Origin of the sequence: Saccharibacillus sp. CPCC 101409 (assembly GCF_030518235.1) — a bacterium.
GTDB lineage: Bacteria > Bacillota > Bacilli > Paenibacillales > Paenibacillaceae > Saccharibacillus.
Window position 1 is genome coordinate 1 of the sequence record NZ_JAULSA010000027.1, and the last position, 42,112, is coordinate 42,112.

Here is a 42,112-nt window from a genome sequence, read left to right on the forward strand (position 1 = left end):
TTTAAAAGAAAGCACCATGTGCTCGTTTTGAAGCTTGGCGCTGGAATTTCAATTCGCTTTGCCCATAGGGGTCCGCGATTCTCATTCCGAACGTTGTCGATCCTTGATTACTCAAGAATCTTTATTTCTTACGACAACCGAAGCTATCGTAACTCCTCATTCACTATCCAGTTTTCAAAGAACAAACTTAGTTGAACGCCCTGACTTTCATCAGTTCGTTCTGTCCCCGCCGTTCACCCATTCGCTCGCAGCAGCAACTCTTATATGTTAGCATGTTCGTTTTCGTTTGGCAAGCCTTTTTTGAAATCTTTTTTTCGGCTTCTTTCGAAGCTTCCATCCGATCTCATCATCGCCCTGCTCCATTGTCCGAACCGCACCGGCTCTCTCTCGAGGCCGTTCCTAGAATATATCATGCTGACAGACAGAAAGCAAGCATTTATTTAGCCTTTTATCATTAATCTTTTTATCTTCTGTTTTATTTTCTTATCTTCTGTTTTATGGTCATTTTCTTTTCCCTCATACCCCCGAGCGAAGTGAAGATGGGTTGAGCGACCTTTGGCTTTTGTTTCCTCTCCGTTGAAGAATCATCTTCGAACAATAGAGGAAACAAAAACAACCGGAGCGAAACACAACTTCACGTAGCGTCACAGCTTCACGCAGCGTCTACAATACCTCCAATATAAACAACCTGCGCTCCTGAATCAGATTAACGATCTCTCCATTGATGGATACGATCGGCCGGGTAGGCTGATGAGCATCGGCGTATACGATCTCGCCCACTTTGCGATTGCTCAGCTTGACGCGCGTTCCGAGCGACAGCTGGGTCGTATGCTGAATCAGCGTACGGACGATTGCCGGATCGAGTTTGCCGAACGAATCCTGCTCCAGCTGCTCCAGAACGAGATACGGCGAAGTCGCGCCTTGATAGCGGCGGTCCAGCGTCATCGCATGGAAGATATCCGCAACAGCGACGATTTTCGAATAGACGTGCTGTTTCTCCCCGGTCAGTTTAAACGGATAGCCGCTGCCGTCGATCCGCTCGTGATGCTGCAAAGCCGCCAGCAGGACGCCTTCCTGCAAAGCGGTTGCATTTTTGAGGATCTGGTAGCCGTAAGTCGTATGGTTGTTCATTTCCGCTTTCTCGTCCGGCGCCAGCGGTTCGGGCTTATGCAGGATCTCCGGCGAGATCCGGACTTTGCCGATATCGTGCAGCAGTCCGGCCAGAGCGACCTGAATCCAGTTTTTCTGCGGAATATTCATCCAGCGGGCGAGCATATAAGAAGTCAGCGCGCACAGCACGGCGTGATGGTACACATAGTCGTGCTTGTCCGGCATTTTCGGCGTAAAACCCAGAATCCGGTACCCTTGAATCTGTTCGATCGTTTTCTCAAGCTGCGCCCGCCATTGGAAGATCGGAATCTCCATCGCCAGCACGGACGGAAATCCGTTTTTGATTAACGCCACCATCTGCTCGTATTCCTGCGCAAAGCTGCGTTCTTTAAAAGTCTTGCGCATCGATTCGATAGCCCGGGACTCGCTATTGGGGGCGTTTTCAGCGGATTCGGGAGTTCCCGGTTCGCTCGCCTGTCCTTCCTGGAGCTCGACGTGATCGATCAAAAACGCTCGCAGTACCTCCAGATCGCGCGGAAGCAGGACTCTGCCTTTTTGAAACAAAAGATTTCCTCTATCGGTATGCACATCGGCCGCAATCTTCCTGCCTGCCTGTAATTCGTTCACCGGTACACTGATCATGGCCCGCACCCTTTCTTGCGTATGGTCAGGTTTCTATGCCGGCATGGTCTCCATGCGGGTCTCGAAGCTGTACGGCCTTTCGACGGTACGCCTAACCTTTTACAACTTTTGCTTGGTTTCTACTCCTGATTATATGTCGTGATACCAAGAGCAACAATACCAAAAATATCCGAAATCTCAATGGAACCCACACTTTGTTTGCAAAGGGGCTTTTTACATAAAAAAAGGGAGATCCGCTTCGGACCTCCCTGCTTTCGGTTCCCGTTATTCCATGCTTTCCGGGTCGCTGCCCAGCATATCCAGCATCGCTTTGGCTTCCACGTCGGATACGACCGTACCCGCCTGCTCTTCGGACAGCTCGCCGTCGCCCAGCTCGTCGTCCACCGGTTCTTCGCTCTTGTCGATGCGGCAGACGGTCGCCACGGCGTCGTCGTCGCGGGTATGAATCAGCTTTACGCCCTGCGCATAACGGCCCATCGAGGAGATGCCGTCCATGCTTGTACGAATCAGCGTGCCGCTTGTCGTGATAATCATCAAGTCCTCTTCGGATTTGACGACTTTCAAGCTGGCGACCGGACCGTTCTTATCCGTGACGTTGATCGTTTTGATCCCTTTGCCGCCGCGGGTCTGAATCCGGTATTCGGCCACCGGCGTACGCTTGCCGTAACCTTTGCTCGTAACGATCAGCACTTCGCGGTCTGGTTTGACGACGTCCATGCCGATTACGGTATCTTCGCCTTCGAGCGAGATGCCTTTGACGCCTGTTGCGCCCCGGCCCATCGAACGTACATTGCCTTCCTTGAAACGGATCGACAGGCCCGATGCCGTGCCCATGATGATTTCCTGTTCGCCGTCGGTCCGTTTGACGCCGATCAGCGCATCGTCGTCGCGCAGCGTGATCGCGATCAGACCGCCTTTGCGGATATTGCTGTAATCGGTCAGCGGCGTCTTCTTCACGATCCCCCGGCAGGTCGCGAAGAACAGGAAGCGGTCTTCCTTGAACTCATGCACCGGAATAACCGCGTTGACCGACTCGCCCTGTTCGATCTGAATCAGGTTGATGATCGGTGTTCCGCGCGCGGTACGGCTGAGCTCCGGAATCTCGTACGCTTTGAGCCGGTAAACTTTGCCGCGGTCCGTAAAGAACAGCAGATGGTTGTGCGAGTTGGTCGCGAACAGATGCTCGACGAAATCCTCATCCTTCGTGCCCATTCCCATTACGCCGCGTCCGCCCCGTTTCTGGCTGCGGTACGTGGTCGCCGGAAGACGCTTGATATAGCCGGTATGCGAAATGGTGATGACCACTTCTTCCTGCGGAATCAGGTCTTCGTCCAGAATGCTGTCTTCGCCGACGGTAATCTCCGAACGGCGCTTGTCCGCGAAGCGTTCTTTGATCTCGTTCAGCTCGTCGCTGATAATTTGCAGCAGCAGGGCCTGGTCGGCCAGGATCGCTTTGTATTCGCTGATCTTGGCCAGCAGCTCGTTGTATTCCGCTTCGATCTTCTCGCGTTCCAGGCCGGTCAGGCGCTGCAAACGCATATCGAGAATCGCCTGCGTCTGCTCCTGGCTCAGCGCGAAGCGCTCGGTCAGCTGTTCGCGGGCCAGATCGGTCGTGCGCGAACCGCGGATAATCGCGATGACTTCGTCCAGGTGATCCAGCGCGATGCGCAGGCCGTCCAGGATATGGGCGCGCGCTTCCGCTTTGCGCAGATCGAATTCCGTCCGGCGGCGTACGACTTCTTTCTGGTGCTCCAGATAGTGGTACAGCACGTCGCGCAGATTCAGAATCTTCGGTTCGTTATTGACGATCGCCAGCATATTGACGCCGAACGTCGACTGCATCGCCGTATGGCGGTAGAGGTTGTTCAGCACAACGCTCGGATTCACGTCGCGGCGCAGCTCGATTACGATCCGCATCCCGTTGCGGTCGGATTCGTCGCGCAGGTCGGTAATGCCGTCGAGTCTTTTCTCGCGTACCAATTCGGCAATCTTCTCGACCAGGCGCGCTTTATTCACCTGGTAAGGGATCTCCGTCACGATAATGCGCGCTTTGTTGCCCAATTCTTCGATATCGGCTTTGGCGCGCATCGTGATCGAACCCCGGCCCGTCTGATACGCCTGGCGAATGCCGGAGCGGCCGATAATATAACCCGCCGTAGGGAAGTCCGGTCCCTGGATATAGTCCATCAGATCGAGCGGCGTCAGATCCGGATTCTCGATCAGCGCCTGCACGCCGTCGATGACTTCGCCCAGATTGTGCGGCGGAATATTCGTCGCCATCCCGACCGCGATCCCCGATACGCCGTTGACCAGCAGATTCGGGTAACGCGCCGGCAGCACGACCGGCTCGTGTTCTTCGCCGTCGTAGTTGTCCTGGAAATCGATCGTTTCCTTGTTGATATCGCGCAGCATTTCCATCGCGACTTTGGACAAACGCGCTTCCGTATACCGCATCGCCGCGGCGCCGTCGCCGTCGATGGAACCGAAGTTGCCGTGGCCGTTGACCAGCATATAGCGCATGGAGAAATCCTGCGCCATGCGGACCATCGTCTCGTAAACGGCGGAGTCGCCGTGCGGGTGGTACTTGCCGATAACTTCGCCGACGATTCTGGCCGATTTCTTGAACGGTTTATCCGGCGACATCCCGAGTTCCGACATTGCATAGAGAACCCGTCTGTGAACCGGCTTCAATCCGTCCCTGACATCCGGCAGCGCGCGGCTGACGATGATGCTCATTGCATAATCCATAAAGGATTCGCGCATCTCAACACCGATATCCCGGTCGTTGACCTGCGATCTTTGTTCTTCCGCCATGACTGCCTCCCTCTATCTGGATGCCGCTTCAAGCCGATTGCTTCCCGGTGCCGTTGTCGCATTCGTGAGCAAAACGGGGCTTGGAGCGGCATCGTCTTTGCCTGCATAACCGCTTGGAGTCCTGCTTTTGTATTTGAAAATAAAGCCTTGAAATCATTTTGCAAACGCCCGGAATATGCGGCTCCCACATCCTTATTATTATACCATTAATCCGAGCAAATGTGCGTATTTTATGCCGGAAAAGGAAGGCAAAAAAGATGTTTTTTCCGCATTCCTATGCGTTTTATACAAAAAAGGAGAGGCGCTCCCCCGCGGGCCGCCCCTCCTTCGTCCCTCTCCTTGAAACGGAGAAAAATCCGGTGTTAAATATCCAGGTTTTTGACGTACCGCGCATGTTCTTGGATAAAGTCGCGCCGCGGTTCGACGTTGTCGCCCATCAGCGTATCGAAGATGGTATCGGCCAGCATCGCGTCGTTGATCGAGACCTGGAGCATGGTGCGGGCGTCCGGATCCATCGTCGTTTCCCACAGCTGTCCCGGGTTCATCTCGCCCAGCCCTTTATATCGCTGTACGTTGACTTTGACGCCTTCGCCGAAACTCGCGATGATCTCGTCGCGTTCGGCTTCGCTGCCGGCATAGACGACCGTTTTGTTGCGCTCGACTTTGAACAACGGCGGCTGCGCGATATACACGTATCCGGCTTCGATGATCGGACGCATGTAGCGGTAGAAGAACGTCAGCAGCAGCGTGCGAATATGCGCGCCGTCGACGTCGGCGTCGGTCATGATCACGACTTTGTGGTAGCGGGCTTTCGAAATATCGAAGTCCTCGCCGATGCCCGTGCCGATCGCCGTGATGATGGCGCGAATTTCCGCGTTCGAGAGAATGCGGTCGAGGCGCGCTTTTTCGACGTTCAGGATCTTGCCGCGTAGCGGCAGGATCGCTTGGAAGTGCCGGTCGCGGCCCTGTTTGGCCGATCCGCCGGCGGAGTCGCCTTCGACGATGTACATTTCGCTGATCGACGCGTCTTTGGACGAGCAGTCCGCCAGCTTGCCCGGCAGGGCGCTGACTTCGAGCACGCTCTTGCGCCGCGTCAGTTCGCGGGCGCGCTTCGCCGCTTCGCGGGCTCTGGAAGCCTGCATCGCTTTATCGAGGATGCGCCGCGCCGCGGACGGATTCTCGTTCAGGAAATCGGTCAGCTTCTCGGAGAAAAGCGATTCGACGATTCCGCGCACTTCGCTGTTGCCCAGCTTGGTCTTGGTCTGGCCTTCGAACTGCGGTTCCGGAATCTTGACGGAAATAATCGCCGTCAGGCCTTCGCGCACGTCGTCGCCGGTCAGGTTGCCGTTGGCGTCCTTCACGACGCCGGCTTTGCGCGCGTAATCGTTGATGATCCGCGTCAATGCGCTCTTGAAGCCGGATTCGTGCGTGCCGCCTTCGTGCGTATGGATATTGTTCGCGAACGAATAAATATTTTCCGTGTAGCTGTCGTTGTACTGAAGCGCGATCTCGACCGCGATCATGTCGCGCTGTCCTTCGACGTAGATCGGCTGCTCCTGGATGACTTCCTTGTTCTGGTTCAGGAACTCGACGTATTCGCTGATCCCGCCTTCGTAGTGGAACGACGCATTGTCGCCGGTCCGTTCGTCGAGCAGGGAGATCATGATGCCTTTGTTCAGGAACGCCAGCTCGCGGATTCTCGTCAGCAGCGTTGTATAGTTATATACGGTCGTTTCCGTGAAGATCTCTTTGTCCGGCGTAAACGTAGTCGTTGTGCCCGTATCTTCTTCGTCCGTTTCGCCGATGACCCGCAGATCGTACTGCGGCGCGCCGCGGCGGTACTCCTGCTCGTGGATCTTGCCGTCGCGTCTGACTTTAACGACGACTTTCTCGGACAAAGCGTTGACGACCGATACGCCGACGCCGTGCAGGCCGCCCGAGACTTTGTATCCGCCGCCGCCGAATTTGCCGCCGGCGTGCAGGACGGTCATGACGACTTCCAGCGCGGGGCGCTTCAGCTTCGGGTGTTCGCCGACCGGGATGCCCCGGCCGTTGTCGATCACGGTTACGCTGTTGTCTTCGTGCACGATAACCTGAATATGATCACAGTGGCCGGCGAGCGCTTCGTCGATGCTGTTGTCCACGACTTCCCACACGAGATGGTGAAGGCCTCTTTCGCTCGTCGAACCGATATACATCCCCGGCCGCTTGCGTACCGCTTCAAGTCCTTCGAGGACCTGGATCTGACTGGCATCATACGATTGTTGATCCATTGACATGCTTCGTTCACCCACTCCTGTAGTTTCCAAAGATTTAGTATAAACCGCGAATTTGCGAGAAAAGAATACGAAACGCCCGCTCCCGGTATCGAGCCTGCGCTGAAACCGGGAAGGGCGGCGTAAATGAAAAGCCCGTTTAATCCTCAAAAAAATCTATGGTTCGCCGGCTCTTGTCCGGAAGCGAAACGGCTGCGTCCCGAAGGCGCGCGTACCGGTACGGTTCGTTTTAGAGTCCCGTGCTGAACGTTTTCGAGCGCTTTTTCAGCGTTGCCGACGAGATCGGCGAGTAATAGACGACCGACTTGGTGACCACGATCGATTTGGCTTCTTCTTCGCCGATCGACTCCACCTTTTTATTTTCCTTGGCGGCGCTGACGAACTGCTTGGAGATGCGCGAAGACTTTTCGATCGAAACGTCGAATATGGCGACAAGCTCCGAAGAACGGATAATTTTTTCCCCGCCCAAATGAATATACATAAGACTCGAAAGCCTCCTTCAACACGCTTGGCTACGATTCGACATGCCCCTGGCTGACCTGGTAAATGTGCGCGCCCTGCAGCTTCTCCGCATGGATCGTCTCGATCCCCGTCGCGGTAATAAACGTCTGCACCCGGCTCTGGAACGTTTCGATCAGCTGCGTCTGCCGGTACGGATCAAGCTCCGACAGCACGTCGTCGAGCAGCAGAATCGGGTACTCGCCGATCTCTTCGTGAATAAGTTCGATCTCGGCCAGTTTGAGTGAAAGCGCGGTCGTGCGCTGCTGGCCCTGCGAGCCGAAGCTGTGCACTTCCTTGTCGTTGATAAAAAAGCTCAGGTCGTCGCGATGGGGACCGGCGAGCGTCGTTCCCCGGCGGATTTCCTGTTCGCGCACTTGTGATAATTTTATCATAAATTGTTCCAATAAGACAGCTTCATCTTCTTCTTCGGCTTCCCCGAACGACGGCACGTAGCGCAGCGCCAGATCCTCCGTCCCGCCCGTTATCCCCTTGTGGATATCCTGCGCCCAGATCCGGAGCTTGCGGATAAACCGCTTGCGGCGGCGGACGATATTCGCCCCGTGTTCCGCCAGCTGCTCGTTCCAGATCTCCATCATCACCGGATCGGGCGTTTTGCCGTAGGACTGCTTGAGCATATTGTTGCGCTGCACCAGCACTTTCTGATACTGCTGCAGATGGAACAGATAGCTCGGCTGCACCTGACCGATCTCCATATCCAGGAACCGCCGCCGGATGCCGGGCGTTCCTTTGACGATCTCCAGGTCCTCGGGCGCGAACATTACGGCGTTCAGCGTGCCGATGAAGTCGCTCAGCTTGCGCTGCTCCAGCCCGTTGATTTTCGCTTTTTTGCCTTTGGGCGACAGCGTGAGCTCCAGATGGACGCTGCCGTATTTCTTCTCGACGCTGCAGCCGGCATACGCCGTATCCTGGCCGAACGCGATCAGTTCCCGGTCTTTGGCGGTACGGTGCGATTTGGTCAGCGCGAGCACGAACAGCGATTCCAGCATATTCGTTTTGCCCTGCGCGTTGCGGCCGATCATCAGGTTCACGCTGCCGAAGTTTTCCAGTTTCAACTCGTCGTAGTTGCGGTAATTCTTGAGTGCCATGTCTCTAACTTGCACGCGATTCCAAGCCTCCTGTGCGCCCGCCGCAAAATGGAAGACGAGGCCGCATTTGCCCGTTCGCAAAGCCGCCCCGTCTCTGTGATCTTTTGTCTGTCTGCCGATTATACATATTTTACGGTCGCTTTACGCTGACGGAGAGCTTTCAGCCTTCGCTGACGACTTTGAACGATCCTTCGCCGTCCACGTCGACCGTATCGCCCGGGTACAGCTTGCGCCCCCGGCGCTCTTCGCTTTCTCCGTTGACTTTGATCATGCCTTCGGCGATCAGCATCTTGGCGCTGCCTCCGGTGGAGATGCAGTTCGCCAGCTTCAGAAAAGTATCGAGCTTGATATATTCCGTACGGATGGATACTTCATTCATCATTTTGCCTTCCTTTCGTGCTTGTGTCAAAAAGAAATCAGTTCGTCGTGCGGTAAGGCAGGATGATGTACAAACTGCGGCTGTCGTCGGTCGGTTCGATAATGATCGGGCTCATGACGCCGGTGAAGCGGATCGTCAGCTGCTCGCTTTCGATGACTTTCAGCACATCGAGCATGTATTTGGAGTTGAACGAGAGGCGAAGCTGTTCGCCTTCGAATTCGCGCAGTTCGATCTCTTCTTTGACCCGTCCGAGTTCGGTGGAGCTGGACGAGATTTCGAGGCCGCCTTCTTCGAGCGTCTGCATGCGGACGATATTCGTTTTTTCTTCGCGCGACAGCAGGTAAGCGCGGTCGATCGACTCGCTCAGCTTTTTGGTGTCGAGCAGCAGGCGCGTTTTGTGGCTGGACGGAATGATCTTCGATGTGTCCGGATACAGCCCGTCCAGGATGCGCGAATAGAACAGCACGCGATCGACTTTGAACAGCACCTGGTTGTCGGCGACGACGATATCCACAAGGGTGTTCTGGTCGGGAATGATCTTGCTCAGTTCGTTCAGCGTTTTGCCGGAAATGACGATATTGTTGAACTCGACTTCTTCCGCGCCTTCGAGGCGGACGGTCCGCGTCGCCAGGCGGTGACGGTCGGTCGCGACGAATTTGAGCTGGCCTTCTTTGAGGCTCCACATAACGCCCGTCAGAATCGGGGTCGTCTCCTGCGTCGAAATGGAGAAGCCCGTTTGGCGGATCATATGCCGCAGCAGATCGCCGGGTACGGACAGTACGCGGTTTTCTTCGATGTTCGGCAGAACCGGGAATTCTTCCGGGTCCAGACCGACGAGCTGGATATCCGTTGCGCCCGCGCGGATAAACGTTTGAAACCCGCTGCCGACCTCCATTTCAATCTCCTGGGTCGGCAGCTTTTTGATAATTTCCACGAAAAATTTGGCCGGGAGCACGACGCTGCCGACTTTCTCCACGGTCACGACCGTTTTGTTGTCTTCTTCCGCCGGAATAAAAGCCTGGATCGAAATATCCGTATCGCTGGCCGTCAGGGTGACGCCGTGATAAGCTACGTCGAATTTAATCCCGCCGAGAATCGGAATCGTGGTTCGGCTGGAAATGGCTTTGGATACATGCTGGATGGCGTCGTTGAGATGCGGTTTGGAAATACTGATCTTCATTTCGTCACTCCTGTATAAAAGAATATATTCTTTAAGATCTTTATAGTAAAAGTAGTAGGGACCCTGCATATGTGGATAACCTGCGCAAACGCCCGGCAAACATAACAAAACGAAGCCTATCCACATGTGTATAAGTTGTGCATAGGCTTTTCGTTTATTCAGGAAGGATTTTTGATTTTCTCCGTCAGGCTGTGGACAACTTTCGTCAGTTCTTGATCCACTTTAAGCGAATGCGAGATTTTCTCGTGCGCATGGATGACCGTCGTATGGTCGCGCCCGCCGAACGCTTCGCCGATCTTGGGCAGCGAATAGTCCGTCAGCTCGCGGGACAGATACATCGCCACCTGCCGCGGAAAAGCGATCGCTTTCGTCCGCTTCCTCGCTTTGAAATCTTCCATTTTCAAATTATAGTATTCGCCGACCCGCTGCTGGATATCCTGAATCGTGATAATCCGCGGCCGGCTGGACGGAATAATATCCTTCAGCGCTTCCGCTGCCAGATGCGCGGTTACGTCCTGGTTCGTCAGCGACGAATACGCAACCACGCGGATCAACGCGCCTTCAAGCTCCCGAATATTCGTGTCGATCTGATTGGCGATGTACATCATGGCCTCGTTCGGCACGTCCAGGTTTTCCGCTTTGGCTTTTTTGCGCAGAATCGCGATCCGGGTCTCCAGATCCGGCGGCTGGATGTCGGTGATCAGCCCCCACTCGAATCTCGACCGCAGCCGTTCTTCCAGCGTCGGAATTTCCTTCGGCGGACGGTCGCTGGAGATGATGATCTGCTTGCTTTCCTCGTGCAGCGCGTTGAACGTATGGAAAAATTCTTCCTGCGTCGATTCTTTGCCCGCGATGAACTGAATATCGTCGATCAGCAGAATATCGATGTTCCGATATTTGTTGCGGAAGCTTTCGCCGCGGTTGTCGCGGATCGAGTTGATAAACTCGTTCGTGAACTTCTCCGACGAAATGTAAACGACGCGGCTGCTCGGATTATGCTGCAAAATGTAGTGCCCGATCGCGTGCATCAGGTGCGTTTTGCCGAGCCCTACCCCTCCGTACAGAAAAAGAGGGTTGTAGGCTTTTGCCGGCGCCTCGGCGACGGCGAGCGACGCCGCGTGGGCGAAACGGTTGCCCGAGCCGATGACGAACGTGTCGAACGTATACTTCGGGTTCAGCATATTGGCGTTCGCTTCGACGCTGACCTGGACGGGCGTGGGCGGCGGCGGCGATTGTTTTTGCAGCAGTTCTTCCTCGTGTCCCGGTTCTTCGATCACGAATTTGACCGTGACGGTGCGCCCGAGCACGTCAAAAGCCACCTGGGCGACAAGTTTGGTATATCGGCTTTCCAGCCACTCTACGGCAAATGTCGTCGGCGCGGAGACCGTCAGCGAGCCCTGCGTAAGCTGGATCGCCTGAGTCGCCTTGAACCAGGTGTCGAAGCTGGGTTTGCTCAGCTTGGTTTGAATAATCGATAAAATTTGCTGCCACAATTGTACAGTATGGCTGTCCACAAACTGTCACTCCTTTGAAATCCTGCATTGTGGCTTGAGCCGGAGCATCCGCCGAGAGTTTTCGGAAATAGCGGCGCGGCTTCAACTTTGGCTCGTCGTCCGGCATCAGTATCCGGCAGCCTCTTCGCCCGATCGTCGAACCGCTCAACGCGCAGCCGGAAACGGGATGGAAGAGGAGAACGAAAAAACGACGAGAATCGAAGACGGGCCTAAGGGAAAAGCCATGCGGAGTTTATCCCCATTGCCAAGAACGGTGGGGACAAAAAAAGAAGGATAAATTGAACTTGTTCACAACGTTATCCACAGACTGTTGATAATATAGAGGCGAAAACCGGATATTCACACCGAAAAGTAATCTAATCATAGCAAAAGAAGCTATTCATTTCAACGGTTCGCATGATTTTATCCACAAATCCAAGAACTTGTGCATAAGACATATCCACACCACTAGATATTGTTCATAACGTGTTCAGAAGCGAGCTGTGCATAAACCGGGTTCCGAAAAATATACACAAGCCAAAAGGCAATAACGTGGAAAACCCGATTACGCAAAAACGTGGTTTGAACCGGGAAGCCTTATGAAGAGCGGCCTGCCGAAGCTGTGGATAACCCGGAGGGTGAAAATGCGAAAAGAGCAGAAAGAAAACAGTCGGACATTTTGAATATCTGAAGAAAGGGAGAAAGCGAGGGCGGATAAAAACAGAGGACTGCGCGGGAGACAAAGGAAAAGAGGGACGGGCGCCGTTTTCGAAGAGGAAAAAGCGCGCGATGCGAAAAGGCGGAAAAGGAAGGAGCGGCGGAACATTTTACGGGCAGCAGAAGGCCGGACGTATCAAGCGAGGAGGAAGATTGCGGCGAACCCGATATCTCTGGAAAAGAGGAAGAGGTTCCGATCCGTGAACCCGCGATGAATTTTCCGTGTCGGTTTGCCGAACAAGCCGCGGGCAAATTTGCTTTTCCTTATATAGAGGCATTTCGGTTGCGGCTTCGCGCTTCAAAAAAGAGGGAGAGCGTCTGAAACTTCCCTTGACTTTACTGGAAACGCGTGATTAAATGATATAAGGCATGTTCTGCGAGAAGAAGAACGAATGTGTGTAATTATATTGGTTTAGCATTTTGCAAAACCTGTACTACCTGTAAAAGGAGGTGCAACAATAATGGGTCCTACTTTCAAACCAAACACCAGAAAGCGTAAAAAGGTGCACGGATTCCGGAAAAGAATGAGCACGAAAAACGGCCGCAAGGTGCTGGCTGCTCGTCGTCTCAAAGGCAGAAAAGTGCTGAGCGCGTAAGCTGCGGCACATGAGCGAAGACCACCTGGAGGTGGTCTTTTTTTCTTAAAACGTTCTTTTCTTCTTTTTTATAACAAAGGGGTCACGAAAAAGGTGCAGAAAAAGCTACGATTACGAAACCGCGCCGAGTTCACCCGCGTATACCGTCACGGCAAGTCTTTCGCGAACCGGCAGCTGGTGCTTTATTGGTTCCACAAGCGCGACGTCGAACAGTTTCGCATGGGCGTGTCGGTCAGCAAAAAAGTAGGCAACGCCGTCGTGCGGAACCGGATACGCCGTTTAATGAAGGAAATCGTCCGGCACCACGCGGAAGAAATCGTGGAGCACGTCGATCTGGTCTTCATCATCCGCAAGGGAGCGCTCGATCTGGAGTACAAAGAGCTGGAGAAAAGCGTGCTGCACGTGCTGCGCAAGTCCTCGCTGATCAAGCGCAGAGGCCGTTAAGCGGAGCATTCGCGCTCTTTTCGGCCCGCATCGCGGATCGCAGGCGTGCTAAAGCGCTTTTTTGCGTTTAATTGAATCGCCAGTTATGGTATGATTTTCACAGTTGCCATGCTGGTTCGAGAAGCGGCTTTCATCTTATGGGAGTACGGGAACATGAAGTTCAAGAGAGGGGTTATGAAGTGTCTCATTTGTTCAAACGCAGGGGGAAATGGCTGCTCGTTATCGGCGCCGTCCTGCTGATTGCCGTGCTTGCGGGCTGTACGCCTACGCATACGGCCCTGCATACGACGGAAGACCTGCGCAACAGCGGCAGCTTCTGGAAAAGTAACGTGGTTTACTGGTTCTCGCTGGCGCTCGATTCGTTTGCCAACTTTTTCGGGGGCGAGTACGGCTTTGCGGTCCTGCTGCTCGTGCTGATCGTCCGGACGCTCATTCTGCCGCTGACCATCAAGTCGGTCAAGAGTTCCAAAGCGATGCAGAAGATCCAGCCGGAAATGCAGAAGCTGAAAGAACAGTTCAAAGACGATCCGCAGCGCATGCAGCAGGAGCAGATGCGTCTGTTCCAGGAGAACAAGGTCAATCCGGCCGCCGGCTGTCTGCCGCTTATTATCCAGATGCCGATCTTTATCGCGCTGTACAATGCCATCATCTATAACAGCAACCTGGCCGAACACTCCTTCCTGTGGATGCAGCTCGGTCAACCGGATATTCCGCTGACGATCTTCGCGGCGGTAACGACATTCCTGCAAACGTGGCTGATGATGCGTCAGAACCCGGCGCAGCAGCAGGGCCCTATGCAGTTCATGCTGTTCGTTTACCCGGTGCTGATCTTCTTCATGGGTTATCAATTCCCGTCCGCCCTGCCGCTGTACTGGGCGATGAGTAACGTATATACGATCGTGCAGAACTACTTCCTGTACCGCAACAACGATCCGAAAGCGGCAGCCGCCGTTATCGCGCAGCAGTCTTCTTCCAAAGGATCGGCCAAGGGCAAGAACGCGCCGGCTGTAGGAAACGTGAATCTTTCCAAAGGCCCGAACGCGAACCGCAATAAGAAAAAGAAGAAGAAAAAGCGTTAATTCAACCATTCCGACAATCGGTCCTAAACGATAGCTAAACAACTAAAGCGGTTGGCGAAACAACGAAGCGTGAACATGAGGGGGCGCGGATTCGATGACGAGCAAAGTGACGGCTGTGGGCAAAACGGTGGACGAAGCGATCGAGCAGGGACTGGCGCAGCTTGGCGTAACCCGGGATCGTGTCGAGGTAAATGTGCTGGAGCATCCGTCCAGGGGCTTTCTGGGCCTGTTCGGCGGCCGCAAGGCCAGAGTCGAGCTGTCGCTGGTTCGGTCTGCGCGGCCGGAAGGCGATTCCGCGGCAGCGAAAACGCCGCCCCGGCCGGCCGCTTTGCCGCCGGTGCCCGGCGAGCTCGAATTCGAAGACGATTCTCCGCGCCGGGAACGTCCCAACGATGCCGTTCCGGCGCCGTCCTCTCCTTCGTCGATCGGCGAAGAGGAATATTCGCCGCGTCGCGAGCGTCCGAACGATGCCGTTCCCGCTCCGTCCGGTTTCTCCGGCGAGGAGGAAACGGACGAACCGGGCGTCCGTCCGGAGGAGCGCTACCGCGAAGCGGCCGACTTTATCCGGGACGTGGCTTCGGCCATGGGACTGGACGTCCAGATCGACGTCCGCAAGAACCGAGACGGAGGCATGCTCGATATTTCGGGTCCCGAGCTCGGCATGCTGATCGGACGCCGCGGCCAAACGCTGGACGCGCTGCAGCTGCTCGCAAGCGTCGTCGCGAACCGCAGTTCCGACAAGTTCGTCCGGCTGACGCTGGATGCGGAGAACTTCCGCCGCCGCCGCGCCAAAACGCTGGAAGAGCTGGCCGACCGGCTGGCCGAACGCGTGGTTCGCACGCGCAAAGAAGTCGTGCTGGAACCGATGCCTCCGCAGGAGCGCAAAGTGATCCACGCCCGGCTGCAGAATCATCCCAGAGTCGAGACGGGCAGCCGGGGCGAAGAACCGAACCGGCGCGTTACGATTACGCTCAAATAAGCCGATATGTTCCGGCAGGCGAGCGCCCTCTTTGCCCCAGCGGCGAAGAGGGCCTCTGCCGTTTGCGGACCGTCCGGAAAGCGCGGACGGCGTTTGATTTCCGGAACAGCGGGATCTTGGAAACGAATGTGAAAGAAACGGGCACCGCGAGGCGAAGCCTGCTTTTCCGGCAGCCGGATTTTACGGCGGCCGAAGAAGTCCCGCGGAGGCGGCCGTTTCTTCTTGTTATACAGCGTGTGCGCAAACGGGGCGCTCGGCCGTTCCCGGCGTGCGGGCCAAAGAGAAAGCGAGGAACTTCATGATGATAAGCGATACGATTGCGGCTATTTCCACGGCTGTCGGCGAAGGCGGCATTGCCGTGATTCGCGTCAGCGGACCGGAAGCGGTCGAAGAAGTCGGCCGGCTGTTTCGCAGCGCGGCGCCGCTAAGCGAAGCGGCTTCCCATACGGTGCATTACGGCTTTATCGTCGATCCGGAGACGAAAGAGAAAATGGAAGAGGTGCTCGTCACGCTGATGCGCGCGCCGAAGTCGTTTACGACCGAAGACGTGGTCGAGATCAGCGCCCACGGCGGCGTCGTATCGGTGCGGCGCATCATGGAGCTGCTGCTGAAGCAGCGTATCCGGCTGGCCGAGCCGGGCGAGTTTACCAAACGCGCTTTCCTGAACGGGCGAATCGACCTGTCCCAGGCCGAAGGCGTGATCGACCTGATCCGCTCGAAGTCGGATAAAGCTTTTTCCGTGGCGTTCAAGCAGGTGGAAGGCGATCTGTCCAAGCGCATCGCACAGCTGCGGCAGACCCTGATCGAGACGCTGGCGCATATCGAAGTGAATATCGATTATCCGGAGCACGACGTGGAATCGCTGACCTCGCTGTTTATTCAGGAAAAATGCGGCGCCGTGCTGGAGGAAGTCGAACGTTTGCTGCAAACGTCGAACCAGGGGAAAATCCTGCGCGAAGGCATCACGACGGCGATCGTCGGCCGCCCGAACGTCGGCAAGTCTTCGCTGCTGAACGCCCTGTCCGGCCAGAACCGGGCGATCGTGACCGATATTCCGGGCACCACGCGCGACGTGATCGAGGAGTTTATCACGATCAACAATATCCCGCTCAAGCTGCTCGACACGGCCGGAATCCGCGAGACGCTCGACATCGTTGAACGGATCGGCGTGGAGCGCTCGCGCACCGCGCTGAACGAAGCCGATCTGATCCTGCTTGTATTGAACAACGGCGACGAATTGGACGACGAAGAACTGCGCCTGATGGAGCAGATCCAGGGTAGACAATCGATCGTCATTATGAATAAAATGGACTTGCCGCCCAAGCTGGAGCAGGAAAAAGTCGGAGAGTTCTACAAAGAAGAACTCATTGTGCCGATGACCGTTAAAGAAGGCGAAGGCGTCGACCGGCTGGAAGCGGCGATTTCCTCGCTGTTCTTCGCCGGCAAGCTCGAAAGCGCCGATCTGACCTATGTGTCGAACGTGCGCCATATCGCGCTGCTGCACCAGACCCGGCGCTCGCTGCAAGACGCGATCGAAGCCGCCGCGATGCTCGTGCCGATCGATATGATCCAGATCGATGTCCGCCTGGCCTGGGAACAGCTCGGCGAGATCGTCGGCGACACCGCCCAGGATTCGCTGATCGACCAGATCTTCTCCCAGTTCTGCCTGGGCAAATAAGCCGTCGAGCCGAATGAAAGGCGAACGGATGCCAATAAGCGCTCCGCAATCGCCCTATATAGATGAAGGAATTTTTTTGAACGGGTATTGCCGACGCGTTCTTGGTGAAACGCGGCAGCCTTTTATCTCACGCACAGCGAGCATTGAGCGAAGGGGCGAAAGGATTCCGGAAAAGCGAAGCGTTCGCCTCTGCCCTTCGGGATGCATCCTAACCAGGAGTCCATTCAAGCATCCCGAAGGCAGGAAGCGATTGAAGGAACCTTTCGCGCCCGCAGCGGCTTTATGCGAGCGATCTTTTATACACAGGCGAAGCAAGTGAACGGGAAAGCGGAATATCCTGAAGAAGCGAAGCGCTCGCCTCTGCCCTTCGGAATGTCTCCTATCAGGAGTTCATTCAAACATTCCGAAGGCAGGAAGCGATCGTAAGGATATTCCGCGGCCGAGTTCACCCAAGCGAGCCCCTATAGGGAGGGAAACATTCAATGACATATACAGGCGGAGAATTCGACGTCATCGTCGTCGGAGCCGGCCATGCCGGCGTCGAATCGGCGCTGGCCGCGGCCCGGATGGGCTGTAAAACGCTGATGGTCACCATCAATCTCGACATGGTCGCGTTTATGCCGTGCAATCCGTCGATCGGCGGTCCGGCCAAAGGACATGTCGTGCGCGAGATCGACGCGCTCGGCGGCGAAATGGGCCGCAATATCGACAAGACGTTTATCCAGATGCGGATGCTGAATACCGGTAAAGGCCCGGCCGTGCACGCGCTGCGCGCACAGGCCGACAAGTTTTCTTATCAGCAGACGATGAAAGAAACGATGGAGAAAGAACCCAACCTGACGATGCGTCAGGGGATGGTCGAAGAACTGATCGTCGAAGACGGCAAATGCGTCGGCGTCGTCACCAAGACGGGAACGCGTTACATGGCGAAATCGGTCGTGCTGACGACCGGCACGTATCTGCGCGGCAAGATCATCATGGGCGAGCTGATGTACGAAAGCGGACCGAACAACCAGCAGCCGTCCGTGCGTTTGTCCGAGCATCTGCGCGAATTGGGCTTCAATCTGGTTCGTTTCAAGACGGGCACGCCGCCGCGCGTGCACAAAGACACGATCGATTTTTCGAAAACGGAAATCCAGCCGGGCGACGACAAGCCGAAGTTCTTTTCCTATGAAACGAAAGGCTCGGCCAACGAGCAGCTGCCCTGCTGGTTGACGTACACGTCGCCGGAAACGCATCAGATCATCAACGACAACCTGCACCGCGCCCCGATGTTCTCCGGTCTGATCGAAGGCACCGGCCCGCGCTACTGTCCGTCTATCGAGGACAAAGTTGTGCGCTTCAGCGACAAATCCAAGCACCAGATTTTCCTGGAGCCCGAAGGCAAGAACACGTCCGAGTACTATGTGCAGGGTCTGTCGACCAGCCTGCCGGAAGACGTGCAGTTGAGCATGCTGCGCACGATCGCCGGCATGGAGAAAGTCGAGATCATGCGCAACGGCTACGCGATCGAATACGACGCGATGGTGCCGACGCAGCTGTGGCCGACGCTCGAAACGAAGCGCCTGCCGGGGTTGTTCACCGCGGGACAGATCAATGGAACGTCCGGCTACGAAGAAGCGGCGGGGCAGGGCATTATGGCCGGCATCAACGCCGCGCGCAAAGCGCAGAACCGCGAAGCCGTCGTGCTCGACCGTTCGCAGGGTTACATCGGCGTGCTGATCGACGATCTGGTCACCAAAGGAACCAACGAGCCGTATCGTTTGCTGACTTCGCGCGCCGAATACCGGCTGCTGCTGCGCCACGACAATGCCGATCTGCGGTTGACGCCGGTCGGACACGATATCGGATTGATTTCCGAAGAACGCTACGTCGCTTTTGTCGATAAAAAGGCCAAAGTGGAAGCGGAAATCGAACGTCTGCGCAAAGCCAAAGTGCATCCCGACCAGGTCAATCCGATGCTGGAGAAGCTCGATTCGGCGACGATCAGCAACGGCTCGGATCTGCTGACCGTGCTGCGCCGTCCGGAAGTGTCGTACGCGGATATCGAAGATATTATTCCGACCGAAATCGAATTGGACGAGGAAATGAAGGAGCAGGTCGAGATTCAGGTGAAATACGCCGGTTATATCGAAAAACAGCTGGCGCATGTGGAACGTTTGAAAAAGATGGAACGGAAAAAACTGCCGGAAGATCTGGCGTATGAAGAAGTACGCGGACTGGCGATGGAAGCGAAGCAGAAGCTGGCCTCGATCCGGCCGCTGTCGATCGGACAGGCTTCGCGCATTTCGGGCGTAACGCCCGCCGATATTTCGATTCTGCTTGTCTACCTGGAACAGTACAATCGGGTAGCGGCGGCACGGGGGTAAGAATGGACGATATTCAACAGCGATTTACCGACCGGCTGAAAGAGCGGGGAATTGAACTGAACGAGCGGCAGCTCGAACAATTCGAAACCTATTACAAACTGCTGGTGGAATGGAACGAGAAAATGAACCTGACCGGAATTACCGAACGGGAACAGGTTTACGAGAAACATTTTTACGATTCGCTGACGCTGGCTTTTTTCGTGGATATGAAAAAGGTGAAAAGTCTTGCCGACATCGGTTCGGGCGCGGGTTTTCCGGGCGTGCCGCTCAAGATTGTTTTCCCGCATCTGAAGCTGAGCATCATCGACTCGCTGAACAAGCGGATCACGTTCCTCAAAGCGGTCTCCGAAGGACTCGGGCTCACAGGAGCCGAGTTCCTGCACGGACGCGCCGAGGACTGGGGGCATAAGCGCGGCTACCGCGACGCGTTCGATCTGGTCACGGCCCGCGCGGTGGCACGGCTGGCGGTGCTGAACGAGTTCTGTCTGCCGTTCGTCAAGCCGCAAGGCACGTTCGCGGCGATGAAAGGCACCGATCCGGCGGAAGAGATCGCCGAGTCCAAGAAAAGCCTGCGCGAGCTGCGCGGCGAGCTTGAGAGCGTGGAAGCGTTCCGGCTGCCGTTCGACGATTCGGAGCGCCATATTATCCGCATCGCCAAAACGGCGATTACGCCCTATAAGTATCCCCGCAATCCGGGGCTGCCGCTCAAAAGTCCTCTGGTTTAATTTCGCTGTTTCACGTGAAACACAACAGGGACCGGCGGTTTGTTTCTTTTCAAGAGCAGGATTCGGTGAGACAAGTCGCCGGCACGGCGCTGACGTTTTGCCGCTTTCGGAGTGTTTTTCAATATCGACGGACCGCCTTCGGGCGGCCGTTTTTTTGTGGAACGAAGTATGATCGCAGGGTCGAAGCAGGGATTTTCAGGATAGGATTCCCCCTGGAAAAGTGATAAACTGAAGTTGTCTGTCCGCGGTTTTTTTGGAACGTTTCGGATAGTGTATAGAGAAGAAAAAACGGCGGTTACAGCCGCCGAGTCGGAGAAGATACAGGCTGCATCGGGTATGGAACAAGGCGGAAAGGCGAAGCCGGCGCCGGCAGGGAACAGGAATTCCGTAAAGCGGGGGGAATGCGGCGGATACCTTCTGCCGCCGCTTATCGGAGTCCGGAAGCCGGGAGTCGAAATTTCTTGGGAAAAGCGGCGCCTGCCGCCTTCTTTCCCGGAACAGGTGGTCATGTTCGGAATGAAAGAGCAATTTTCCAAATTATTCGGGCTGACGGAGCGGGCGAATCCGGACGAGGTCAAGCAGATTCCGGTCGACGAAGTCATCAGCAGCCCCTACCAGCCGCGAACGATTTTCGACGAAGAGAAGATCGAGGAACTGTGCCAGACGATCCGCACGCACGGCGTGATCCAGCCGATCGTCGTCAGACTTCGCGGCGGCAAGTACGAGATCATCGCCGGCGAACGGCGCTGGCGCGCCGTCCGCAAACTGGGGCTGCTGTCGGTCCCGGCTATTGTGCGCGAGTTCAACGATTCGCAGACCGCGTCGATCGCGCTGATCGAGAATTTGCAGCGCGAAGGATTGACCGCGATCGAGGAAGCGGCCGCTTATGCCAAGCTGATCGAACTGCACAATCTGACGCAGGAAAGTCTGGCGCAGCGGCTGGGCAAAAGCCAGTCCACGATCGCCAACAAACTGCGGCTGCTTCAGCTTCCCGAAGAAATCAAGCAGGCGCTGATGGATCGCCGGATCACGGAACGCCACGCCCGCGCGCTGCTGTCGCTCGGAAGCGAAGAACTGCAGCTCAAAGTGCTGAAAGAAATCCTGGTCAAGGAGCTCAACGTGAAACAAACGGAAGCCCGGATCGCTTTTTACAAAGAAGCGGCCCAGGTCAAAAAGTCGAAGAGAGTCTCGTACACGAAAGACGTGCGGCTGGCGCTCAATACGATCCGCCAGTCCATCGACATGGTATCCGGCTCGGGCATGGACATTAAGACAACGGAAGCCGACCAGGGGGATCACTACGAGATTGTGATTCGGATTCCGAAGAAGTCCTGATTGTCGGGCCGCCTATCCGCAGAACGATCGAAGGTCCAACCAAATGCCAACCGAGGTGAATCCGATTGTCCAAAATTATCGCAATCGCCAACCAAAAAGGCGGCGTCGGCAAAACGACGACTTCCGTCAACCTAAGTGCCGGTCTGGCCAAGCTGGGTAAACGCGTGCTGCTGATCGATATCGATCCCCAGGGCAATACGACAAGCGGCGTCGGAATCAACAAAGCCGATGTGGAGAACTGCATTTACGACATTATCATCAACGAAGTGCATCCGCGGGACGCGATCGTATCGACGCATATCGAGAACCTCGACGTGATCCCCGCCACCATCCAGCTGGCCGGCGCGGAGATCGAGCTGGTGCCGGTGGTGTCGCGCGAGCTTCGTTTGAAAAAAACGATTCATCTGGTGAAAAAGGACTACGATTATATCCTGATCGACTGTCCGCCTTCGCTGGGCATTCTGACGATCAATTCGCTGACGGCGGCCGATTCGGTCATCATCCCGATTCAGTGCGAATACTACGCGCTCGAAGGACTCAGCCAGCTGCTCAACACGGTCCGGCTTGTGCAGAAACATCTCAACACGTCGCTGCAGATCGAAGGCGTGCTGCTGACGATGCTCGACGCGCGGACCAATCTCGGCATCCAGGTGATCGAGGAAGTCAAAAAGTATTTTCAGGATAAAGTGTACGGCACCATTATTCCCCGCAATGTCCGCCTGAGCGAAGCGCCTTCGCACGGCCAGACGATTATGACGTACGATCCGCGCTCCAAAGGGGCAGAGGTGTATATGGAGCTGGCAAAGGAAGTGGTTTCGTATGAATAAAAAGTTGGGCAAGGGTCTCGGCAAAGGGCTTGACGCCCTGATCCCGTCCCTGTCCGTCGGCGAGAACGACAAGGTCGTGGATATTCCGCTGAACCAGCTTCGCGCCAATCCGTACCAGCCGCGGCAGACGTTCGACGAAGAAGGGTTGCGCGAACTGGCGGAATCGATCCGGCAGCACGGCGTGATCCAGCCGATTATCGTCCGCAGCGTGCTCAAAGGCTACGAGATTATCGCGGGCGAGCGCCGCAGCCGGGCGTCGGAGCTTGCGGGCGAATCCACGATTCCGGCCGTCGTTCGCGATTTTACCGACCAGCAGGTGATGGAGATCGCCCTGATCGAGAATGTGCAGCGCGAGAACCTGAACGCGATGGAGATCGCGGTCGCCTATCAATCGTTGATGGACGAATTCAAGATTACGCAGGAAGAACTGTCGGGCAAAGTCGGCAAATCCCGTTCGCATATCGCGAATTTTCTCAGGCTGCTGACGCTGCCGGACGAGATCAAAGAATATGTTTCACGTGGAACGCTGTCGATGGGACACGCCAAAGCGATCGTCGGTCTGCGGCAGCCGGAACTGCAAATCCAGCTGGCCGAAAAAGCGATCCGTGAAGGCTGGAGCGTACGCGAGCTGGAAGAAGCGGCGCAGGAAGCGGGCAACCGGGCCAAAAATAAAACGAAAACCAAAGTCAAAAAGCGCGATCCGTATATCGAGAACGTCGAAGACTCGCTGCGCGAGCACTTCAAAACGACGGTCAAGATCAAATCGGGCGGCAAAGAAAAAGGCAAGATCGAGCTGAGCTACTATAACCAGCAGGATCTTCAGCGGCTGCTGGACCTGCTGCAATAGCCGCAAATACTTTTGCGGCCGCGACTTGAATGCCGAATCCGGCTTGTAAGGGACGAAGCGGCAAACCGCTTTATTGCTCACGGTGTCGGCACGAGCATTCGACCAAGCGATCTTTGGCTTGTAAAGACTGCAAAAAAAAGGAGGGGCTGCAAGTGAATCGACCGACCGATCAACCGGTGATCTATCTCGATCACGCGGCCACTTCCTGGCCGAAGCCGGCGGCGGTGCTGGAAGCCATGCAGCGCTCCATGCTGGAAGAAGCGGCCAATCCCGGCCGCGGCGGGCACCGTATGGCGATCGCCGCCGGACGGGTGCTGCTTCGCGCGCGTATGGCGCTCGGCGAACTGCTGGGCGTAAGCAACCCGAGCGATATCGCGTTTATGTCCAATACGACGGCGGCTTTAAACCAGGCCGTCAAAGGCCTGCTGCGTCCGGGCGATCATGTCGTCGCTACCATGACCGAGCACAATTCAGTGTGGCGGCCGCTTGAATACATGCGCCGGGAACACGGCGTATCGGTCGATTACGCCGCGGCGGACGAAAGCGGAGCCGTGGATCTGGGCGAGCTGGCTTCGCTCTGCCGTCCGGCGACCCGGCTGATCGTATGCAGCCACAGCTCTAATCTGCTCGGCAGTATTCTGCCGGTCGCAGAGATTGCCGATATCGCGCATCGGCACGGCGCCGTTATGCTGGTCGACGCCGCCCAGAGCGCGGGCGCGATGGATCTCGACGTCGGACGCCTGGGCATCGACCTGCTGGCTTTCCCGGGACACAAAGGCCTGCTCGGTCCCCAGGGAACGGGCGGATTGTATATTCATCCTTCGATCGACCTGGCGCCTCTGCTGCACGGCGGCACCGGCAGCCAGTCGGAAGAAGCGGATCAGCCTTCGGTGCGTCCGGACCGCTACGAAGCCGGTACGCCGAACACGGTCGGGATCGCCGGTCTGGAAGCCGGCGTCCGGCATGTGCTGAGCGAAGGCGCGGCGAATATCGGCCGGCGGGAATGGGAGCTGACCCAGATCGCGATGCAGGAACTCGCCGGAATCAAAGGGCTGCGGCTGCTGGGGCCGAGCCTTGGAAAGCCCAGAACCGGCATCGTTTCTTTTACAATCGAAGGCATGGATTCCGCCCGGATCGCATTTCGGCTGGACCGGGAATACGGCATTGCGGTGCGGGCCGGTTATCACTGCACGCCGCTGGCGCATCAAGCGGCCGGGACGGCGTCCAGCGGCGCGGTGCGCGGCAGCTTCGGTTTCGACTCGACGCCGGCGGAAGCGCACGCTTTGATACAAGCCGTGCGGGAGATTGCCGGCAGCCGCATGTAAACATTTCGGGAAGTTTGTAAAATCCGCTTCTTAACCGATTTTGATGATGGCGGGCGATTCGTGTAAGATAAAAGCGAAACGGGTAAGTAGATACAATGTGCCGCCCGCACTCACCGCACGAAGCGCGGATTTTACAAACTTCCGATTAAGAGCCACAGAAGGGGAAGAATCGAAGCATGACAGAACTGAATGAATTGATATCCGAACAATTGTTCGTGATTGTGGCTGTAATCGTGGTCATGATGCTTATCCTTCTGATCAGCGTACTCGTCCAGACCGTACGGTTGGGGAAACTCCGCAAGCGCTACGAGCGCATGATGGCGGGCGCGGGAGTGGAAGACCTGGAGACGCTGCTGCTTAATTTGAAAGTGCAGACCGACGCCGTCGAAGACGAGCAGGAAGTTCAGCGCCGGATGCTTGCGATGCTCGAACAGCGTCAGCGCATGGCCAAGTCGAAGCTCGGCATGGTCCGGTACAATGCGTTTTCGGATCAAGGCAGCGATTTGAGCTTTTCGTTTGCGCTGCTCGACGAACTCGATAACGGCATTGTGCTGAGCGGACTGCATAATCGGGACAGTTCTTACGTCTATGCCAAGCCGCTTCAGCAGGGCGAATCGAAATACGCGCTGTCGCCCGAGGAGAAAGAAGCAGTCGCCCAGGCACAGGCGCGCCGGGAGGGTTGAACGTGAAGCAGCCGCCGCTGATCATGGCGTTCGACTCGACGCAGCAGGCGCTTCGCGCCGAAATGCTCCTTGAAGAAGAAGAAATCGGCATCGAGCTGTTTCCGACACCGGCGGAGATCACCGCGGGCTGCGCGATTTGCATCGCTTTCGACGCGGAAGAGATGGCGAGGGTGCGGGCGGTCGTAACGGATCGCAGCGTGGAGATTCGGGGTATTTTCCGCAAAGCGCGGACCGGCTATGAAGAGTGTTCCTAATTCCGTTCGCTGCTTTACCTAAGCAAAGCGGATGAGGGAGAAAACGAGTGTCCTCCACTGGAGGACACTCCCTTTTGAATTTGAACGACGCAGGCGGACCGCCCGAAGCGGTCCGCCGGGGAAAGAAAGGAGAAACTGCGATGACGTACGGATTCTTAACGACGACAAACCCGGTAGACGAAACGACCGATCCGACGATCGGGCAAACCATCGACGACGCCGCTTCCGTTACCGGCGAGATCTGGCAAACGCTCACCAACCCGGATACCTGGGCGCGCCTTGCGGGCGTGGCTCTGCGCATTGTAATTATCATCGTTCTGACCCAGGTCGCCATCCGGATTTCTTACAAACTGATCGACCGGGCGCTGCTGCGCCAGCATAAGGAAGGCAAAGAAAACAAATTCCGCGTAAAGCCGAGACGGTTCGTGACGGTCGGCAAGCTGCTGAAGAACGTAGCGGTTATCGTGTTCAATTTCATGATGATCATGCTCATCATTTCCGAACTGGGTTACGATCTCGCGCCGCTGATCGCGGGCGCCGGCGTAGTCGGCCTTGCGATCGGCTTCGGCGCGCAGAGTCTGGTCAAAGACGTGATCACCGGATTTTTTATCGTCTTCGAAGACCAGTTCGCGGTCGGCGACGTGGTGCAGATTACGACGTACAAAGGCACGGTCGAGATGATCGGTCTGCGCACGACCCGGCTGCGCAACTGGAACGGCGAAGTGTACGCGATCCCGAACGGAACGATTACGAGCGTCACCAACTTTTCGCTGGCCAACGCCAAAGCGGTGATCGATATTCCGATGAGCGCCGAGCGTCAGCTCGACGAATCGCTGCATCTCGTAGCCCGCGCGCTGGAAAAAGTGTGCGATCAGCACGAAGTGGTTCTGAACACGCCCGAGATTCGAGGAATCCAGGCGATGACGGCCGGCGAGTATACGCTGCGCGTTACCGTAAACTGCTCGCCGAACGCGCAGAGCGAAGTGGAGAGCCTGGTACGCGGCGAGATCAAGCGGGCCATGGAGCGCAGCGACGATGTGAAGAAAGCGCTGGCCGAAGAATCGGAGCGCAAAGCGAAGAAGGAAGAGACCAAGCGGCTTGAAACGGCGGAAGGTTCGCAGGGCGATTCCGAAGCCGATCCGGCAGCGGGCAAAGCGGAAGCCAAGCCGCAGGCTGCCGGCCCGGAGAAACCTTCGATCGAGAAGACGGATGCGGAGAAAACCCCGAATACGGAAGACAAGCCGCATTCGGCGCAGTAAACGGAAGGAGGAACGGAAGTGGAACGCAAAGTGTTCGGTCTGGGCGATATCGTGCAGATGAAGAAGCCGCATCCCTGCGGCAGCAGCGAAATGGAGATCATCCGCATGGGCATGGATATCCGCATCAAATGCGTGGGCTGTCAGCACAGCGTCTTGATCCCCCGGGCCAAGTTCGAGAAAAACCTGAAGAAAGTGCTGAAATCCGCCGCGGCGGAAGAAAGCGAGAATTGAGCGGGCGAAGGGCCCGGCCGAAGCGGGGAGCGGGAGGACGAAACAGCCGCAGTCAAGCTGTCCGTCCTCCGCTTTTAAAAAAAGTTCAAAGTTCCGCCGAGAAATACTTGATCTTTTCAAACGCCTGCTATATAATAAATTTTGTTGTGACACTTGGTTACGGAGAGGTACCCAAGAGGCCCAAGGGGGCTGACTCGAAATCAGTTAGGCGTGTCAAAGCGTGCGTGGGTTCGAATCCCACCCTCTCCGCCATATTGCTTATCAGACAAGCGACCCGAAGGTCGTTTTTTTGTTTTTCGGAAGGAAATATTTATGTTGCTGCCGGAGGGTATGTCTGATATAATAATACGGTCCGGGCTTACAGCCCGTTCCTTGCTCCCAACCCGATTGGGGGCCTTAGTCCAAGAGGAGGTGAAACATATGCGCAACTATGAAGTGATGTACATCATTCGTCCTGACGTTGAACAAGAAGCGGTAGAAGCTTTGATCAATAGATTCTCGGCCATCATCACTGACGGTAACGGCGAAATTACCAAGCACGATGCTATGGGTAAACGTCGCCTGGCGTATGAGATCAAGAAATTGCGTGACGGTTTCTACGTTCTGACCAACTTTACCGCTAACCCGGAAGTTGTGTTCGAACTGGAACGCGTCATGAAAATTTCCGACGATGTCATTCGTTACCTGATTACCGCAGCACCAACGAAATAATCGAACGCGCGACGCAAAGGAGGGGATCGAGATGTTGAACCGAGTCATTCTGATCGGCCGGCTGACCCGTGACCCTGAGCTGCGGTACACGCCTGCGGGCGTAGCCGTAACCCAGTTCACGATTGCCGTCGACCGTCCGTTTACAAGCCAGGGTGGAGAACGCGAAGCGGACTTCATTCCGGTCGTTACCTGGCGTCAGCTGGCTGAGACCTGCGCAAACTATTTGCGCAAGGGACGCCTGACAGCGGTGGAAGGCCGAATCCAGGTACGGAATTACGAGAATAATGAAGGCAAGCGTGTCTACGTTACCGAAGTTATTGCCGATAATGTCCGTTTCCTCGAATCGCCTAACCGGGATAACAACGGCGGCAGCGGCGGATCGGGCCGCGAAGAGTCTTCTTCCTCTTATGGAGGCGGAGGCGGCGGAAGCCGTCCGGAACCTTCGTACGGCGGAGGAAGCGGAAGCGGCGGCGGTGGAAACCGCGGCGGCGGCAATCAGTCTCCTCGCGGAGGCGGCAGCAATAATCAGGATCCTTTTTCCGATGACGGAAGACCGATCGATATTTCGGATGATGACCTGCCATTCTAATTATAGAAAGGAATGAATCGAATGAGCTTTAGACAACGTGAAGGCGGAGACGGCGAAAGACGTCAAGGCGGACGCCGTGGACGCAACAAGCGTCGTAAAGTGTGCTATTTCACTGTAAATAAGATCACTTACATCGACTATAAAGATACGGAGTTGCTCCGTAAATTTATCAGCGAGCGCGGTAAAATCCTGCCTCGCCGTGTAACAGGCACAAGCGCGAAATATCAGCGCATGCTGACTGTTGCCATCAAACGTTCGCGTCAGGTAGCCCTGCTGCCTTACACAACGGAGTAATCGACACATCGCGAAAGACGACCGATTTTCAATCGGTCGTCTTTTTTTGTGCGTGTGGAGTAGACACCGGCCTGCGGCCCCGATCCGCTTTATCCGGCCGTTCAAATCCTTTTCACGGAATCGGATAAAAAAGACTGTACAAATGAGCAAACCTTTTTATAATAGAAGGAAATAAAAAAAACGTTTCAAAAGAAGCAAAAAAGGATCGCTATTCCCGGGAGATATGCTAAAATGAAAAAACTCTCCCTATTTTATGGTTGAAACCCAGTTTATATGAAGGGTTGTTTTCTTTGTGTTATATTATCTTACATATAAAGAGAGCGGACCATCTTAGTCCGCAGCGAAAAGGTTTTGGACAAGTTATTTTTTTGATTTTTTATGCATAAAAACGATAAAAAATTCAAAAGTATCGTTAAAAGCAAACCTGAAAAGGTATTTTTTCTCGAAAAAAGGTATTGACGTGAATATAATTTACACGTATTATTTACATTAAATTTACCGCTGGTTCATTAAGAAGCCGCCTTCCTATAAGCAAACGCGCGGTTTTGAATCGACCAAAGGTTAAATGCCTCGGCCCGCGAATGTTCTTATACATTTATGTATACGAAAACAAAGAGAGCAGAGCATCGCAGTCCGATTGCCGGCCGCCGTTGAATTTGGTTGAAATAATCAGATGTCTAAACGATTTCCGATTATTTTTATAGCTTTTGCAGCTTTAATAATTCGATTAGGGGGATCTACATGAAAAAGAGATTGTCTTTGATGCTCGTGACGCTGATGGCCTTCGGTTCGATCCTGGCAGCATGCGGCGGAGACGAATCCGCAGCGCCTGCCGATACGAACACACCTACGGAAACCTCGACCGACAACACGGCGACGCCTGACGAATCCACAGCGGAAGAACCGGATGCAACGGAAGAACCCGCTGCCGAATCCGACAGCGCAATCGGTCTGACGGAAGCGGAAGATATGAGCTTGAATCCTGCGGCCGCAACGGCGCGCACAGATTCCGCCATCATCGGTCTGGTCGCTCCTCAGGGCGTATTCAACCCGATGTTCTACCAGACTACTTACGACGCATACGTAAACAATCTGATCTTCCCATCGCTGCTGAAGATCAAAGGCGACGGTACTTACGAGAACGATCTGGCCGAGTCGATCGACATCTCGGACGACAACAAAACCTATACATTCAAAATCAGAGACGACGCGAACTACACCGACGGCACTCCGGTAACGGCGGGCGACTACCTGTTTGCGATGAAAGTCTACATGGACGCCAGCTACGACGGTCAATCCGATCCGCTCAGCTGGAATGTCGTAGGCGCTCAAGATTATCACGACGGCAAAGCGAAAGACATTTCGGGCATCAAAGTGGTCGACGACAAGACCGTGGAAGTAACGGTAAGCGACTACGACGCAATGACTCAGGTCAACCTGGGCGGCGTTGCTCCGCTCTCGGAAGCTTACTACGGCAAGAGCTATAAACAGGGCGACGTATCCAGCATCAAGGAACTGAACAACAAGCCGATGGGCGCGGGCCCTTACAAGCTGACCAAGTATACGGCCGGTCAGGAAGTGGACTTCGAAGCGAACGAAAATTACTACGACGGAGCTCCCAAGATTCCGAAGCTGATCTATAAAGTCACGACCGACACGACGAACATGGCGATGCTGCAGTCCGGCGAAACCGACCTCGATAACGTGACGGTCAACGAAGACAACGTGGAAGAGCTGAAAAGCATGGGCTTCCTGGACGTCGACGTTCTGAAAAACAACGGTTACGGCTATGTGGCCATGAACAACAACAATCCGCTGTTCACCGACCCGAAAGTTCGCCAGGCGCTGACTTACGGCCTGAACCGCGCCGAAGTGGTCGAAGCGGCTTACGGTCCTTACGCCGAAGTCATCAACATTCCGCAGTCCGACGTATCGTGGGCTTACACGGCCGAGAACATCAATACGTACGACTACGATCCGGAAAAAGCGAAACAGCTGCTTGACGAAGCGGGCTGGGTCGAAGGTTCGGACGGAATCCGCGAGAAAGACGGCAAGAAATTCGAAGTCAACTTCTCGGCAACGGCCGACAACCCGGTTATCGACGCTCTGATTCCGATCATGACGGAAAACTATGAACAGCTGGGCATCAAGCTTGTCGTGGAAACGCTCGACTTCAACGCCATCATGGAGAAAAAGGATAAAGGCGACTACGATATGTTCTTCGCGGCATGGGGCCTGACTCCGGATCCGGACAGCACCGTATATGTCACCGACGGCGCGCAAAACAACTCCGGCTACTCGAATAAAGAAGTCGACGAGCTGTACAAGCAAGGTAAAAAAGAGCTGGATCTCGAAAAGCGCAAAGCGATCTACGCTGAAATTTACCAAAAGATCAACGCCGACGCTCCTGAAATCCTGATGTACCAAAGAACCAACATGAACGCGATCAACGGAAGACTCGACGGCTGGGATGTTACGCCTTACAAAGAATTCCCGTACAGCCTGCACCAGGTCGAGATTTCTCAATAACAGCAGCCGGCAGCTTGACTCGATTCAAATGAGACAAGTCGCCAAGAACGATATTTGGTCATCCGATATGCTCAGCTCGCGAGAGCTGGGCATATCGATTTATATGTCAGGAGGAGACGAGTAAATGAGTCAGTATATCATCCGGCGGCTGCTGCAGATGATCCCGACTTTGATCGGTATTTCGATCATTGTTTTTGCCATTTCTCAGATGGTTCCGGGAGACTACATCACGGCAACGCAGAACCCGAATATGACCGCGGAAAGAGCGGAGCAGTTACGGTCGCTTTACGGCCTCGACAAGCCGCCTGTACAGCAGTATTTTATTTGGGCCAAAAACATGCTCGTAGGTAACCTCGGCGATTCGTTCCAGCACAAGATGCCGGTTACCGAAGTGATCAATACTTATGTATGGAACTCTTTTATCATTGCATTCGTGACTTTAATCCTGAGCTGGACGATCGCCGCCTTGGTCGGTGTTTTTTCTGCGCAGTTCCAGTATTCCTTTTTCGATAAAGTGGTAACTTTGCTCGTTTTCCTGTTGATGTCGCTGCCTTCGTTCTTTATCGGGCTGCTCGCCATCAAATATTTTGCACTGGATATGAAATTATTCCCGACCGCGGGTATGACCACGGCCGGGTTAAACGCCAGCGGCTTCGATTACATCAAAGACGTCGCCAAGCATATGATACTGCCGGTAGCGGTCATGACGACGCTGCAAATCGGCGGATTGACCCGATATTTCCGGACCGGCATGCTGGAAGTCATCCGTCAGGATTATATCCGTACCGCGCGCGCCAAAGGTCTTAAAGAACGCACCGTTATTTTCAAGCACGCGTTCCGCAACGCCCTGCTTCCGGCGATCACCCTGCTCGGATTCGAGCTTCCGGGATTGTTCGGCGGCGCGATGATCCTCGAACGCGTTTTCGCCTGGCCGGGTATCGGCCAGATCTACCTGGCTTCGCTGAACCTGCGGGACTACCCGCTTATGCTCGGATTTACGATGTTCCTGGCGGTACTGACGCTTCTCGGGAACCTGATTTCCGATATTCTGTACGGGGTCGCCGACCCGAGAATTCGTCTAAAGTAGGAGGAGATTGAGAGTGGAACAGCCGGGAAATCCAACCGAGCAGCTCCAGGAGCAGCTCAAAATTGTCAAAGCCGAATCTCCGTGGAGAATTGCGATTCGGCGCTTCGCCAAGAACCGCCTGGCCCTGATCGGACTGATCATTCTGGTGATCATGTTCCTGCTTTGCTTTATCGGGCCTTTATTCTCGCCCTATACGCTGAACCAGACCAATGTCGGCAATAAAAACCAGGCTCCGAACGCCCAGTACTGGCTCGGAACCGACAAGCTCGGCCGCGATATCATGCTGCGCGTGATGCTGGCCGGGCGGATTTCCCTGACGGTGGGTCTCGTGGCAACGGCGATTTCCGTAGTCATCGGCGCCGTATTGGGGGCCGTCGCCGGCTTCTACCGCAAATATGCCGATACGATCATCATGCGGATCGCCGATATCTTCCTGGCGCTGCCGACACTGCCGATCCTGATTACGCTCGGCGCGATTCTGTCCGACCTTAAGATCGATCCGGGCAAGCGGATTTACTTCCTGATGCTGATTATCGGCCTGCTCGGCTGGGTCGGACTGGCCCGTCTCGTGCGAAGCCAGATCCTGACCCTGCGCGAGCAGGAATTCATGCAGGCGACCGAAGCGCTCGGCCTGCGCGACGGACGCAAGATCTTCCGTCACCTGATGCCGAACACGATTCCGATCATTATCGTATCCGCGACGCTGGGCGTCGCCGGCGCGATCCTGACCGAATCCGCCCTGAGCTTCCTCGGTCTGGGCGTCGTTCCGCCTACTCCGTCGTGGGGCAATATGATTACGGCCGCGAACAGCCTGATCGACTTCCGCAAACGTCCGTGGACCTGGATTCCGCCGGGCATGTGCATCCTGATTACCGTTACGGCGATCAACCTGATCGGCGACGGCCTGCGCGACGCTCTCGATCCGAAGATGAAGAGCCGATAAGGCCCGCAAATAACGAAGAAGTAGGAGAGACGAAATGGCAAAAGAACTAGTCGAATTCCGAAATCTGGAGACTCACTTCAGTACGTCTGCCGGCACTGTTAAAGCGGTCAACGATGTCAGCTTTTCCATACGCGAAGGCGAAACGCTTTGCATCGTCGGCGAATCCGGCTGCGGCAAAAGCGTGACCGCCATGTCTTTAATGCAGCTGATCGAATCCCCTCCCGGCAAAATCGTGGGCGGAGAGATCCTCTTCGAAGGCAAAGACCTGCTCAAGCTGAACAAAAAAGAAATGAGCCGTCTGCGCGGCAAAGAAATCGCGATGATCTTCCAGGAGCCGATGTCTTCCCTGAACCCGGTGTTCACGATCGGAAAACAGATCACCGAACCGCTGCTGTACCATCTCAACATGAGTCAAAAAGAAGCCAAAGCGCGCGCGATCGAACTGATTACGATGGTCGGCATTCCGCGTCCGGAGAAAATCTTCGATTCGTATCCGCACGAGCTGAGCGGCGGCATGCGCCAGCGGATCATGATCGCGATCGCGCTGTGCTGCGATCCCAAGCTGCTGATCGCCGACGAGCCGACCACCGCGCTCGACGTGACGATCCAGGCGCAGATCCTCGACCTGATGCGCGACATCAAGTCGAAGATGAACACGGCGATCATGATGATTACGCACGATCTCGGCGTCGTAGCCGAGATGGCCGACTTCGTTGTCGTCATGTACGCCGGCAAAGTGATCGAGGAAGCGCCGGTGCTGGAACTGTTCAAAGATCCGCAGCACCCGTATACGCAGGGCCTGCTCAAAGCCAAACCGGTGCTGAGCCAGCGCAAAGAACGCCTGTACTCCATCCCGGGACAGGTGCCGAACCCGGTCGATCTGGGCGACAACTGTCATTTCCACGACCGCTGCGAGTTCTGCATGGAGATCTGCAAGACCAAGAAACCGCCTCTGCGCACACATGCGGACGCCAAACACAAAACGGCCTGCTGGCTGTATGAAGAGGAGGGGAAAGCGCAATGAGCGAATCCGTCGTGACAACCGAGAAGAAACCGCAGGCAGGCAAAGGCGAACCGCTGCTGCAGGTGGAGAATCTGAAAAAGTATTTTCCGATTACCGGCGGCGTTTTCCAGCGCAGAGTCGGCGACGTTAAAGCCGTCGACGGCGTATCCTTCACGATCAACCGCGGCGAATCGTTCGGCCTGGTCGGCGAATCCGGCTGCGGCAAAAGCACGATCGGCAGAACGCTGCTGCGTCTGAACGACAAGACCGACGGCAAAGTTACGTTCAACGGGCAGGATCTGCACAGTCTGTCCAAAAGCGAAATGCGCGATATGCGCACCAAGATGCAGATCGTGTTCCAGGATCCGTTCAGCTCGCTGAATCCGCGGATCAAAGTCGGCGAAGCGATCGGCGAGGCGCTGGTCGACCACGGCCTCGTGAGCCGCAGGGACGTGAAGCAGCGCGTGATCGAAACGATGAAGATCTGCGGACTGGCCGAGTATCATTACGACCGCTTCCCGCACGAATTCTCCGGCGGACAGCGTCAGCGGATCGGGATTGCCCGCGCGCTGATCATGAATCCGGAATTCATCGTGGCCGACGAACCGGTGTCCGCGCTCGACGTTTCGATCCAGGCGCAGATCATCAACCTGATGAGCGACCTGCAGAGCGAGAAGCAGCTGACCTATCTGTTCATCTCCCACGATCTCAGCGTCGTGGAGCATCTGTGCAACCGCGTAGGCGTCATGTACCTGGGCACGATGATGGAAATGGCGCCGACCGACGAGCTGTTCAGCAATCCGCTGCATCCGTACACCAAAGCGCTGATGTCGGCGATCCCGGTTCCCGATCCGACGGTCAAGCGCGAACGCATCGTGCTGCAGGGCGATATTCCGAGCCCGGCGAATCCGCCGTCCGGCTGCAAGTTCCATACCCGCTGCCCGATGGCGTCGGATATCTGCAAGCAGCAGGTGCCGGAATACCGCGATATGGGCAACGAACATTTCGTCGCCTGCCACTTTGCTTAATCCTTTCCGTTGAAGCGGAAGTCCGGATTCGAACGAAACCGTTCGAACTCGGGCTTTTTTGTTTGCTTTCGTACAAATGTTAACGCTTCCAACCTGAATCAATCAAAAAAGTCACAAAAAAGTTAAGAAATTTTTATTTTTTGCAGACTAAACCGGCTTCTCGTACGTCTATAAGATATACGAGGGGAGCGGATATGCGAATGAGCGGGGGAATCTGGAAAAAAGGAATACTGGTCGTGCTTGCGGTTCTGCTGCTGCTCATTCCGCAGCAGCTGCTGGCCGGACGGCCCAAGGTGGAAGCGGCGGCGGCGGCGCTGATCGACGCGAAGACCGGCGAAGTGCTGTGGCAGGCCGAAGGCGACCGGGCGCTGCCCGCTTCGGGCGCGGCTCAGCTGATGACCGAATGGCTGGTGCTGGACGCCGTGCGCGGCGGCCGGTTCGGCTGGGAAGAAACGGTGCGCGTCGGCGCAGGCAAAGAAAGCGCCGTACAAGCGGCTTATCCGGCGTCCGGGAATGCCGGAGCCGACTCTCTTGCGCTGCAGGGCAGCGACGAAGTACCGCTGAACGAACTGTTTATGGGGCTCGCCGTATCGTCTTCGCAGGAAGCGGAGCGGGCGCTGGCCCGTCATGCGGGCGGTTCGGAAGCTTCCTTTGCCGGCATGATGAACGAGAAAGCCCGCAGAATCGGTCTGTCGGCTTCCACTCGATTCCTGCCGGCCGCGGAAGACGCCGGACCGCCCAAGGGACCGCACGGGGCGGCCGCCGCTTCCGGCAGCCGAATCACCGCCAAGGACACGGCGCTGCTATGCCGCTCGCTGATCGCCGAGCATCCGGAGATTCTGCGGATGTCGTCGGTGACGCAGACGGAGATCCGCTCGCGCGGCATCTACCTGACGAACAGCAACGCCATGCTGCCGGAATTCGCCGGTCCCCACGCTTATCGCGGGCTGGACGGACTCAAAGCATTCGGTTCGGAGCAGGAAGGTTATTCGCTCGCGGGCACGGCGCAGCGCGACGGGCATCGGCTGATTGTCGTCGTTATGGGCGCGGGCAGCCGCGAGCAGAGCTTCCAGGCCGCCGGCAAGCTGCTGGATTACGGCTATGCGCGTTCGGGCTCCTTCGCGGAGCGGGCGGCTTCCTGGCTGAAGCTGGTCTGACTTCCAGCTTGCAGGCCAATTTCAAAGCCGATGCCCAGACAGGTAATACAGCCGCATGCCGGCGCTTCCCGTCTCGCTTTCCTCCCGCTTCCCATGCGTGACCGGGACGACTTTCTTTTTGGCATATTCCATTCTTCTATCGTCAGCGGCCGATTTCGGTCCGCTGATTTTTACTTTCCGGGTCCACTTTAGGCTATAATAAGAACAGAGAGAAAGAGGCCGCGCGGCCGCGGCCGATTCTTTCCGGGCGTCCGGGAACCGTCACTTCACACCCGCCGCCGAGTTCAACCCAAGAGAAGGAGAAATCCGTTATGAATATCGCTTTTTTCCTGCTGCCGAAGCACGAGGTCGCTTTTGTGACGCTCGACGCCACGCTGCGCCAGGTTATCGAACGCATGGAGCACCACCGTTACACTGCTATTCCGATCCTCGACAAGGAAGGTCATTATGCGGGAACCGTTACCGAAGGGGACGTCCTCTGGCATATGAAACACTCCGAAGGCCGCATCAATTTTGAGAACGCTTCACGTTTCCTGCTCAAAGAAGTGCCGCTGCGCATGAACAACCGGCCGGTCTCGATCGAATCCGATATGGCCGACCTCATCAATTTGTCCAAAACGCAGAACTTCGTTCCGGTCGTCGACGACCGCAACCGGTTTATCGGCATCGTGCGCCGCAGCCAGATTATCGAATACTGCGCGGGTTTCGTGACCCGGGAAAACGGAGCGGCTCAGAACACCTGAGCGCCGCCGGCTCTTTGGAACGGGAAGGTTCTTATATGCTATAATGGGAGGCAAACGCTCGGAAAGGCTTTTGCTGCCGAATCCGGCCCGTCATGCCGCCGGTTCTGGGACGGTATCAGTTATCCGCATAAGAGGTGAATCTATTTGAAATTGCGTTTGTCCTCGGCGATGTGGGCCATCATTTATCTGCTGGCGCTGCTTTCGCTGTTAACGCCGCTGTCCGCGATCACTCTGCTGATTATGGTCGTTCCGGTAGCCGTCCTGTACGCTTCGCTGCGCGTCAGCGTATTCTGGTTCCACGTCCTGCCCGTCTGGGCAATCCTCGGTCTCATATCCGGCGCTCTGGCCCCGTATACGCTCCTGCTCGCTTTCTATTTTCTGCTTGCCGGAATCGTTATGGGCCATCTCTACAAAAAACGCGCTCCCGCGCTGCAAACGATCCTCGCCGGGGCGGGCACGCTGTTGTTTATGCTGCTGATTCTGCTGACCGGGGCCAAGCTGGTTTGGGACTTCAACCTGTCCGCTTATATCAGCGAATTTGTGCACGACACGTTCGATCCGATCCTCGCGGTGGCGGAAATGAATCCGTCGTTCAGCGAGCAGTGGAATCCGGACTTCCTGTTCCTGCTGTCGAACCAGACGGTCATGATGATTCCGTTCGGCATGACGGTCAGCTCGCTGGCCCTGGCCGCGATTACGCACGCGATCGTCCGTCCGATTCTGTCGTCGATGGGCGCTGCCGCTCCGAAGCTTCCTCCCGCACGGGATTGGAGACTGCCGCGGGCGCTGATTTTCTATTATTTTGTCGTGCTGATTCTGGATATGTTCACTTCCAATTCGGACGGCGGATTCTTGAAAACCATCGTGCTCAACATGCTTCCCCTGCTTCAGCTGTGTTTCACCGTGCAGGCGATCGGCTTCTGGTTCTTCGTCGGTCACGTCAAAAAGTGGCATCGCGTTCTGTCGGTGCTGATGGCGGTCGTGACGTTCGTTTTCCCGGTTATGCGCATCGTCGGGATTATCGATCTTGCTTTTCCGCTGCGCGAGTATATTACTAGACCTAGACGTTAGGGTGAGAAACCATGCCGAACTTTTTGCTGAAACGCTGGTACGGTTACCGGACCGTCTGGGTATTCGCCTTGATGATGCTGATGACGATAAGCATTACGGTCTACAACTGGCCGCTCGGCCTGCTTGCGCTGTGCCTGGCGTTCGTCGTCGTATTTGTCATGCTGCGGGCGGAACTCAAGTTCAGGCGCGAACTTGCCGAATATACGTCTTCGCTGTCTTACCGCGTGCACAGCATCGAAGGCGAGATCGTCAGCCGGCTGCCGCTCGGTCTGATGCTGTACGACGCCGAGCGGACGATCGAATGGCATAACCGCCAGGTCGTCGGCCTGCTCGGCATCGATACGGCGATCGGCATGCCGCTCTCCGAGCTGCTGCCGGGACTTCCGCCGCTGGCGCGCGAGAAGAAAGACGGTTCGCGCGAACCGCTGAGCGAAGTCAAAACGGAAATCGAGATCGGGCCGGACACGTACATGGTTATCGTATATCCCGAAGAACGAATGGTTTATTTGCAAAAAATGACCGAGATGGCCGAGCTGCGCGCGCGCTACGAGCAGGAAAGCCTGTCGCTCGGTATCCTGATGCTCGACAACCTGGACGAAGCGGTCCAGGGCATGGACGACCAGCAGCGCACGCTGATGGTCGCCCGGGCGACCAGCCTGATCAACAGCTGGGCGCGGCAGTACGACGTGTACCTGCGGCGCCTGTCCAGCGAGCGCTATATGATGCTGCTGAACCAGGCGTCGCTGGAGAAATTGGAGCAGAGCCGCTTCGTTATTCTCGACGAGGTGCGCGAAGCGACGAGCGACCTCAAGGTCCCGATGACGCTGAGCATCGGCCTGGCCTGCGGCAACGAGAAGATCAGCGAGCTGGGCGCGCTGGCGCAGTCCAGTCTGGATATGGCTTTGGGACGCGGCGGCGACCAGGCCGCGGTCAAAGCGGGCCAGCGGCTGTCGTTCTACGGCGGCCGGTCCAACGCCGTCGAGAAACGGACGCGCGTCCGGGCCCGCGTGATCGCGCACGCGCTGCGCGACCTGATGAAGCGCAGCGACCGGGTGCTGATCATGGGGCACAAGAATCCGGATATGGACGTGATCGGCGCGGCGATCGGCATGCTCAAAGCGGCGGAAAAGCTGGATGTGGAAGCCGGCATCGTGCTGAGCGGCGACAATCCGTCCATCGAGAAGATGATGGAACGCATTCGCGGCGACGCGACGCTGGCGGACCGCTTTATCCCGCCGGAAGAAGCGCTGTCGCTGATGACCGAGCGCACCCTGCTCGTCGTCGTCGATACGCACAAGCAGTCCATGACGATCGAGCCGAAGCTCGTCCAGCGCGCCAAGCAGGTGGTGGTGATCGACCACCACCGCCGCAGCGAGGAATTTATCAACGACGCCGTGATCGTGTACCTGGAGCCGTACGCCTCCTCGGCCAGCGAGCTGGTGACGGAGCTGCTTCAGTACATCCACGACAACATGACGCTGACGCCGCTCGAATCGACCGCGCTGCTGGCCGGGATCACGGTGGACACCAAGCATTTTGCGCTGCATACCGGTTCGCGCACGTTCGAAGCGGCCGGATTTCTGCGCCGCAGCGGCGCGGACACCGTGCTGGTCCAGCGCATGCTCAAGGAAGATCTGGACGAGTATATCTCCAAAGCGGAGATTATCAAGCATGCCCGCGTCGTGCTGAACGGCGTGGCGATTGCGGTAACCGGCGAAGGCCGGCAGTTTCCGCAGCTGCTGATTGCCCAGGCGGCCGATACGCTGCTCAATATGACGGACGTCAACGCGTCGTTCGTTATCGGCAGCCGTCCCGACGGCCTGACGGCGATCAGCGCCCGTTCGTTCGGCAAGATCAACGTCCAGGTCGTGATGGAGCGGCTGGGCGGCGGCGGGCATTTGACCAACGCGGCGGTGCAGCTCGATATTTCCCCGCAGGAAGCGGAGAAAAAGCTGCTGGCCGTGCTTGAAGATATCGAAAAGGAAGAGGGGCTGTTCGAATGAAGGTTATTTTTCTGAAAGACATGAAAGGCCAGGGTAAAAAAGGCGAAGTTAAAGAAGTATCGGAAGGGTACGCACAGAACTTCCTGTTCAAGAACGGCGTCGCCAAACCGGCTACGCAGGGCAACGTGAAAACGCTGGAAAACCAGCACGCGGCCGAAGAAAAACGCAAAGAAGAAGAAAAGCAGGAAGCGGTCGAAGCCGGCAAAAAGCTGGAAGAGCTTACGGTGCAGATCAAAGCCAAATCCGGCGAAGGCGGCCGCCTGTTCGGCGCGATCACGAGCAAGCAGATCGCCGAAGCGCTGTCCAAACAGGGCGTCAAGATCGACAAGCGCAAGATCGAGCTGGACGAGCCGATCCGCACGCTGGGCGTAACCCAGATCCCGGTCAAACTGCACAAGGACGTCAAAGCGACGCTCAAGGTCCAGGTTTCGGAGGAATAAGATGAGCGAGGATCTCTTTTTCGATCGGATTCCGCCGCAAAATCTGGAAGCGGAGCAGGCCGTGCTGGGCGCGGTGCTGCTCCAGGCCGAGTCACTTATAGCAGTCATGGAGAAAATTACGGCCGACGATTTCTACGACAAGTCGCACCAGATGATATTCGAGGCTATGGTCCAGCTCGGGGAAGAGAGTCAGCCGATCGATCTCGTGACGCTGACCTCGCTGCTCAAAGATAAAGGACAGCTGGAAGATCTCGGCGGGGTCAGCTACCTCGCGAAGCTGGCGCACGCCGTTCCCACGGCGGCCAACGTCGAGTACTACGCGCAGATGATCGAAGAAAAAGCGATGCTGCGCCGGCTGATCCGCACCGCGACGCAGATCGTCAGTGAAGGCTACACCGGCGGCGAAGACGTCGGGCTGATGCTCAACGATGCCGAGCGCAAAATTCTCGAAATTTCCAACCGACGCTCCAGCGGCGGTTTTATCGCGATTCGCGACGTATTGATGGAAGTGTTCGACCGTGTCGAACTGCTGAGCCAGAACCAGAATCGCGGCGGTACGACGGGGATTCCGTCCGGATTCGTCGATCTCGACGGCATGACGGCCGGATTCCAGCGCAACGACCTGATTATCCTCGCGGCGCGTCCTTCCGTCGGTAAAACGGCTTTCGCGCTGAACGTGGCGCAGAACGTCTCGGTCCGCGCGGGCGAGACCGTCGCGATCTTCAGTCTCGAAATGTCGGCGGCGCAGCTCGTCCAGCGGATGATCTGCGCCGAAGCCAACCTGGACGCAAGCGTCATGCGGACGGGCGAGTTCAAGAGCGACGAGGATTGGACCAAGCTGACGATGGGCATCGCTTCGCTGTCGGAAGCGGAGATCTATATCGACGATACCCCGGGGATTACGGTCGCGGATATTCGTTCCAAATGCCGCCGCTTGAAAAAGGAAAAAGGTCTCGGCATGATCGTCATCGACTACTTGCAGCTGATCCAGGGCCGCGGCAAAGCGGGCGAGAACCGCCAGCAGGAAGTCTCGGATATCTCGCGTACGCTCAAGCAGATCGCGCGGGAGCTGGAGGTGCCGGTCATTGCGCTGTCCCAGCTCAGCCGGGGCGTCGAGCAGCGGCAGGACAAGCGCCCGATGATGTCCGACCTGCGGGAATCCGGCTCGATCGAGCAGGATGCCGATATCGTCGCGTTTCTGTATCGCGACGATTATTACAACGCGGATACGGAGAAAAAGAATATCATCGAGATCATTATCGCCAAGCAGCGGAACGGACCCGTAGGGACGGTGGAGCTGGTGTTCTTGAAGAACTTTAATAAGTTCGTCAATTACGAGAGGTCTCATTCGGATTCGTTTGCGGGGTAGGGGGAGGCCGCCGGTTTTTTGCCGGCGGCTTTTTTGCTGCGCAGGATCGGGGTGGGCGGCTTTGCCTGGGGGAGTGTGCAGAAGGGCGGGAAAATGAAGGCTCCGGTACGGGAATATTCGCTGCGGCCGCGTGTTGAAATCGGGAAACTTTTGGATTGGACTCAGGCGGTCGTTTCCCGATTTCAAAGGCGGACAAGCCTACTAGAGTAAAAGGCAGATCAAAACGTCTCCATTTTTTTTTCTGCCCCTCCTCATCAAACCGTACGTGAGGTTTTCCCTCATACGGCTTTCCGGTG

The 42,112-nt window shown here is 56.2% G+C and carries 37 protein-coding genes and 1 tRNA gene; 30 read left to right on the top strand and 8 right to left on the bottom strand.

The annotated features are described in order from the left end of the window. Positions 1-663 precede the first annotated feature (663 nt). The 8 genes from QWJ34_RS25900 to dnaA form a co-directional block, all read right to left on the bottom strand. Positions 664-1,752: an HD-GYP domain-containing protein gene (locus QWJ34_RS25900; RefSeq protein WP_302731996.1), complete on the bottom strand. Its 1,089-nt coding sequence runs from the start codon at positions 1,750-1,752 to the stop codon at positions 664-666. 264 nt (positions 1,753-2,016) lie between these two features. Continuing rightward, positions 2,017-4,566 carry a DNA gyrase subunit A gene (gyrA, locus tag QWJ34_RS25905; RefSeq protein WP_302731997.1) on the bottom strand — a complete coding sequence of 850 codons (2,550 nt, stop codon included), beginning with the start codon at positions 4,564-4,566 and terminating at the stop codon, positions 2,017-2,019. A 362-nt stretch (positions 4,567-4,928) separates the two neighbouring features. Further along, a complete protein-coding gene (gyrB, locus tag QWJ34_RS25910) occupies positions 4,929-6,845 on the bottom strand; it encodes a DNA topoisomerase (ATP-hydrolyzing) subunit B (RefSeq protein ID WP_302731998.1) in 1,917 nt (638 codons plus the stop codon). Between the two features lie 226 nt (positions 6,846-7,071). Beyond that, entirely contained in the window at positions 7,072-7,323 is a 252-nt protein-coding gene (gene remB / locus QWJ34_RS25915) for an extracellular matrix regulator RemB (RefSeq protein ID WP_302731999.1), read from the bottom strand. 31 nt (positions 7,324-7,354) lie between these two features. Beyond that, positions 7,355-8,449 (bottom strand): DNA replication/repair protein RecF, encoded by a 1,095-nt coding sequence (gene recF / locus QWJ34_RS25920; protein WP_483314311.1) that lies wholly within the window; start codon positions 8,447-8,449, stop codon positions 7,355-7,357. Between the two features lie 160 nt (positions 8,450-8,609). Continuing rightward, positions 8,610-8,828: a S4 domain-containing protein YaaA gene (gene yaaA, locus QWJ34_RS25925; protein ID WP_302732002.1), complete on the bottom strand. Its 219-nt coding sequence runs from the start codon at positions 8,826-8,828 to the stop codon at positions 8,610-8,612. Between the two features lie 37 nt (positions 8,829-8,865). Then, positions 8,866-10,008, bottom strand: coding sequence for a DNA polymerase III subunit beta (gene dnaN, locus QWJ34_RS25930; protein WP_302732003.1), 1,143 nt, complete (start codon positions 10,006-10,008; stop codon positions 8,866-8,868). Positions 10,009-10,166: 158 nt separating this feature from the next. Then, positions 10,167-11,522, bottom strand: a complete 1,356-nt coding sequence (gene dnaA / locus QWJ34_RS25935; RefSeq protein WP_302732004.1) for a chromosomal replication initiator protein DnaA — start codon at positions 11,520-11,522, stop codon at positions 10,167-10,169. Positions 11,523-12,679: 1,157 nt separating this feature from the next. Between dnaA and rpmH the strand changes: the two genes are divergently transcribed. The 30 genes from rpmH (at position 12,680) to dnaB (ending at position 41,816) form a co-directional block, all read left to right on the top strand. Next, positions 12,680-12,814: a 50S ribosomal protein L34 gene (gene rpmH, locus QWJ34_RS25940; protein WP_018976936.1), complete on the top strand. Its 135-nt coding sequence runs from the start codon at positions 12,680-12,682 to the stop codon at positions 12,812-12,814. A gap of 93 nt (positions 12,815-12,907) precedes the next feature. After that, on the top strand, positions 12,908-13,258 hold the full coding sequence (gene rnpA / locus QWJ34_RS25945; protein WP_302732007.1) for a ribonuclease P protein component: 351 nt from the start codon (positions 12,908-12,910) through the stop codon (positions 13,256-13,258). 179 nt (positions 13,259-13,437) lie between these two features. Next, complete coding sequence (locus tag QWJ34_RS25950) at positions 13,438-14,337, top strand: YidC/Oxa1 family membrane protein insertase (protein WP_302732009.1); 900 nt, start codon at positions 13,438-13,440, stop codon at positions 14,335-14,337. Positions 14,338-14,431: 94 nt separating this feature from the next. After that, entirely contained in the window at positions 14,432-15,316 is an 885-nt protein-coding gene (gene jag, locus QWJ34_RS25955; RefSeq protein ID WP_302732010.1) for an RNA-binding cell elongation regulator Jag/EloR, read from the top strand. A gap of 301 nt (positions 15,317-15,617) precedes the next feature. Beyond that, entirely contained in the window at positions 15,618-16,994 is a 1,377-nt protein-coding gene (gene mnmE, locus QWJ34_RS25960) for a tRNA uridine-5-carboxymethylaminomethyl(34) synthesis GTPase MnmE (protein ID WP_302732040.1), read from the top strand. Positions 16,995-17,476: 482 nt separating this feature from the next. Beyond that, positions 17,477-19,363 carry a tRNA uridine-5-carboxymethylaminomethyl(34) synthesis enzyme MnmG gene (gene mnmG / locus QWJ34_RS25965; RefSeq protein WP_302732011.1) on the top strand — a complete coding sequence of 629 codons (1,887 nt, stop codon included), beginning with the start codon at positions 17,477-17,479 and terminating at the stop codon, positions 19,361-19,363. Between the two features lie 2 nt (positions 19,364-19,365). Beyond that, positions 19,366-20,088 carry a 16S rRNA (guanine(527)-N(7))-methyltransferase RsmG gene (gene rsmG, locus QWJ34_RS25970; RefSeq protein WP_302732013.1) on the top strand — a complete coding sequence of 241 codons (723 nt, stop codon included), beginning with the start codon at positions 19,366-19,368 and terminating at the stop codon, positions 20,086-20,088. 516 nt (positions 20,089-20,604) lie between these two features. Then, entirely contained in the window at positions 20,605-21,423 is an 819-nt protein-coding gene (noc, locus tag QWJ34_RS25975) for a nucleoid occlusion protein (RefSeq protein ID WP_302732015.1), read from the top strand. A gap of 65 nt (positions 21,424-21,488) precedes the next feature. Continuing rightward, complete coding sequence (locus QWJ34_RS25980) at positions 21,489-22,250, top strand: ParA family protein (protein WP_302732017.1); 762 nt, start codon at positions 21,489-21,491, stop codon at positions 22,248-22,250. Between the two features lie 4 nt (positions 22,251-22,254). Further along, positions 22,255-23,097, top strand: a complete 843-nt coding sequence (locus QWJ34_RS25985) for a ParB/RepB/Spo0J family partition protein (protein ID WP_302732041.1) — start codon at positions 22,255-22,257, stop codon at positions 23,095-23,097. Between the two features lie 152 nt (positions 23,098-23,249). Continuing rightward, the gene (locus QWJ34_RS25990) at positions 23,250-24,422 is read left to right on the top strand and encodes an aminotransferase class V-fold PLP-dependent enzyme (RefSeq protein WP_302732019.1); all 1,173 of its coding nucleotides are present in this window, start codon (positions 23,250-23,252) and stop codon (positions 24,420-24,422) included. A 176-nt stretch (positions 24,423-24,598) separates the two neighbouring features. Next, a complete protein-coding gene (locus tag QWJ34_RS25995; protein ID WP_302732021.1) occupies positions 24,599-25,105 on the top strand; it encodes a DUF4446 family protein in 507 nt (168 codons plus the stop codon). Between the two features lie 2 nt (positions 25,106-25,107). Further along, positions 25,108-25,359: a putative Se/S carrier protein gene (locus QWJ34_RS26000; RefSeq protein ID WP_302732022.1), complete on the top strand. Its 252-nt coding sequence runs from the start codon at positions 25,108-25,110 to the stop codon at positions 25,357-25,359. A gap of 140 nt (positions 25,360-25,499) precedes the next feature. Then, positions 25,500-26,618, top strand: coding sequence for a mechanosensitive ion channel family protein (locus QWJ34_RS26005; protein WP_302732024.1), 1,119 nt, complete (start codon positions 25,500-25,502; stop codon positions 26,616-26,618). Positions 26,619-26,636: 18 nt separating this feature from the next. Next, positions 26,637-26,849, top strand: coding sequence for a DUF951 domain-containing protein (locus QWJ34_RS26010; protein ID WP_302732025.1), 213 nt, complete (start codon positions 26,637-26,639; stop codon positions 26,847-26,849). A 161-nt stretch (positions 26,850-27,010) separates the two neighbouring features. Beyond that, positions 27,011-27,101: transfer RNA gene (locus QWJ34_RS26015), tRNA-Ser, on the top strand. A gap of 168 nt (positions 27,102-27,269) precedes the next feature. Then, positions 27,270-27,560: a 30S ribosomal protein S6 gene (gene rpsF / locus QWJ34_RS26020; RefSeq protein ID WP_302732026.1), complete on the top strand. Its 291-nt coding sequence runs from the start codon at positions 27,270-27,272 to the stop codon at positions 27,558-27,560. Between the two features lie 31 nt (positions 27,561-27,591). Continuing rightward, positions 27,592-28,149, top strand: a complete 558-nt coding sequence (ssb, locus tag QWJ34_RS26025) for a single-stranded DNA-binding protein (RefSeq protein WP_302732027.1) — start codon at positions 27,592-27,594, stop codon at positions 28,147-28,149. 21 nt (positions 28,150-28,170) lie between these two features. Then, positions 28,171-28,443 carry a 30S ribosomal protein S18 gene (gene rpsR / locus QWJ34_RS26030; RefSeq protein WP_302732028.1) on the top strand — a complete coding sequence of 91 codons (273 nt, stop codon included), beginning with the start codon at positions 28,171-28,173 and terminating at the stop codon, positions 28,441-28,443. Between the two features lie 741 nt (positions 28,444-29,184). Continuing rightward, on the top strand, positions 29,185-30,972 hold the full coding sequence (locus QWJ34_RS26035; protein WP_302732030.1) for an ABC transporter substrate-binding protein: 1,788 nt from the start codon (positions 29,185-29,187) through the stop codon (positions 30,970-30,972). Between the two features lie 124 nt (positions 30,973-31,096). Then, the gene (locus QWJ34_RS26040; protein ID WP_302732031.1) at positions 31,097-32,059 is read left to right on the top strand and encodes an ABC transporter permease; all 963 of its coding nucleotides are present in this window, start codon (positions 31,097-31,099) and stop codon (positions 32,057-32,059) included. Between the two features lie 61 nt (positions 32,060-32,120). Beyond that, the gene (gene opp4C, locus QWJ34_RS26045) at positions 32,121-33,002 is read left to right on the top strand and encodes an oligopeptide ABC transporter permease (RefSeq protein WP_302732042.1); all 882 of its coding nucleotides are present in this window, start codon (positions 32,121-32,123) and stop codon (positions 33,000-33,002) included. A gap of 34 nt (positions 33,003-33,036) precedes the next feature. Further along, a complete protein-coding gene (locus tag QWJ34_RS26050) occupies positions 33,037-34,026 on the top strand; it encodes an ABC transporter ATP-binding protein (RefSeq protein WP_302732032.1) in 990 nt (329 codons plus the stop codon). Continuing rightward, a complete protein-coding gene (locus tag QWJ34_RS26055; RefSeq protein WP_302732033.1) occupies positions 34,023-35,033 on the top strand; it encodes an ABC transporter ATP-binding protein in 1,011 nt (336 codons plus the stop codon). Before QWJ34_RS26050 ends, QWJ34_RS26055 begins: the two co-directional genes overlap by 4 nt. A 200-nt stretch (positions 35,034-35,233) precedes the next feature. Next, positions 35,234-36,190 (top strand): D-alanyl-D-alanine carboxypeptidase family protein, encoded by a 957-nt coding sequence (locus QWJ34_RS26060; protein WP_302732034.1) that lies wholly within the window; start codon positions 35,234-35,236, stop codon positions 36,188-36,190. Positions 36,191-36,501: 311 nt separating this feature from the next. Beyond that, entirely contained in the window at positions 36,502-36,933 is a 432-nt protein-coding gene (locus tag QWJ34_RS26065) for a CBS domain-containing protein (protein WP_302732035.1), read from the top strand. 144 nt (positions 36,934-37,077) lie between these two features. Continuing rightward, entirely contained in the window at positions 37,078-38,004 is a 927-nt protein-coding gene (locus tag QWJ34_RS26070) for a DUF2232 domain-containing protein (RefSeq protein ID WP_302732036.1), read from the top strand. A gap of 11 nt (positions 38,005-38,015) precedes the next feature. After that, positions 38,016-40,007 (top strand): DHH family phosphoesterase, encoded by a 1,992-nt coding sequence (locus QWJ34_RS26075; protein ID WP_302732037.1) that lies wholly within the window; start codon positions 38,016-38,018, stop codon positions 40,005-40,007. Beyond that, complete coding sequence (gene rplI, locus QWJ34_RS26080; protein ID WP_302732038.1) at positions 40,004-40,447, top strand: 50S ribosomal protein L9; 444 nt, start codon at positions 40,004-40,006, stop codon at positions 40,445-40,447. Before QWJ34_RS26075 ends, rplI begins: the two co-directional genes overlap by 4 nt. A gap of 1 nt (position 40,448) precedes the next feature. Further along, positions 40,449-41,816 carry a replicative DNA helicase gene (gene dnaB / locus QWJ34_RS26085; RefSeq protein WP_302732039.1) on the top strand — a complete coding sequence of 456 codons (1,368 nt, stop codon included), beginning with the start codon at positions 40,449-40,451 and terminating at the stop codon, positions 41,814-41,816. Positions 41,817-42,112: the final 296 nt, after the last annotated feature.

What these genes read in the sequence shown, in the direction of transcription:
- QWJ34_RS25900 (WP_302731996.1), bottom strand. Translation starts at nt 1,752, where the DNA reads ATGATCAGTGTACCGGTGAACGAATTACAGGCAGGCAGGAAGATTGCG.
- gyrA (WP_302731997.1), bottom strand. Translation starts at nt 4,566, where the DNA reads ATGGCGGAAGAACAAAGATCGCAGGTCAACGACCGGGATATCGGTGTT.
- gyrB (WP_302731998.1), bottom strand. Translation starts at nt 6,845, where the DNA reads ATGTCAATGGATCAACAATCGTATGATGCCAGTCAGATCCAGGTCCTC.
- remB (WP_302731999.1), bottom strand. Translation starts at nt 7,323, where the DNA reads ATGTATATTCATTTGGGCGGGGAAAAAATTATCCGTTCTTCGGAGCTT.
- recF (WP_483314311.1), bottom strand. Translation starts at nt 8,449, where the DNA reads ATGGCACTCAAGAATTACCGCAACTACGACGAGTTGAAACTGGAAAAC.
- yaaA (WP_302732002.1), bottom strand. Translation starts at nt 8,828, where the DNA reads ATGAATGAAGTATCCATCCGTACGGAATATATCAAGCTCGATACTTTT.
- dnaN (WP_302732003.1), bottom strand. Translation starts at nt 10,008, where the DNA reads ATGAAGATCAGTATTTCCAAACCGCATCTCAACGACGCCATCCAGCAT.
- rpmH (WP_018976936.1), top strand. Translation starts at nt 12,680, where the DNA reads ATGGGTCCTACTTTCAAACCAAACACCAGAAAGCGTAAAAAGGTGCAC.
- jag (WP_302732010.1), top strand. Translation starts at nt 14,432, where the DNA reads ATGACGAGCAAAGTGACGGCTGTGGGCAAAACGGTGGACGAAGCGATC.
- mnmE (WP_302732040.1), top strand. Translation starts at nt 15,618, where the DNA reads ATGATAAGCGATACGATTGCGGCTATTTCCACGGCTGTCGGCGAAGGC.
- mnmG (WP_302732011.1), top strand. Translation starts at nt 17,477, where the DNA reads ATGACATATACAGGCGGAGAATTCGACGTCATCGTCGTCGGAGCCGGC.
- rsmG (WP_302732013.1), top strand. Translation starts at nt 19,366, where the DNA reads ATGGACGATATTCAACAGCGATTTACCGACCGGCTGAAAGAGCGGGGA.
- noc (WP_302732015.1), top strand. Translation starts at nt 20,605, where the DNA reads ATGAAAGAGCAATTTTCCAAATTATTCGGGCTGACGGAGCGGGCGAAT.
- QWJ34_RS25995 (WP_302732021.1), top strand. Translation starts at nt 24,599, where the DNA reads ATGACAGAACTGAATGAATTGATATCCGAACAATTGTTCGTGATTGTG.
- QWJ34_RS26005 (WP_302732024.1), top strand. Translation starts at nt 25,500, where the DNA reads ATGACGTACGGATTCTTAACGACGACAAACCCGGTAGACGAAACGACC.
- rpsF (WP_302732026.1), top strand. Translation starts at nt 27,270, where the DNA reads ATGCGCAACTATGAAGTGATGTACATCATTCGTCCTGACGTTGAACAA.
- ssb (WP_302732027.1), top strand. Translation starts at nt 27,592, where the DNA reads ATGTTGAACCGAGTCATTCTGATCGGCCGGCTGACCCGTGACCCTGAG.
- rpsR (WP_302732028.1), top strand. Translation starts at nt 28,171, where the DNA reads ATGAGCTTTAGACAACGTGAAGGCGGAGACGGCGAAAGACGTCAAGGC.
- QWJ34_RS26035 (WP_302732030.1), top strand. Translation starts at nt 29,185, where the DNA reads ATGAAAAAGAGATTGTCTTTGATGCTCGTGACGCTGATGGCCTTCGGT.
- QWJ34_RS26040 (WP_302732031.1), top strand. Translation starts at nt 31,097, where the DNA reads ATGAGTCAGTATATCATCCGGCGGCTGCTGCAGATGATCCCGACTTTG.
- QWJ34_RS26050 (WP_302732032.1), top strand. Translation starts at nt 33,037, where the DNA reads ATGGCAAAAGAACTAGTCGAATTCCGAAATCTGGAGACTCACTTCAGT.
- QWJ34_RS26055 (WP_302732033.1), top strand. Translation starts at nt 34,023, where the DNA reads ATGAGCGAATCCGTCGTGACAACCGAGAAGAAACCGCAGGCAGGCAAA.
- QWJ34_RS26060 (WP_302732034.1), top strand. Translation starts at nt 35,234, where the DNA reads ATGAGCGGGGGAATCTGGAAAAAAGGAATACTGGTCGTGCTTGCGGTT.
- QWJ34_RS26065 (WP_302732035.1), top strand. Translation starts at nt 36,502, where the DNA reads ATGAATATCGCTTTTTTCCTGCTGCCGAAGCACGAGGTCGCTTTTGTG.
- QWJ34_RS26075 (WP_302732037.1), top strand. Translation starts at nt 38,016, where the DNA reads ATGCCGAACTTTTTGCTGAAACGCTGGTACGGTTACCGGACCGTCTGG.
- rplI (WP_302732038.1), top strand. Translation starts at nt 40,004, where the DNA reads ATGAAGGTTATTTTTCTGAAAGACATGAAAGGCCAGGGTAAAAAAGGC.
- dnaB (WP_302732039.1), top strand. Translation starts at nt 40,449, where the DNA reads ATGAGCGAGGATCTCTTTTTCGATCGGATTCCGCCGCAAAATCTGGAA.